Origin of the sequence: Paenibacillus tianmuensis (assembly GCF_900100345.1) — a bacterium.
Classification (GTDB): domain Bacteria; phylum Bacillota; class Bacilli; order Paenibacillales; family NBRC-103111; genus Paenibacillus_G; species Paenibacillus_G tianmuensis.
Genome location: NZ_FMTT01000043.1, coordinates 1 through 53,286 on the forward strand (window position 1 = coordinate 1; position 53,286 = coordinate 53,286).

The following is a 53,286-nucleotide window of genomic DNA, read 5'->3' on the forward strand; positions in this document are numbered from 1 at the left end:
CTCAGATGCCGAATCTTGCGCGGTTTGTTGCGGCCGTCACGCTTCACATCTTGTTCAGAATGGCAGATGGGGCAAGGTTGTTTGGTGGCTACAGGCAATGCCTCCAGATGAACTTCTTGGGCATCCATGGAGACGATTTTTTGAAGTTTTAGCTCTGGTAATCCGAGCAGTTCGTTGATATACTGGAGTGGCATCTGTCATATCCTTTTGTTGTTTTGGTAGGACTTACAACAATACAGGATTTGCAGATGTTTTTCCATTTTAATCCTCGTTCTACACTCATTTGAATTCGTCAACCGCTAATTTTGGTTTTGAGCCTAAATATTCTTCCTTTATTTAGCTTTTTCCTGCACATCGCCAATACGATTTAATGTTTGTTTCATGGGCATGTCCTGCGGGCCTACCTGCCTTGCGCCTTATCGCCCCTTAATGTCATACAAGTGCTTGAGGCATGAGCGATGAGTTTACCGTTCTCGTCTGTAATATTGCATTGGATGAACCCGATGGTCTGTCCTCGCTTGTACAGCGTAGCATGGGCCTTTATTTTGGCGTTCCATACAGGTCTAAAAAAGTTTACTTTCATCTCGATCGTGGTGAAGGTTTCGTCTTGTTGCAAGGTAGATCCGTAAGCAATGCCCATGGCCATGTCGGCAAGAATGCCGATGATACCGCCGTTGCATGTGCCTTGCGGATTCGCGTGTTGTTCCGAAGCCTGCATTTCATACGTGGCCTCGCCCTCTTCTACACTAATTAACTTCAGTCCCATAAGGCGTTCAACGGGGGACTGCTCCAATTCTCCGTTCAGCACTTTCCGATAATGTTCAAGAATGGTCATTTTGCATATTCACCTGCTTCTTTCCTCTGTCTCTGAATCAAATTATTCATCACCAGCGCGATGATCACGATGAGGATCCCTGCCAACTGCAACCTACCGACTTCAACGCCCTGGAAGGCACTGATCGTGACTGTCGTAACAGGGACGATGTTCATAAATAGCATGCCGTTCTCCGGCTTCAAAATTTTATTGCCGACGTTCCATGTGAATACGGCAAGTACGCCTGCGATCAGGATCATATACAGCAGTTCCGACCCTGTGCTTCCGATCCTCTCCGCGCTTGGCATCGTCAAGGCTCCGAAAACCGTTGCCGACAGCACGATTAAAATATTCATCAAGGACCCGAAGCATGTTGTCAAAGCGGTGTAGCGAAGCGGCGACCAGCCTGCAAATTGACTGCCACCCATCGTATAAATGACCCAGCATAGAGCACCGAGCATAATCAGCAGACTGGCGCCAATGTGCTCTTTGGTTTGAACGATTAGGGAGGGATCTCCATTCGTTATGACCAGCAGTGCGCCTGAAAGCGCAATGAAAATTGAAATAAAGGTAGACGGCTTGGGTTTTCTTTTATGCACAGCCCAATTTACACACGTCGTCATTAGTGGCATTAACGCCATGATAACGGAGGCAATGATTGCGCCTGACGGTCCGCTGAGCTGTTGTCCAACAAAGGTAAGAAAGCCGAATCCCGAAAACCCTACGGCGCCAAAAAATAATAACTTCCACGATTTCCCCTCCAATCGGAGGACGTTCTTCCCTTCGAAAACGATCAGCATTCCCAGAAGAATGAGACCAGCCCATATGTAGCGAATCGTTGTGAAATAGAACGGATCGAGAACCTTCAAGGCAACCTGCATGACGGGAAACATGCCTCCCCACGCCAGCGCAGGAATCAAACAATAAGTGATACCCGTTAATAAAGTGTTTCTGTTCATATCTAAAACCTTCTTTCATGAGCTATGCAGATTTTCCGGCGGACTTGATCAGAACCTCCTTTTTTCCCATCATAAACGAAGGCGAATAGAACAGATCGAATGGACCAGAACAGAAGGCGGGAGTTTCCTGTATAATAGAGATCACACGCGCAAGTGCGTATTTCGGGATAATGGGCCTGGGGGCAAAACATATGAAAAAAACAGTCCTTTCAAGCGGATATGCAGGCAAACTGTTTGAACAAATCTATGACTATCTTCTGGATCGGATCCGTCGCGGAGAATGGAAGCCGCATGAGAAGCTTCCCTCCATCCGCTCGCTGGCGATGGAATTCAATGTGAATCGACTGACGGTCTTTAAAGCCTATCAGCTACTGAAGGAAAATCGGATCGTTGAAGCGAAGGACAAATCCGGCTATTATGTGAGACCGGACGGCAGTCTTCCTGTGGATTCGCTGCATGATCCGATCATTTCCGCTTACGTACATGAAAGCCATCTTTCTGAAATCCATCAGGTGCAAGCCGAATATGTGTTGTCAAAATCGCTGCTCGACCCGAACCTGCTCCCTAATCTTTATTTTTCGGAATATGTGAAGCAAGTGTTCGATTTGTATCCCAAAATGCTAGGCACCTACTTTACCGCGCAAGGAGATCATGAGCTGCGGGATGCGTTGTGCCGCTACTTTACGGATTACCACCGGTTTCACTTAGCTGCAGACGAATTGTTGATCACTTGCGGATCGCAGGAGGCCATGGATTTGGTGGCCAGAGCGCTGGTTAAGCCGAGAGATGCCGTTATGTTGGAGCGTCCTACCTACAGCACGGCGATAGATATTTTCAGAAGACAAGGCGCAGCTATCGTTCCGGTCGAGATCCACCCGTACGGCTACGATCTGGAGCAGGTGGAGAAGCTGATGCAAGCCTACAAGCCGCGGCTGTTTTATTTAAATCCCACCTTTCAAAGCCCAACAGGCTATGTCGTACCCGCCGAACAAAGGAAAAGGCTCGTTGAGCTTGCCGAGCGGTATCAATGTCTGCTACTAGAGGACGATCCTTACCGCGACATTTATTTTGGCGAAGAGCCGCCACTGCCTCTTTTTGCTTACGATACGGCAGGCTGGGTCATTTATCTTCGCAGTTTCAGCAAATATATCGCTCCCGGCCTCGGCATCGCCATTGTTGCGTGCCGCCCTTCCATCATGAACTACCTGATAAAAGCCAAATTGTTGTCGGACAGCGGGACGCCTTTGGTGAATCAGAAAATTTTTCTGCATTATTTTTTCTCCGAGCGGCTGCAGCAGCATATGGAGAAACTTCGCATTGCGCTTGCGGTCCGCAAGGATATCGTAGAACAGGAATTGTCCGCTACCGACTGGCAGTGGAACTCCCCTGCAGGCGGATTCAACTTATGGGTGAAGCTGCCGGAAACGGTGGAGATTGAACGTTTACTCAGTACATGCATCAAGCAATCTATCACCTTTGTGCCCGGAGCGATTTGCGATCCGCTTAAGGAGTACAAATCATGGATACGCCTCAGCTATTCCTATCTGAATGAGCAGCTATTGAGAGAAGGCATCCTGAGGCTTGTCGAATTGGTAGACGGCGGCAGCGGTTCGTCTAAGAAACAATAGAGAAAGCCTTTCCACTCGACCGGGTTTATAGTATGCTAGCCGTATAAGGGAGGAGAGGGCATCTAATGGTGAAACAACTGATCGTCGGAGACGCCATGCATGAGCTGGCTACTACGCGCCGCATTCTGGAGCGCTTGCCCGAGGAGCATATGACGTGGAAGCCGCATGTGAAATCGATGACGTTGGGCGGGCTGGCCACGCACCTGATCAACCTGCTGAACTGGCAAGTCGCGATTTTTCTTTACCCGGAATTCGATCTTTCGACCGTGCCGCTTCGGCGGGAAGCTTTGGATAGACGCGAAGACGTGCTGGAGGAATTCGACGCGAACGTCGTCAAGCTTGAAAAGCTGTTAGCCGAATGCGACGAGAAAACGCTCGGGGAGGAATGGACCTTGCGAAACGGTGACCATATCATCCTGCGCCAACCGCGGGCGATCGCGCTTCGCACCTTCGGATTAAGCCACATGGTCCACCACCGGGCGCAGCTTGGGGTTTATTTGCGGCTTCTCGATATTCCGGTGCCGGGCCTCTACGGTCCTTCGGCCGACGAGGAAGGCAAATGATGTTCAAAGGAAATATAGTATTATGGTGGAAACATCAAATCGAAATTATTAAAAATGGTAGCATGAGGAAGGGATGTTGTTATGACGATTAATGCGAAAACCCCCATTACAACAAGTCATAATGACAATAAAGCTTCCTCGATCTCTTTCCACTCTTTGAACCGAATCGGAATTGTCTTCCGTTAGCATAGCCATTAGCATTCAAACGACGGGAATGTGAATTTGGAAAGTTGAGCATGAAATGTACCTTCCCATGACTCCCATTGTTGTAACGATACCTGTCCAACAATTTGTAACCCCGAGGGTTCAACTGAAGCATATAAGTAGTTTGATGACAACCCTTCCTCGCCAAACCACATAGGACAATGAGTCTCTTTAAGGAGATATTGTGGTAATACTGAATACACTTGCTGAAGTTGTTCCCATGTCCCATCACTAAACTCATGGAAATTCAAGCAATACACTCTATCTATAAAAACTATGCTTTGTTCGTTTGTTGCAAGCTCATTATTATCATAAAAACAAATATCCATTAGTCGCTCCTCCTTACTAAGACTGTCTTCTGAAGAATAATTTCAACACACTACTACGTTATCCTGCCCGTTAGCGTAACGATCGATCCTCAATTAATGCTTTTTTCCCAGATGCGCTGAACAGCCGCAGGGCATCGGCATGACCGCCGGTACTCTGCGACTGTTTTTTCGTCGGAGTCGATCCTCTTATTTCCGTTCCTATTAATATACTTCCCGCTAACTGTCCAAAGAAAATAAAGTTTTATGCTACTCGGCTGTACAAGTACCAGCTTGGAGAACAAATCAAAGTTGAGAGTTCGGTATTGGCAAAAAAAATCCCAGATAAAGGACTGAGAGCACCTGTGTCAGCGCTCTCAGCTTGACAAAAACTGACCATATGGTCTAATATATAACCTGGAGGTCTAATTTATTATGCAGAAGTCGTTTACGCGCACCCAAAGAGCCCGACGTGAAGACATAGTCAGTGCTGCGATCATCGTCATCAATCGCGAAGGCTGCGCTGCTGCATCAGTCGATAGAATCGCCAAGGAAGCAGAGACGAGTAAGAGCACCGTTCTGTATCATTTCAAGACGAAGGAAGCGATTTATGATGAGGTGGTCACCACGCTCTATCAGACAGGTGCTGCCTTCATGACCGAACGAATCATGGCTGTCGAGACTTGTCGCGACAAACTCTGCGCCTATTTGTCCTCTAACTTGCACTTCATCGCTGAACATGCCGCTCATGTCAACGCCGTTCACCGGATTATCGAGAATGGAGGACTCAAGAACGACGGTACCGATGCGATCACGCCGCTGGCAACACTGCTGTCATCTGGCCAGAAAGCTGGCGAGTTTGGTTCCTTCGATCCCGTGGTGATGGCGCTTGCCATCCGTTCCGTGGTCGATGGAGCATCCTTCTACTTCACAACGCATCCTGATTTGGACCTCGAACACTACATCAACGAGGCCATACAGCTTTTCGACAAAGCTACGGCGCTCTCATAGCGCGGAAAGGAATTATATGATGGACAAAAAGTTGACTGCCAACCATGCGAATCCGCAGAAAGTGTCATCGGCTTTCCATCTCGTTAGAAGGCTTATCGGCGCCTATCTCGTGATAAGCTGGCTTACCGTCGCGGTGATCATAATTTTATCGCTCGTCGCTCCAAACCAAGTAAACTCAGAGGCTTGGGTACGCGGCATCATTGTTGCGATTACATCCATCCTTACGTTCGTCTTCGCCAATCGGACAGCCGCGGGCAAACCGCGAGCTTTGCTACGATTGCGCATCGTCGTGATAGTCTTGCTCATCGCGTTCACCGCCGTGCTTTTCTTCCTGCCCTTGCCAGTCTGGATGAAAGTTGAACAGTACATTTGCACTGCATTACTCCTGATGACTGCCATTCTCATCTTTCGGCCCATTTTCATGAGGTACAAAGAAGAAGGACGATCTGAGTCCACATGAAAATGAGACAAATGTTAAGGGAGAGGCATGGAGAACAAACCTGCATTATCATTTTTGTGGATAAAAAGTAAGAACCCTCCAAATTTGGAGAGTTCTTTACGTTCACGTGAATGACTGAATTTAAACGAATACAGCCGGTGGCTTTTGGCTCGGAAACTACGCCAACACCTTTTCAAGCTCGCCACACCATTTACCCCAGCCATACCTTGCGCCTTCGACTCCTTGAGCATTTGAGAATCCGGTTTGTTCGAGATGAAGGTTAACCTTTCCGTCCCCTAAATCCTGCAGCGTCCAGGTGACCGTGTGCTTCTCCCCTCCGCTTGCCCAGGTATAGGACAACCGGTTTGGTTCGTCCACGATAAGCACTTCGCCGTCAATAATTCCATCCCACCATTCGGTCGGCTGAGCGCGAAACTGAAAACGATGTCCTACGACGGGCTTAAAATCATTTTCCATCGCCTGACCGCTGTGGATGTTGACCACCCACTTGGCAAGCTTACTTGAATCGGTTAAGGCGGACCAAAGCTTCTCGATCGATGTCGCGAACTGAAAATCCAAGGTTAATGATAAACTCATTCTTCTTCCTCCTCTAATAGTTGGTTCAAGCGCAACATATTCGCACTCCAGAATTTGCTGTAGAAAGCCGCCCAATCTTGAATTTCTCTGAGTGGAGAGGCGTTTAGCCTAAATCGCGTTTCTCTGCCGACTTTTCGGTCAAGCACCAGTCCGGCCTCTTTAAGGATTGTCAAATGCTTGGATACCGCTGTCCGGCCCATTGGAAACTGTGCCGTTAACTCATGAAGCGGTATCTCCTCTTTCTCTGCTAACAGACGAATCAGTCGGCGCCTGGTTGGATCTGCAATTGCGTCAAACACATCCCGCAACGGGTTGTTCTCGCTCACAACACTCTCTCCTAACTATTATTACCAAGAAACGGCCGTTAATTTCACCACCTTCTTAAAGTTTGCGGCTCTTCGGACGTAGTGCCCACGAGGCGATATTTAGTGCAGCATATAAAAGCAGAAGGATAATATGAAACCTGTAATCACCATGGTCGCCCTAATTGGACACCATTTAGTGTCGGTTTGATTATAAGACACCATTTGGTGTCTTGTCAACGGCGTTTTTAAACAAAATAAAAAACCGCACACTGCGCGGAACTTAATGACTGGATCTAATTTAATTATTTTGGTTTTTACTCCCCACTCACATAACTTTTCCAAAACGGGTAATAGGGTTTCCGCTTTATCTGTGAGACTGTACTCGACTTTAGGGGGAACTTGAGGATACTCTTTCCGTTTCACGAGACCGTCCGCTTCCAATTCTTTTAGTTGTGAACTCAACATTTTGAAAGTAATAGCTCCTATTTGTCTTTTCAGATCGTTAAAGCGAATCGGTTGGTTTTCTGCTAAAAGGTAAATAATAACCATTTTCCATTTACCGCCAATCACTGACATTGTATAACCAAAAGGGGTATCTTGAATATTTCTAACTTTACCTTTATATTCAGCCATACTCATATTTACACTATCCTTTCGGGTATTACCTATCAAAAAAGTGCGTACTACTTTTTTATTTGTGCTCAGTTTATACTAACCTTACTTTGAAGCTAAAGGAGAGAAAAAAATGACTAGTGCTAAAATCTACAATCACGGTGTTGCATGGGAAGAAGCTTTCGGCGTCACCCAAGGTTACAGCGTCAACGGTACCATCTACATTTCGGGACAATTTTCCCACGATATGCAGGGCGCGTTCGTTGGCGAGGGCGATATCGAGGCACAGACCCGGCAGTCGCTGGAGAACCTCGATCGCGTGCTGGCGGGATTTGGTGTCACGAGGTCGAACATCGCTGAGATGGAGGTCTTTCTGACAAACCCGCAAGAGCATTTCGAGCAGTTCATCGTTCTGTACAAGGAGTATGTGGGCGACCATCGGCCGGCCGTCACCCTCATCGGCGTGTCGGGTCTGGCGTTCCCTCATCAACTGATTGAAATTCGCGCCGTCGCACACACCGACTAACTCAGCCACCGAGGTCGGCGTAGCGCCGGGCGGTCGGGCTCGAAAAGACGCGACCGCTATTGGCGCAAAGCGGAATGTTCGTCGCCAAATAAGCGTAAAATAGTCCCCATCTGATCGCTAAAACAACTGCATATCACTTAAGACGAGGGATAACGGGTAGTTGTTACGTTAAGATACCCGTTCCGTCAAAACTTTTTCACTCCCATCTGAAGCCCCCCTCCCAACGACATAATTGTTACGATCAAATTTCAATCGGTACACATTCTTGGCCTCAAACGATATTACGCGGTGTTTAATCGGCTTATGTTTTTGTAGAGCATAAAGGCTGCCAGATCGATCTGTCGGCAGCCTTTGCTTGTCGTTTATTGAGCTATCGTACGCGTTAAGTTGAATCAATCGATTGCCTAACAAATTATGCTTTTCCACTTGAATTAACAGTTATAATCAAGATGGCATGTATCGTTTAATTTTGAAACATTTTTGCTCTCTGACCATTCAATAATGTTAAGTAAAGTTATGCTGCATGGAGCTATATCAAATGATACTTTTGAAATCAGTTCTTTATCAAACTCCAGCCACCAGTGTATTATTGAATTAATTGTATTTGAATGAGCCACAATCACAGTCGTTTCATGCACTTCGTTCTTAATTCGCTCCATGAATCGCACTACCCTATCATGCATCATTGTCCAGCTTTCTGCCTCTGGATAAGGTATCCAGTCAAGTATTGGATAGGTAATGGGTCGCTTTAATTCTTCTGCTTGTTCCTTGGTTTTGTTCGCCGCTAGTCCATTGCTTAATTCCCTGAGTTCTTTAACAACAATAGGGCTTTTTGAAATAATTTGGCCTATTATTTCAGCTGTATCGCTTGCCCTTGTAAGGTCGCTGGAATAAAAATTTATCGGTTTACCGCTCAATAACGAACACAATCTTTTTCCTGTTAATTTCGCTTGAACGCGTCCATTTTCGGTTAATGGGGTATCTGACCATCCGCCGACTACACCTTTCAATAAGTGTTCCGCTTCTCCATGTCTGATTAAGTACAATTCCTTTAACAATTTTAATCCCCTTTTTTCGCACGCCCTTGTTCAATTACTCGGCATCATTATCATTTGCCCGAAAAATTATTTACCGGCTCCACATGATCCAGCGGAACCCAGCCCCATTCTGCTTCTTCCCCTTCCCGCTGGCACCATACCCATTCGTTCAGCTCCCGGTGCACAATCACGATATCGCCGGGGTCCACATTCAATTCATTGGCGGAATACGATTCCCGAATGATGCCTTCCCGATCCCGATTCTCGATAATCTGCTCGGGCACCCAGCCCTCCTGCTTCCGATCGAGCGTATAACAGTAGCGCCAGTTAGGCCAGCCTTCCGGGCCATCATACAATTCTCGCAGAATCACACGCTCTCCGGCTGACAAACGGATCGGCTGGGGGTAATCGGAACGATGGGGCTTGATCACTTTGTATGTACGGCTCATCTTGCCCTCCTCCTTCTTCCTAGAACATATATTCCTATCATAACAGAAATCGTCTCCTATAAAAATTCCCAATGGCCCACGCAACCATCGGGAACAAAGCTTTATTTTCTTAGGGCTAAAAAGACGCACAACGACGCTTACGCGATCTGTATGATCAGGCTTCACCGATCATTTGCAGCTCAATTTGCTTCAGTTCATAAAAATATCCCTTTTGCTCCATCAGCTCTGAATACGTTCCCGCTTCAATGACTCTTCCTTGGTCCATCACCAAAATCCGGTCCATCTCTTCCAAGCCGGTCAGCCGATGGCTGATCAGAAGAAGCGTATCGTCCTCCGCCTGTGTCAACAGATTCTGGAAAACGCGTTGCTCCGTAACGTAATCCAGAGAAGACGTCGGTTCGTCCAGAAGCCATAGCCGTCCTTTCCTCAACATTGCCCGGGCCAAGGCTAGACGTTGCTTCTCCCCTTCCGACAGGTTCTCCCCTTTTTCATACACTGTATCGTCCAGCGATACATTCGGCAGCTGCGCTTTATCCAGCATAGCCAACAACTCTTCGTCGGAATGACACTCCTCATTCAGCAACAGGTTCTCCCGAATGGTACCCCGAAAAAAATGGCTGTGCTGCAGCACAACATTTGACGCTTGCCAAATGCTCGCTTCATCCAGTTCCTTAACGGAAGCGCCATTTAAAAGAATCTGGCCGTCTGTCGGTGTACGAAGCTTGAGCAGCAGTTCAATAATGGTTGTTTTTCCTGATCCGCTCGGTCCGACAATAGCGGTTTTAGAACCGGCTGGAATAGGAAGGGAAATGTCTCTCAGCGCCGGGCGCCCTTCATCTTTATATTGAAACGAAACGCCGCTTAGCTCAATCGAAATGCCCTGATTGACGAAAAGTACACCGCTTGGCTGAGGCGGCAGCAAATCGGCGGCATGAACCGTTTCCGCAAGCCGTTTGGCCGCATGTTCGCTATCCTGTTTATAGGCTGGCAGCGTAGCCATTGGTGCAGCTTCTTCAAACACCGTAAGCGAAGCCATAATCAACATGGCGAGATACACGCCGGCAAGCGAGCCGCCCATAATCAAATAGGCGCCAAGAACGAGCACACCCCAGGAAATGAGATGCGTTGCAAAAGCATGGAGCGATTGCCCTCGCAGCAAGTGCCTGGCTGCTGCCTGCTGTTCGTCCGCCAGTGCGGCGGAGGCATGGTGCAGCTTCTGCTCGCGCTTATTCAATTGTCCGTATACTTTTAGATCGCGGAAGCCATAAAGCAGCTCCGTCACTTCAGTAGACAGCACCGCCCGCTGCCGACGAACACGGCCATGAATCTTTCTCTGCCCAAGCAGAACAAGTCCCGGAACCACAAAAGCCGTTATCAGCATCCCGAGTACAAACAAACAGGCCATCCAGAATGAAAAGGCTGAAGTAAACAAAACCGTGGCCAAAAAAACCATAACGACAATGACAGGTGGATAAGCGACACGCAAAAAATAATGCTGCAAGCTTTCTACATCCCCAACGATACGTGCCAGCAGCTCGCCACTTCGTTTTTGGCCCAATATCCCCGGCGTCAAAGGTACTAGCTTGGCAAAAAATGAGGTGCGCAAATTGCTGAGCAGAGAGAACGTCGCCTGATGGGAATACAAGCGTTCAGCGTAGCGGCTTGCTGCCCGCAGCAGGCCAAGTATTTTGACCAGGGACGTCAGCACAATCAAGGTATAGAGTGGCGGAGCAAACACGGTCTGGGAGATCAGATACCCGCTTGTGGCAAAAAGGCATACACCGGCTATGCCGGCAATGAATCCGCCGATGATCGCGATGGCGATATCCTTCCGTTCCTGAATCATCGCCTTTGTTAAAATAGCCAGCTCGTTCATGCGAATCCTCCCTTCCGCCCGACATCTACCATCTCAGCATATTGAGGCAGACGCACTAGAAGCTCCTCATGGCTCCCGCAGTCCAGCAGTACTCCGTTGTCCATAAACAAGATGCGATCGGCATGTCGTATCGTGTACAAGCGGTGAGCCACGGTAATCATGGTCGCCTTGCTTGCAAGGTCCGCAATGGAACGCTGCAGGACGCGTTCGGTCTGCAAATCCAATCCTACCGTGGGCTCATCAAACAAAATGACGTTAGGCCGCTTCAAAAAAGCGCGTGCCAGCGCAAGCCTTTGCTTCTCGCCACCCGATAATCCCCTGCCGCCTTCACCGACGAAGGTATCATAGCCCTTGTCCAATTCGGCTGCAACGGCAGCCAGGCCAGCGGCCTCTGCAGCCTGTACGATATCAGCTCTGGAGACATCCCGGTCCGCGCCAATCACAATATTGTCGGCAAACGTGCCGGCAAAAATATACGGATGCTGGGTAATATAGCTAATGCGATCAAACCATGAAGCCTCATCGTATTGCGCAAGCGGACGTCCGTTCACCAGCACTTCTCCCGATAACGGCTTCAGCAACCCGGCAATGAGATGCAGCAAGGTGGTTTTGCCGGAGCCGCTTTTTCCGACAATGGCGATTTGCTCCCCCGGTCGAAACGACAGGGAACCGACTGCAAGCTCGAACGAATCCGGCGCATACCGAAACCGGATATTCCTCAGCTCGATGGATGGCGGCATCCGGAACAAGCCCGAATCGGCTGTCCCATGCTTGTCCGCCTTATCCATCCTATCACCCTCGTCTGTCACGTCCGTTTTCCCAGCCCCCTCCCGGCTATCCATGATCGCGCGCTCTTCCCTTGTTTCTGCAAGCATTTCTTCCACTTTACTTACAGCCCCCATACTGGTGCGACCGTTGTGAAAAGCAGTTCCCGTGTTTTTTAACAGACTGTAATACTCAGGCACCAGCAGCAGGATCAAAAAAGCCGTGTGGAAGGAAAGCGATTTGAAAACCAGCAGTTGAAGCGCCAGCTCAAGGGCAACCATGCCAATGCTCAACATCACGATGGATTCCAGCATGAAGGTGTTGGTAAACGCAATCCGCAAAATGCCCATCGTCGCATCCCGATAGCCAAGGCTGCTGCGTTCAATTTCCTGCTGCTGGCGATGAGCCCGGCCAAATAGCTTCAAGGAGACAAGCCCTTGTAGAGAGTCCAGAAACGTACCGGAAAATTCGGCAAGCTGCGCAAATTTCTCCTCTGACTTGTTCTTCGTTTTCAGCCCCACAAGCACCATAAAGATCGGGATAAAAGGGGCGGTAACAAGCATAATCCAGCCGGAATTCGTATGCTGGGTAAACACAACGGCTAAGATCAGGATCGGAATGATGGCAGCTTCCATCATACGCGGCATATATTGGCTGAAATAACTGTCCGCCTCATCCACGGCGTCCAGCGCCACACTCACCTTTCCGCCCGTTTGCCCAAGAAGCGCCGAAGGTACGGAAGCATTGGCCAGCTTTCGCAGCACCGCTGCCCGCATCTCTGTCTTGGCGCTGGCCGCCATCTGCAAACCGATTCGCCCGTTTCCGTACGACAGCAGCGTACGCGCAGCGATGACGGCCAGCAAAACGCCAAATATAACAACAACCGACGAAAAGGAAGCGCGCTGCACAAAAATCCTTTCGACGGCTTCTGCGAGCAGTGCCGCCTGGCCAGATATGGCTGCACCGAGCGCAAGCGACATCCCCCCCAAGAGAACAAGACGTTTCCGTTGTACGGACATTAGCTCAGACATAAGACCGGTTTTCCCCTTCACGCAGGCTCCCCTCCTTTATACAAGCGCCTGTAAAGTACTCCCGACATGCATTCATGCACACACCCGCTTATTTTTTGCCTTTTACATAATCCGCATCAAACAGGAATAGCCTGAAGACCAGAATAAGGGACGGAATCAGCAGGCACAGGCCGCCGATAAAGGCAACCACAAGTGCAAGGCCCATCGACTCATGCGTGGCGCCGCTTTGAATGGTAATGTACGGGTCCAAAATATAAGGATATTGCCCTATACCGTACGCAAAAAAGGCACAGAAAAATTGCAGCATCACACAAATAAAGGCCAGTCCGTAGCGGCGCCCGTTGTACAGCAGCCACATGGCGATCATGAAAAAACCAACGGAAAGCGCCAGCAGCCACCACAAATCCATCATGTTTTGAAAATGCCGCTCATTGTGTTGACTGAGATAAATAAATGCCGTAAGAGCGGCGATAATCGTTGGCGTACCCCAAAAAAGGGCATAGGTCCGCGTCAGCTTTAGCGCTGACTGATCGTCCGCCCGGGAAGCGTAGAAGGCCAGGAACGAACCGCTAATGAACAGCACCGATACGATGGCCAAGGCGACGATGCTCCATGACAACGGGCTTGTCATCAGCGCCCAATATTCCAGAGAAACCGCTCTGCCTTCCTCCACAATAAAACCGCCTTCGGAAAGCGTCAGTGCTACCGACAAAGAAGCCGGAATTAATAAACCCGTTGACCCATATAAGAACAGATACACGATGTTTTCTTTGGAGCCGTAATTTTCAAACGCGTAAAAGGAGCCGCGAATGGCCAGCAAAATAATGGCGATGCTTCCCGGTACAAGCAGCGCAGAGCCATAATAATAGGCCGTGTCAGGAAAAAAACCGACGATTCCGACGAAGAAAAAGACAAAAAACACATTGGTAATCTCCCAGACCGGCGATAAATAACGGGATATCAAACGATTGATAAGGTGATCCTGTTTCGTCAGACGGGCATAGAAGGCAATAAAACCGGCGCCGAAATCAATGGAGGCCACAATTAAATAGCCGTACAAAAACAGCCAAAGCACGGTGATGCCTATCAACTCGTAACTGATCATACCGGTTCACCCTTTTCCCTGGTTTGAACATGATTCTTTTTCGCAAACTGTTCCAGCTCGATTTCTGCCGGTTTATTACGGAACAAGCGCCTGAGTACAAAGACACACATGATCCCCAGTACAATATACAAAAGAAGGAAGAGGAAAAAGAGAATCCTCACATTCGGCGATGAAGTAGCTGCTTCCTCTACTCGCATATATCCGCGGATCATCCACGGCTGCCGCCCGACTTCCGCATAAAACCAGCCCAGTTCAACGCCCAAAAACGCCAGTGGCGTACTAAAAACAATCGCCCGAAGCAGCCACTTGTTGAGCTCATTGCGTTTCTTCCAGAACAAAAACAGGAAATACAGGAGCGCAACGGCCAAAATAACAAAGCCGGTCCCGGCCATCAAATCAAACAAATAGTGCACAAGGAGCGGCGGACGTTCATCGAGCGGAAACTCCTCCAGCCCCTTTACCTCGGCATCAAAGTCCCCAAAGGCCAGGAAGCTAAGAACCTTCGGAAGGTGAATAGCTCCCATTACTTTCTGCTCGGCGTTCAGCCACCCCAATAAAATCAAATCCGCTCCGCTTTCCGTTTTAAAATGCCATTCTGCGGCCGCCAGCTTCTCCGGTTGATGCTCCGCCAAAAACTTAGCCGACAAATCACCCGCTATGGTTGTCAGCAAGCTGAAGACGAGAACAACTCCCATCATGAGCTTCAACGCTTTCTTGTAATACGTCGATGCCCCTTTTCTTAAAATAACGTAGGCAGCGATTCCCGCCAGCAAGGCTGCCCCCGTCAAATAGGCCGAGGATAGTATATGGAATACTTTTGAGGGCGTCGCCGTATTAAACATCGCTTGCAACGGATTCACTGCCGTAAAGTGGCCATCTTCCATGACAAAGCCTCCGGGCTGATTCATAAATCCGTTCACCGTCGTAATAAAAAAAGCGGACATGCTTGCCCCGGCGACAATCGGTAACGTCAGCAGCCAATGGATATACGGATTGCGGAACCGGTCCCACGTGTACAAATAAATCCCCAGGAAGATGGCCTCAAAAAAGAACGCAAAAACCTCCATAAATAACGGGAGAGCGACCACATTTCCTGCCAATTGCATAAAGTTCGGCCAAACCAACGCTAGCTGCAAGGCAATCGCCGTTCCAGTCACCACGCCCACCGCCACGGAAATGACAAATCCTCGCGTCCATCTTTTGGCCATGAGAATGTAATGGGGGTCCTTCTTACGTATACCGACGAATTCGGCAATTGCAATCATTAACGGAACACCAACGCCAACCGTGGCAAAAATAACATGAAATGTCAATGTCAGCCCCGTTAACCATCTGCTCCACAACACCGTATCAAGATCCATGCCAGACTGTCTCCTTTCAAACCTGTTCATTCGTATCGGAGTTGACCCTGTCAAATACATGTCCGATATATAAAAGTTATTATAACGAAGCATTGTCTCAAATTTTCACGAAAGCTTCGCCTTTCAAAAAAAAATTAAAACTTTCCGAAAACTCGGTGAAAAACGCGAAAACCACTCCATCGGGTCATTGTTCCAGTAGCCGATGTGTGGTATGAGTGATCAACATCACAAGTTGTCGGAACGCAAATGGTAGAAAAAAGATCGCCTTTTCTGTAGAATCGTTTGTACCACCAAACCGATTCAAGAAAGAGACGATCTCATGAAAAATGGTATCCGTGAAAAATTGACGGTTAAGTGAACGCAGCATCACTCGTTATAGTAGCCTTTGCCTTCTCCGGCTGTGAATGTGGCGATGTACCAGTTGTTGCCGAACGGGTCTTCGACGCCCGCGCTCCGTTCTCTGTACGGCATATCTGCGGGCTCGTACAGCGAAGCCGCCCCGGCTTCGAGCGCGTGCCTGTAGCAGCCGTCCGTATCGGCGACGAACAGATGGACCGTGGACGGCCGGGCTGCAAAACGGTCGCTTGCATCCGTTACTTCCACGATCGTATCGCCGATCATGACCTCGGCATGCTGGACAGAGCCGTCGTCGCGATGCGAGCATACTGCATTCTACTTTCTGAAAACCCGCAAGCTGTATCAATGCACGCGCTGCAAGCATCAGGCGTCTGTTACTGCCGGGACGATTATGCATAAATCACACACTCCGCTGCTGACCTGGTTTTGGGCGATTTTCCTTGTGGCGCACGATAAACGCGGTGTTTCCGCTGTTTTCCTTTCACGTGAACTGGAAATCTCCTACCCCACTGCGTGGTTATTGCTTCACAAGATTCGCAAAGCCATGGGAGATCGCGACGCCCACGACCAACTGGCTGGTTTGGTCGAGTTGGATGACGCTTTCTTCGGAGCGCCAACAGGCAGTTTGAAGGGCAGATGTTTAATCGCCTGCTGGCTGCTTGTGTTTCCACCGATACCGTCACCTACGGCGATTTGACCGCGTAAGCCAAGCGGAGCTAACTTGATATTCAAAAAAGTTTATTGTGCCCCGGTAAGTCCGTACTTTTTGTACGGGCTTTGTTTGATTAAAGATTCACGAACGAATGAACTGTATCCAATTCAAGAATATTTCCTTCTCGCCATTTTGATACATAAAGCCAATACAACCAGTGTTAATGGCCGAATTGGCTTCATCTTTTAAACCATTTTTATCAACAGATTCATTTCGCTCACGATGACGATCCGATCGCGAATGTATTCAAATAATCGTTCAGATCGAAGTTCTTCATCGTTTTTGCACAGCAGAACTTATATTTCACTTCGCTGCCGCACGGACACGGATCATATATATTCGCGGGCGCAAACCGTTCTTTTAGTGCTTTCTTTAAATCGCTTAAATCCTCCGTAAACTCCATGCCCATGATGTAGTGCCAATTAAAATGATCGCATACCCGCGCGACCTGCGCCGCCCGCTCTTCCGTTCTCACTTTGACAATGATGGGTTGCCGCTCGGATCCCCAGCCTTTATCCGGATAACCGACTTTATCTTTACTCATGGCCTTCCTGCCGCCTCCTTCCAACTGTTGCATGGTTTCATGCTTTCGAAGCTTACGTTCATGTTCAGGAATGTTATCCGCCAATGTTCCCATGTACATCTCCGCCACCGGCAGGAATGACTCCCGATCCCCTGAGCGCAAATCAAATTCATACAAATGCAATTCCTGCGCTGCAGCTGCGGCAGTTTCATCTGCCTGTTTCATAGGTGCAAGCTCCTCCTCCATTGGCAGAAAAGGAATTTTGCTCTTCGTTTCACGATGAATATCCAGCAGCTTGCATAAGCTGTCCGCCAAAAAATCCCGCAGCTTCAAAGCATCTAGCCTCGTGTATGCACGAGCATATACCAAAGCCTGCCGGAAATGCCACGCTGCAAGCTCTAGTTCTCCAATCTGCAGCAGCAAATCGGCAAGCGAATAATGGGATTCCACATGTGAAGCATCGACTTCGACCGCATGTTCAAAAACAGCCGTTGCCAACTCCGGCCGACCACCCTTATAATATAAATTCCCCAGCTTGTTCCAAAGATGACTATCTGCTGGATCATTCCCGAGCCGTTCCAGAAACCGTTCTTCCCCCTCGCTTACCCATTGCGGAGTCGTGCCATCGTACAACTTCATAAGTCCAAGCATAAACCCGGCATCAGGCTCCGCCTTCGCCCTCATTACACGCCCCATCAAATCCAGCGTAAAGAGAGGCGAGGTAAACTCCCACTCCCCCGCTCCATTGCACTTTGTGCAACGGATATAACCGGTAAACTGCGCGTTATCAATCAACTTCCCCGGCAAATCGAAGTCTGTATCGGGATTAGTGGGGTAATCGCTGTTTTCAACCACTTTTAGCCAGCCGGCCCCGTTAAAAATAGTCATCCCAATATCGTATACCGAAGCGTGGCCACATTGCTTGCACCGCAGCCGCTGCTTATTCGGTTTATAAGCGGGTGCAACTTTTTTGATCCGCCTGGCAATCATGGCAGCAGCTCTTCCCGGCAGCATCGCTACAGTCGGCGTTTCATCTAGCAGCGGCTCCACTCCGGTCATCACGGCAATCAGCTTTGGATTGATTCCTTTTTCCTTTCGGCTCATACTCTCCCTCATCTCATTCAATTCATTACATTTAAGTATTCCTTCAACAATAACGATCTTATGGGTCTGCAGAAGGTATTCCTTTATCGACTTTTGCGTTTCATAATTATTTCTGCAAGGGATGCCAGTCATCATTTCCCCGATTTCGTGATATGTTGTTCCTACGGCCTGGATGACCTAAGGATTTCTCCCCTCCCGCTCCACCGCTGCGGTAACCGCCTCTGTTTGTCGGGACATCTGCACTTTTTGAAAACACACTACGAATCCGGCATTCGGATTTTTGTCCAACTGATGATTCTGATGAAGCAACGTGTGGACAAACAACTTATGTTTATTAAAGGTTTGGTGGAAACTTTACCACATTAACAAAGCGGCTTGTTCCCTCAGGTCTTGTTCGAACATTTCACTTAGCGCGTCTCGATGGTAGGCTTGTCCAAGCTTGTTTCTCCTATACTGCTCGAAAGACACGATATTGTTTGTTTCGTGTTCACTCATTCCCTCATCTTCTCAGCTTGATTTTCATTTCCAACACTTACCTTCAAATTAACGTCTATGGATTCTAACCAATCCATGACACGTTCTTTATTTCTGCTTTCCACAAATTGATAATAACGATCCAATTCACGTGCATCCGAGGATAATGTGTCCTTGAATCTACGGAATATTTTCTTTCCGCCGCTCAATACGTGAAACAGCTTGGTCTTTAACTTCTCGTTTGGTACTGTATCTGCAAAGTCCTCCATATCCATATATCCCTCATGAGATTCGCGACTGGGGATTCAAAAATAGACTTCATTATATCCTTCTTCGATAGTCTCACTTAACGCCTCATCTTCATCGTCCATGTCAAACGAGTTTATCCTAACAATTTCACCAGTATCGATATTCAAAAAATGCTCAATTCCATCCATAAACATATCATATGTCTCTATCAGATCCTGAAGCTGACGCTCTGAAAGGATTAACTCCTTCATTTGAGATTCTCCTTCGCTAATACTACAACCCTTAGCAAGGGCTGACTGAGCCTCATGCTCCTCCCAAGTCACCCCATAAGGAGCTCCACCTTCCGTATAGCCGGCGATAAAATAAAAATGGTCATCTTGTTGAATGGAAAAAGATTCTGGATTTGAAAGGAGCAACTTCTTACTCTTCTTTTTTATTTCTCAAATGCCCACACCCCAAAAAATCAAATGTAAATCTATAAGCTCATCCCATGGTACCCCATTGCTTTGTAACCCTTGACACGTTTCTTGTACATGGACATAATCATCGGCACCTGCAAGTCTACATAATCATAGATCTGCACATCTCGTTTATTTTGATGTGTTCGATGAAGACGTCTAGCGTATTGCTGAAGCGTCCCTTTTCAGGAGATCGGATGAACCAAGAATCGATCAATAGCTTATAGATCTCCTGAATGCCAGGTGAACTCAAGTCTGAAGGTATATGGAAATTGGTATAGCGAGGAATTACCTTATGTTCCAATCCTCGAGCATGGGCTTGCGACTTCGCGTCTATATTAATTCGAATCGGATCACATTGCATGAGTACAATCGGTTGATGTCCATCCTTTCGAAAAAAAACACCAAGCCGTTCTCTCCATTGGTCCATCAATTCTCTTCTGTGGACCAGTACCAAGGTGCAGGCCTGTTGATTATCCACTAAATGGTAGAAAAAAGATCGCCTTTTCTGTAGAATTGTTTGTACCACCAAACCGATTCAAGAAAGAGGCGATCTCATGAAAAATTGTATCACGATCCCATCCGTTCTTCAATCCATTCTGAGTGCAGAAGAAGTCAAATCAATTGTGCAAACGATAGGTTATGAAGACAAAGCCCGTTACAATATTGGTGCACGGCTGCTCATCTACAATGGGATGGTTACATTCCTACGGCTTAATTCAGGTTCACTATTCTAGCTTTTCGAGCAAAGCAGCAAAGGTACCTTTCGCTGTGTTCAAGGAGCTTTTTCATCTGCTTATCCAAAAATGTAGTCGTAAGATACGTCAGGCAGAAAATCTTCAGCCACTGAAGGCAATCGAGAGCATTTGCTCTAAGCATGACGGGCCATCCAATTCTCCCAGAATCACCCGCTCTCCGGCTGACAACCGGATCGGCTGAGGGTAATTGGAACGATGGGGCCTGATCACTTTGTATGTACGGCTCATCTTGCCCTCCTCCTTCTTACTAGAACAGAAGTGTTCGGCGATGTGAACTACCCGCCACCTACGCTTTGCTTAGAGGTAAGGTTGGTTGTAGTAAATATTTGCGTTGGAGAATCCTGCGGCGGCAGCCAAAAACAAGGTAAGACCACGGATGCTCCGCCCCTTGTCGCTCATGTTGCCTTCTCCTTTCTCTGCCGGGGCAGATTACCTTATCGTCGCGTGTTCCGGATACACCCGGTTCACTACATTGTAGTTCAGCCCGGTCCAATATTCGGATGCTTTCGGATCGGCGATCCGCCGCTCGTCTTTCTCGATTTCACTGTAATCTTCGGTCATCAGAAAGTCCTCTACATCGTTCATATCGGCAAACGCCATGATCGTAATTCCGTCAATCCTGCTTGAGACGGGATGCCAGAACGGCTCCCCCTCGGATACCGGACCCATATTATGAAGCTGAACGTAACGTTTGACGTATTTGTGCGCCGCAGGCTTCGCCATCACAAGGCTCGCATACTTACGGAGCCAGTGCTCCTGGAACTCCTCCCGGCTCATGCCCTCTTGTCTTCGGTGAATCTTGACGAGCAGGATCGGGTCGCGCTGTGTTGCGCTCGGCAATATAATGTGCTCTGTCGCAATAACAGGGGCCAACTCGCGGAAAATGGCCTGATCTTCAGGAACAATTTTCGTCCTGAGTTTCTCTTGGCTGAATACAGCCTTCAAATCGTCGGGGGTGTTAAAAGCAAGATAGGCCATGCCATCCCACTCCGGTCGTCTGTATTCCGGAATGTGACCGATGACCGTATCGTACAGTTCGCCGTTTGCGTCGGTCGGGGCTACGTAAGGCGGCGGGGTAAAATGGGTCGGACCCGTGGAAACGCGGTGCACCTGATCGTAACGGGCCAAGTGCCGGATTTTTCCCTCCTCTGTGTCCTGCGCATAAATAAAGCGGGGGCCGTGAACTTTTCGCCAATACTCCGCCCATTTTTCATAACTGGTATTCGGATCGCCCGCTAATGCAAGCTTCTGCGAGGTATCCGCAGGATCGGCAATCACCTTTCCTTCCTGATCAAGAAGCGTATTCGGATCTCGTCGGCGTTGATCCAGCGGCGTGTTGTCGGCGCGGGACAGCAAGGAGGCCAGAACGGTCATTGGCTCCCGAGAAGACCGGTAATTCTCAAGATAAGGTGAACGATGGGAAAACTCACCCTCGCGTGATGAATGCTGTTTCATGAACCTCACTCCTCCTGAATTTTCGTAGGCATGGACTCCATTTTGATATCAAAGCGGATCTAACGTTTTTTCTGAATTTCTTGATATGTATATATACAGAAATCTAGATATATAACTCCAAAAAATAAAAAGGCAGTGCCTGAGCGAACAGGCGTGCCTACAATTCATTCCGCATATATTCCGTAAATTCCCGCAGCAGTTGTTCATTTCTTCGGTAATAGGTCCACTGACCGTAACGTCTGGACTCCAATAGTCCGGCTTGTAGCATCATGGACAAATAGCTCGAAACAACAGATTGCGTTAACCCGGTTTTGGTTTGAATACTGCCTACACATATCCCCCCTTTGAAATCGGCATCTTTGGGCAAGTAGATTTGAGGGTCAAAATGTTGTTCCGGATGCTTTAGCCATTCCAAAATTTGACGACGGGATTCGTTAGACAACGCTTTAAATATCATCGTGGTATCCATAGCATTACTATATCTATTTTTTTAGATATGTCAATGTCTATATTTTCAATGCCAATGTCCTGCGGGCAGCCGCTGTTCATTATTCCGGTTGATTCGGCGGATTGGCCTGGATATAGGTAATAAACTCCCGGGCTGCATAAGAAAGGTATTTATCCCGGGGATAAATAAGCGCCAGCTCCCAAGCAATCTGCGGATGGGAAATCGAAACGGTATGAACGGCAAGATGATGCAAACGGCTCGCCATCGATCTGGGGATCAATGAAATTCCTAATTGAGACGCCACCATCTCGCAGCAGAAATCCCACAGAGAGGTCATATGAGCTACCTCGGGTTCGAACCCGGCCTGCAAGCAAGATTGTCTAACGACGTCATGAAGGGCGAATTCCTTCGCGAACAGAATGAACGGCTCATGCTTTAATTCGACTAAACTGACGGATGTTCTTCCGGCAAGCCAGTGCTGACTGCTTACAATGACAACCAGCTCTTCAGATAACAAGGAAACGGTTTCATACAGCCGCGTGTTCACCGGCAGCACCGTAACTCCAAAATCGATATTTCCTTGCTCCATCTGCGTCTCTACTTGTTTCGCGCTGTATTCTACCATTTGAATCTCAATCTTGGGATATCTCTTCTTGAATCCGGCAATGATTTTTGGGAAAAGCAATGCGCTGATGGTAGGCATGATTCCCATTTTCACGTTTCCTCTTTGTACTTGAACCAGCTCATTAACAGAAGACGATAACTCCTCCAGCAGTTGCAAAATTTGCAAAGCCTTCTCGTTAACCAGCTTTCCTGCATCCGTGAGCACAACCTCCCTCTCGGAACGGTCAAGCAACGTAACGCTCAATTCGTCTTCGAGGGTTTTGATCATCTTGCTGATCGATGGCTGAGATACAAACAGGACCTGCGAAGCTTTTGTAAAATTTTTATGCTTGGCGACCTCTGCAAAATATTGAAGCTGTCTAATATCCATCTGATCCGGATCTGCCTCCTTCTCCCCCTATAGGCAAAGCGGTATCCAAACCAATCCCTTTATCTCAAGATTATACTATCATATGCCTTCCGCGCAAAAAACAGCACCGACGCGCCGCTAAACGCTTGGTGCTGTTCGGGAATGCGAGCGAATTAAACCGGATATACCGGGTGCTTCCGTTCAGAGAAGACGACAACCTTGGACGAATAAGCCTCGAATCGATTCACTAACTCGTCACGTAACGAATCGGCCGGAATAATCCCGTCGATAATCATTTCGGACGCTAGCCGGTAAATATCGATATCCTGTTTATACTCCTCCCGCTTTTGTTCGATAAAAGAGGCTCGCTCGTTTTCGGGCAGCTGAGCAATTTTATTGGCATAAACGGCGTTGACCGCGGCTTCCGGTCCCATCACCGCAATTTGAGCCGTAGGCAACGCGAGACAGCAATCCGGTTCAAAGGCAGGACCAGCCATCGCATAAAGGCCTGCTCCGTAGGCTTTGCGGACGATCACCGAGATTTTAGGTACGCTCGCTTCGGACATGGCTGAAATCATTTTCGCGCCATGGCGGATAATGCCTGCACGCTCCACCTTGGTGCCGATCATAAAGCCGGGGACGTCGGCGAGAAACAGAAGCGGGATATGAAACGCGTCGCAAAGGGTAATAAATCTGGCTGCCTTATCCGCCGAATCGTGAAACAGCACGCCTCCCTTCACCCGCGGCTGATTGGCAATGATCCCGACCGGTTTTCCGTTCATTCGGGCCAATCCCGTTATCAGTTCGCCGGCAAACAGCTTCTTGATCTCGAAGAATGACCCCTCGTCAATAATCCGGTCAATCAAGTCATACATATTAAAAGGAGCATTCTGATTGGATGGGATGATCTCTTCTAACGATTTCTCAAAGGATTGCGGCGCCGCTGCTTCCATAACCGGCGGTTTTTCGGAAAAATTGGCGGGAAAATAAGAGAGATATCGTCGTGCCATCGAAATGGCCTCTTCTTCGTTTTGGGCCAGCACATCGCCGCAGCCGGATACGGAGCAATGCATGCGCGCGCCACCCATTTCCTCGAGCGTAACCTTTTCTCCGATAACCATCTCCGCCATCCGCGGGGAACCGAGATACATGGATGCATTTCCATCCACCATAATCACAATATCGCAAAAAGCCGGTATGTAGGCCCCGCCCGCAGCCGAAGGACCGAAGAGCAAGCAAATTTGAGGAATTTTACCCGACAATTTGACCTGATTGTAAAAAATACGGCCGGCCCCGCGCCGACCGGGGAACATCTCGACCTGATCCGTAATGCGGGCGCCTGCTGAATCGACGAGGTAAATCAACGGCACTCTCATTTTTTCGGCTGTCTCTTGGATTCGAATGATCTTCTCTACCGTACGCGATCCCCAAGAACCGGCTTTTACGGTGGAATCGTTGGCCATCACACAAACGGTTCTCCCGTTAATCTTTCCAATCGCCGTAACTACACCATCCGCCGGAAGGTCTTCTGCCGCGCAGTTGGCAAATAACGCATCCTCCAGCTCGAAGCCCGGATCAAACAATAGCTTCAAACGGTCGCGGACAAATCGTTTTCCTTGCTCCGCATTCTTTTGATGATAATTTTGCGCCCCCCCTTTGAGGACCCGTGAAATACACTCCTGCAGCTCTTCCGAATTCATCCCTATGGTCATCCCCTATTCCTCCCTTATTTCCAAAATGCTAGTTATTCGCCCTTAAATATAGGGGGACGCTTATCTTTGAACGCCTGCAGTCCTTCCAAGCGATCCTTTGTCGGAATCGTGACTTCATAGGCATTTTGCTCAATCGCAAGCCCAGTGCTCAGCTCCACATCAAATCCCTTATCGATGGCGAACTTGGCCTGCGCCACGGCGACAGGAGCATTTCGAACAATTTGGCCCGCGATTTCAAGTGCCTTATCGAGAAGGGACTCTGGCGGTATCACATACTCTACCAGCCCCATATCCCTTGCCTCTTGGGCATCGATTTTTCTTGCGGTGAAAATAAGCTCCTTGGCGCGCCCCTTCCCGATCAGCCTCGGCAGCCGCTGCGTTCCGCCTGCGCCGGGAATAATCCCAAGCGAAGTTTCCGTAAGGGCGAATGTTGCCGTTTCGGAGGCGATCCGAATGTCGCAGGCCAACGCCAATTCCGTTCCCCCGCCATAAGCGGCTCCGTTCACGGCGGCAATGACCGGCTGGGGCAAGGCTTCTAACTCATGGATGCACTCACGAATCAAAGAAACCGTCCTGCGCACCTGGCTCATGTCCATTCCTGCGCGTTCTTTTAAATCGGCGCCTGCGCAAAAGGCCTTCTCTCCGGCCCCGGTGACCACGATACAACGAACAGACCGGTCAAATTTACAGGCCGCAGCCGCAGCCTGCAATTGTTCCAGCATCTTGATCGATAGCGCATTGGCGACTTCCGGCCGGTTTAACGTCATAAGCACAATGCCATTTCCAACGTTGGTGACCCCTACAGCTTTTTCCATGCTCCCCCTCCTTCCCTGAACCGAATCATGAGCCTGTCTATCCGTTCGAGCTGCCGACCTGCAGATTACGGCTTGGCAAAGCTCTTCCGATCTTGTCCTGAATAAAACGGGCCGCGGAGAGCAGCTTTTCCGGATTTACCCCCGTTTGAATCCCCATCGCATCCAACATGTAGAGCAAATCGTCCGAAGCCACATTGCCTGAAGCCCCGGGCGCGTACGGGCATCCGCCTAAACCGCCGACGGAGGCATCAAACGTCGTGATCCCCATGTCCATAGACACCAGAATATTAGCCAGAGCCGTGCCGCGCGTATCGTGAAAGTGCAGGGCCAGCTTTTTGGCATCAAAACGCTTTAACAGAATATCCAATACGTCTTGCACCTGCTTCGGATTTGCAATGCCAATCGTATCCCCGAGCGATAACTCGCCAATCCCCATGTCGAACAAAGCTTCCGATACCCGGATCACCTCGTCGATGGAAACCGGACCTTCATAGGGACAACCGAAGACGGTTGATACATAACCGCGGACTGACTTTCCTGCCGAAAGAGCTTCTTGCGCCACTTCTCTTAAAATAGGAAAAGTAGCGCTAATCGACTTGTTGATGTTCCTTTGATTATGGGTTTCGCTGGCAGACATAAAGACAGCCGCTTCATCCACATCGACTTCCAACGCTCGCTCCAGACCTTGACGATTCGGAACGAGAGCCGAATAAACGATGCCGGGCATCCGTTCAATTCCTTTCGCAACTTCAGCGGCATCGGCCAGCGCCGGAATCCACTTTGGATTCACAAACGAAGTGATTTCAATGGACTTCATTCCGGTGCCGGACAATTGGTTGATCCAAGCTATTTTATCCTCTGTCGAAACAAAGACCTTCTCATTCTGTAACCCATCCCTCGGACCAACCTCTTTGAGCGTCACGCTCGCTGGCCAGTTCATCTCCCCCGACCTCCAGCATACGTTTTAATCCAGCTCGATCAATAAATCTCCTTCATCCACAAAGTCGCCTTCGCTCACGATGACTTCTTTTACCGTCCCGCCGGAACCGACCGTAACCGGGATCTCCATTTTCATCGATTCCAAAATGACCACATCTTGTCCTGCTTCGACATGATCCCCAGGCTTAACAAGAATTTTATACACATTCCCCGCCATAAACGCCACGATTTTACTCATCTGAATAACCTCCTGTTTTACGAACGTAAATACTTGGCAACGAAACCTGTTGTCGTATCGCCAGAACGGAACGCGGGATGCGCGATGACTTCTTGCAGCATCGGGATGTTTGATTTGATTCCCTGAACGTGATAATGGGCTAACGCCTCTTGAAGCCGGTCGATCGCCTCGCCGCGATCCTTCCCTTTGACCACGAGCTTGGCAATCATCGGATCATAGAAAGGAGTGACCACGGAGCCCTCCTGTACAGCGAGCTCATGGCGGATTCCCAGTCCTTCAGGTATCGCAAACGTCGTAATCGTTCCCGGAGATGGGAAGAACGTCTTCGGATCTTCCGCATAAATCCGCACTTCGATCGCATGACCGTCGCGTGTCACATCGGATTGACCGAAATTCAAGGAATGTCCTGCCGCAATTCGCAGCTGCTCTGCAACCAAGTCCAAGCCGGTAATCTCTTCTGTAATCGTATGCTCGACCTGTAGACGAGTATTCATTTCAAGGAAATAGAAATTTTTGTTCTCGTCAACTAAAAACTCGATGGTTCCCGCATTCCGGTATCCGATGGATTTAGCCGCCTTTACTGCCGCTTCTCCCATTTTGCCGCGTGTGAGTTCATCCAAATACGTAGAAGGAGCTTCCTCCACCACTTTTTGATGGCGGCGTTGAATGGAGCATTCCCGCTCCCCTAAGTAAACGGTATTCCCATAGGAATCGGCCAAAATCTGAATTTCGATGTGCCGGGGATTTTCCACAACCTTCTCGACATACATGGCCCCATCTCCGAAGAAATCGGAGGCGCGTTTCCGGTTCCCTTCAAATGCTTTGTGAAGCTCCGCTTCGCTGTGAACGATCTGCATGCCGATCCCGCCACCGCCGGCCGAAGCCTTGAGCATGACCGGATAGCCGATACGACTGGCTGCCTGCGCCGCTTCTTCCGCATCCGCTAACGGATAGGAAATGCCGGGGACGACAGGCACACCTGCCTTTTCCATCATATTCCGGGCTTCAATTTTACTACCCATGCGGGAGATGACATCCGCGGACGGACCGATGAATACGATACCGGCTTCCTCACAGCGGCGGGCAAATTCGGCATTTTCCGAGAGAAGGCCATATCCGGGGTGAATCGCGTCCGCTTTGGAAAGACGGGCGATTTCCAAAATCTTATCGATATTCAAGTAGCTCTCCGCTACTTTGGGACCTCCCACCCCGTAGGCCTCATCCGCCATCGCGACATGAGGGGCATTCTTATCTGCTTCCGAGTAAATACAGACGGTGGCAATGCCCAGCGATTGACAAGTGCGGATCACGCGGGCCGCAATTTCCCCCCGGTTAGCGACTAGAATCTTCTTGAACATAAAACCAATCCCCTTTAACAGCCGATCTGGCGTGCAATGACCATTCGTTGGATTTCCGAAGTTCCTTCCCCGATCTCCAGAAGCTTGACGTCCCGGAAAAACCGCTCCACCTGGTATTCCTTCATGTAACCATACCCGCCATGGATCTGAACGGCTTGATCGCAGACCTTCATCCCCATTTCCGAAGCAAATAATTTGGCCATCGCCGCTTCCTTCTTAAAGCCTTTTCCTTGATCCTTAAGCCAGGCCGCTTTATAAACCATGTTGCGCGCGACTTCAATATTCATGGCCATGTCGGCCAGTTTAAATTGGATGGCTTGAAAGGCAGATAAGCTTCGGCCAAATTGTTTTCTTTCTTTGGCGTACTGGAGTGATTTTTCGTAAGCCCCTTGGGCGATCCCGACCGCCATAGCCCCGATCCCGATTCTTCCTCCGTCAAGCGTAGCTAAAAATTGCTTGTACCCGTGTCCTTCTTTCCCCAGAAGATTTTCTCTGGGAACGGTTACATTTTCCAAAACCAACTCCGTTGTATTCGAAGCGTGAAGACCCATCTTTTCATAATTGCTAATGACCGTAAATCCCGGCGCATCGGTAGGTACGATAAACGCACTGATGCCATCCGTCCCTTTGGAGCGATCCGTTACGGCCGTGAGCGCCAGGTTTTTGGCATAGCTTGCATTGGTAATAAAGCATTTGGAACCGGAAATGATCCACTGATCGTCATGCTGCTGCGCTGTCGTTTGGGTTCCGCCTGCATCGGAGCCTGCATTCGGTTCCGTCAGCCCAAACGCGCCCAAGTATTCTCCTTGACAAAGCGGGGTTAAATATTTTTCCTTTTGCTCGTGCGTTCCGAATAAATGGATCGGCGCTCCGCCTAACGAAACATGGGCTGAATAGGTAATACCTGTGGATGCGCATACCCGGCTTAATTCTTCTACAGCGATCGCGAAGCTTATCGTATCGGCGCCCCCGCCGCCATATTGTTCGGGAAAAGGCAGACCCATGACTCCCAGCTTCGATAATTTATCGAAAACATCCTCCGGAAATTGCTTTGTGCGATCCCGTTCATCTGCGCCCGGAGCAACCTCGCCTTCCGCAAAATCACGCATCATCTTCTTGAGCAGCGTTTGTTCTTCAGTTAAATCAAAATGCATGATGTCATCGCCCCTAACTTAATCATTCTGAATCGTTAATAGAGTCCGGTGTCCGTGCCGTAATCTTCAATCTTTTGCTTGACGCTCTGCAAGAAGCGGCCGCACACAAGACCGTCCAAAACCCGGTGATCCAAGGAAAGACAGATGTTCATCCTATCGCGGACGGCTATCATGTTATCGATGACGACCGGACGTTTTACGATGGCTTCAACACTTAAAATGGCCACTTGCGGAGGATTGACGATTGGGGCTGAAAGAACAGAGCCGAAAGAACCCGTATTATTCACGGTAAACGTTCCGCCGGTGATATCCTCTATCCCTAATCTGCCCTCCCTCGTCTTCTTGACCAATTCATCTATGGCTTTGGCAAGACCGTAAATGCTTTTTTGGTCTGCATCCTTAATGACAGGAACGAACAACGATTGATCGGTAGCAACGGCAATCGAGAGATGAACCGCTTTGTTAACGATAATGTGATCATCTGCCCACTGCGAATTTAAGATGGGGAATTCCTTCAAAGCTTCGACAACCGACTTGATAAAGAATGGCAAATAAGTTAATTGGATGCCTTCTTTTTTCTTAAACTCCTCTTTGATCTGGCTTCGATGACGTACCAGATTGGTGACATCGCATTCAATCGTAAGCCAGGCGTGGGGAATCTCCTGCTTGCTTTTTACCATTCGTGCGGCAATCGTTCTGCGGATGGCGGTAACCGGGATCGTCTCGTCGGCTTGAGTTAACGGAGAATGGACGGCAGGCAGGTCATCGACCGAAACGGATGGCTTCGGAATTTCGCGGGCCGGTTCTACTATCGGTTGGGACGGCTTCGACGGAGGTTCTGCGATTGGAGCGGAGGCGGCTGCGGCTGCGGCCTGCCTCTTTCCTTGCAAAATCTCCAAAATGTCTTTTCTGGTGATGCGTCCGGCAACGCCCGATCCTTCCATACGGGAAAGATCCAGATTGTTTTCTTGCGCCAGTTTGAGCACGGCCGGCGAATAGCGTGGGTTCATGGCTGCTTGCGTTGTCACATTATCGGCTTGCTGATCTTGAGCAGCGGCCGACGTCCGAGATTCAACCTGAGCGATCGCTTGATCTTCCACCGCAATACGGCAAATCAAAGTTCCTACCGCTACCGTCTCGCCTTCTTGAACGATAATTTCGGATACCGTACCGCTAAACGTAGAAGGAACCTCCGCATTCACTTTATCTGTAATCACTTCGCATACGGGGTCGTATTTTTTAATTTTATCTCCGATGTTGACGAGCCACTTGGAAATCGTTCCTTCCGTTACACTTTCCCCTAACTGGGGCATAACGATTTTCTCAGCCATACTCTCCTCCCAGTCGGATCAAAATTGGGCCAATTCTTTCATGGCCTGGTATACTTTATCCGGATTGAGCATGAAGAATTTCTCCATTGGATTACTATACGGCATGGCGGGGACGTCCGGACCGCAAAGGCGCCCAATCGGGGCATCCAATTCAAAAAGGCATTCCTCTGCGAGCACCGCTGCGACTTCCGCCCCCACGCCTCCCTCTTTGTTGTCTTCATGAATAATTAGCACTTTACCGGTTTTACGGGCAGCCTCTACAATCGATTCCTTATCCAGAGGATAGAGGGTACGCAAATCGAGAACGTGAGCGCTGTAGCCTTCTCGGTCAAGCCTTTCTGCCGCCTCCAACGCAAAATGCAAGGTAAGTCCGTAAGAAATAACCGTGAAGTCTTCGCCTTGCCGCTTAATATCCGCCTTCCCGATGGGAACGATGTACTCCGAGTCCGGCACTTCTCCTTTGATCGAGCGGTAACATCGCTTATGTTCAAAGAAAAGCACAGGATCTTCATCGCGGATGGCTGCTATGAGCAGTCCTTTGGCATCATACGGCGTGGAAGGCGTGACCACTTTTAAACCGGGAATGTTGCAGAACATAGCTTCGACGCTTTGCGAATGATAGAGGGCGCCGTGAACTCCTCCTCCATAAGGAGCACGAATGACCACGGGACAGGTCCAATCTCCGTTCGAGCGGTATCTCATTTTGGCGGCTTCATTCACAATTTGGTTGACGGCAGGCATGATATACTCGGCAAACTGAATTTCGGCTACAGGCCTCAACCCATAAGCGGCTGCCCCAACCGATACACCTGCAATGGCCGCTTCCGATAGCGGCGTATCGATAACCCGCTGTTCGCCAAATTCCTCGTGGAAACCCTGTGTAACCCGAAACACACCCCCGCGTACCCCAACGTCTTCCCCTAATACAAATACCCTTTCATCTCGCTGCATTTCCTCTCGAAGCGCTTGGGACACGGCATCGAGATACGAAATCACGGCCATTTCTCATTCCCCCTATTCTGCATAAACGTGCTTCAGGGCATCTTCCGGAGCCGAATCCGGGGCATTCTCCGCATATTCCGTGGCCTCATCGACTTCCATAAGCATCCGGTCATGAATTTCCTTCTCTTTGGCTTCATCCAATATCCCCAAATCTTTGAGATAATGACTGAAGGATAAGAGCGGGTCCTTCTTCCGGGCTTCTTCCACTTCTTCGCGGGAACGGTAGGTACGATCATCGTCGTCGCTTGAATGAGGAACTAAACGATAGACGACCGCCTCGATAAGCGTCGGTCCTTCCCCTCTTTTGGCCCGATCGACCGCCTCTTTCGTGACCTTATACACTTCCAAGGGATCATTGCCATCCACACTGATGCCGGAAAACCCATAACCGATTGCCCGATCCGCGATACTTTCACAAGCCACCTGCTTGGAAAGAGGGACAGAGATGGCATACTTGTTATTCTCGCAGAAGAAAATGACGGGAAGCTTGTGCACTCCCGCAAAGTTCGCCGCTTCGTGAAACTCCCCTTGATTGCTGGACCCTTCCCCAAAAGCCGTTAATACGATAAGGTTTTTCCTCTCAATTTTACCAGATAAAGCGATTCCAACAGCATGCGGCACTTGACTCGTTACGACGCTGGACCCCGAAAGAATGTTCAGTCTTTTGCTCCCGAAATGCCCCGGCATTTGGCGTCCGCCGCTGTTCGGATCTCCCGCCTTGGCAAAAGCGGAAAGCATCAATTCCTTTGCCGTCATTCCGAAAACAATGACCATTCCCATGTCCCGATAATACGGACAAAGAAAATCTTTCGTCGGTTCCAACGCATAAGCCGCTCCTACCTGTGCTGCTTCATGACCTTGGCAAGAAACGAGGAAAGGGATCTTTCCCGCACGATTTAGAAGCCACATCCGTTCATCTACTTTTCGCGCCAAAACCATATTCTGATACATTTCAAGAACCTGTTGATCCGACAAACCTAGGGCTTGGTGCCGGTCCTTGACTTGACCATTTCCGGTTTTATTCATAATCGTATCCCTCCGACAATTGTGCCGCTTCAGACTGCGGTTTCCTTAATTTTACATCCCATCCCTCCCATCGTGAAATATATATTGTGCATAGAAACTATGCAAAAAAAATATAGCGGGAGGCCTGCACGCTTGTGCATAGGCCTCCCCGATTTGTTCCATTGCTCTCTGTGCCTATATTCCAAAACTTTCTGGCGGATGCTTAATCACTCGTAAATTTGGCCAAAAGAACGTCATAATTGCCGTTGGCGCTGTCCTTTTGGAACGAACCCGTAACGATATATCCTCCGTCATTGGTCGTTGCCACGCGCTTGCCTATCTCGCCTGTGTTGCCAAAATCATACATATTCGACCACATTGCATTTCCCGCGTTGTTGATTTTCATCAGCACCAAATCTTCTTTACCCACTTGCGGACTCGTCAGCCCGGTCACGATATAATTGCCGTCCTTGGCCGCTTTGACATCATTGGCAAAATCGCCATTCGTTGAATGAAACTGGTTCGTCCACAGCTTGGCCCCCGAAGTGCTGACCTTGGTTACAAAGATGTTATACCCCTGAGAACTGTTCGGTTGATCGAAGTTGTTGATGGCCCCTGCGGCCACATAGCCGCTGCTCGTTGCGGCAACACCTTGCAGCATGGCATATCTGTCCAGAGTAGAATCGAATTCCGTCCCTCCGGAGCCGGATACTTTTACCATCAGCCCGTACATCACTTGCTCCGTCCCTCCTGGAATGGTTCGCTTGATGGTTTTATATCCGACGGCCACATAGCCGCCGTCCGGCGTGACGCTTACGCCGTAAAAGCGGTCTTCCAGATTCTCTTGACCGTATGTCCGGCTCCATTGAACATTACCGCTGGCATCCACCTTCAGCATGAAAGCATCCGTCGTATGCTGGCTGTCTCCCTTGGCGCCGACAATGATGTAACCGCCGTCATGCCCGATTTCCATCGCTTTAGCCTCTTCTTGGCCTGGCCCGCCATATGTTTTTGCCCATTGGATCGCTCCGTTGGCATCGGTCTTCGCCAAGTAGATATCTTTAGAACCGCTCGCATTGCTCGTCCCGGCGATGATATACCCGCCGTCGCTCGTTTGCCGAACCTCGACACCCTTTTCTTCTGCGGCCCCGCCCAGCGTATATGCCCATTGAAGCGTCAGGGATGCGTCCGTCTTGGCAAACAGGATATCCTCGTTTCCTTTAGCCATGGTAGAGCCTGTGAACACATAGCCGCCGTCGCTTGTCTGCACGACGGATTCGCCGAAATCGCGCTGCGAGAAGTTGAACGTAGTGCCCTTCTGGAGCGCTGGAGGAATAAGGCCTGCTAATGGCTGAAGTGTAGAAAGCGAATTTTTCCCATCTGTGTTTTCGTTTTCGCTGAGTAAATTCGTGACCTTGACCTCTTCGTTTTTGACAGGCACCTGACTTGAGGCTTGAAGAATATCCGTTGTCGTAAGGCTGGGTTCTTGGGCAACAGCAACTTGAGCGGAAAGCAGCAGCGCAGCAGCCAAAGAAGAAAGTAAAGGAATCGATTTTTTCATAAGTGCCTCCTTTTTTCTTGTAAATATTATATTTGAGTATATTTAACATATTATCATATTTTTTGATATTGATATAGCGAATATATTACAATAAAGTTAACTTTTTTTCCCTCTTTTCTTAACGGCTGTTCCTTGGTAATAATATTTAGGAGAGCAATCCATAAGAAATCGGATAAGGATCAAAAATACGAGTAGAGGAAGGTATTATGACCCAAGAATATATAGAAATCCGCGGCGCCCGGGAAAATAACCTTAAAGATGTAGCTTTGCGCATTCCCAAGCGCAAAATCACCATTTTTACCGGCGTATCCGGTTCCGGCAAATCGTCGATCGTTTTCGATACCATCGCCGCCGAATCCCAGCGTCTGCTGAACGAAAACTTCAGTACGTTCGTCCGCAACTTTCTGCCGCGTCTTCCACAGCCGGATGCAGACGCGATCGAAAATCTTAGCATGGCGGTTATCGTCGACCAGAAACGCTTGGGTGGCGGCGCTCATTCGACCGTAGGCACGATTACCGATATTGCGCCTATACTGCGGCTGTTGTACTCACGTGTAGGTCAGCCTTATGCCGGTAAAGCCAATGCCTTTTCTTTCAACGACCAGCAAGGCATGTGCCCGGAATGCAACGGCGTGGGCCGCAAGCTTGGAGTTGACTTAGCGAGAGCATTGGATAGATCCAAATCGCTTAAAGAAGGCGCTATCTTACTTCCGGATTATGGCGTGGACAGTTGGGATTGGAACCTTATTACCCAGTCAGGTTTGTTTGATATCGACAAAAAGCTTGCCGATTATACCGAGGCAGAAATGGCACAGCTTCTGTACGGCAAACCGCATAAGGTTGAAATGCAAGTTGGAGGGAAATCTGTAAATTTTACTTTAGAGGGAATCATTGAGAAGTTCAGCGGCAAGTATATCAAGCGAGATATCAAAACGAGGCCAGAGCGCACTCAGAAAATGGTGGAGCCGTTCATAACCAATGGCTCCTGCCACCTTTGCCGCGGCGCTCGTCTCAGCCAAGCGGCTCTCAACTGTAAAATCAACGGCAACCATATTGCCGAACTGTCTTCCATGGAGGTAGGTCGGCTGATTGAGGTTATCAAGGAAATAAAAGATCCGATAGCGGCGCCTATGGTGAAAGCATTAACGGAAAGACTGCAGCACCTGGTTAATATTGGACTGGAATATCTCAGCCTCGACCGCGAAACCGACACGTTATCCGGCGGAGAATCACAGCGCGTCAAAATGGTCAAACACCTGAGCGGCAGTCTCGTGGATGTGGTATACATTTTTGACGAGCCGAGCGTTGGTTTGCATCCCCGCGATGTACACCGGCTCAATGAATTGCTGCAAAAACTGCGCGATAAAGGCAATACGGTCCTTGTCGTCGAACACGACCCCGATGTGATTCAAGTAGCCGATCATATCGTCGATGTCGGTCCTTTGGCCGGCAGCCGCGGCGGCACCATTGTTTACGAAGGCAGCTTTTCCGGCCTGCTGCTGGCCGATACGCTGACGGGCAATCATATGAAACAGGCGATGCCGCTGAAGGATCATTTTCGTCCGGCCACGGGCAAACTATCCGTCGTGGACGCCAGCCTGCACAACTTGAACCATGTTAGCGTCGATATTCCAACGGGTGTATTAACCGTCGTGACAGGCGTAGCCGGTTCCGGCAAAAGCACCTTGATCCACGAGGTGTTTTTGCAGCAGCATCCCGATGCGATCGTGATCGACCAGTCGGCTGTCGGTGTCTCTACCCGTTCGAATCCGGCCACTTACACGGGCATCATGGACGATGTGCGCAAGGCCTTTGCCTCAGCCAACAAGGTGAATGCCGGTTTGTTCAGCTTTAATTCCAAGGGCGCCTGTGAAAACTGCCAAGGCCTTGGTGTTGTTTATACCGACGTGGCATTTTTGGACAGCGTTAAAACAACCTGCGAAATATGCGGCGGCAAACGTTTCAAAGAGGAGGTACTGGCCTACAAGCTGGGCGATAAATCAATCGCCGATGTGCTGGAGATGACCGTTGAACAAGCTCTCGCTTTCTTTGATATCAAAGAAGTTGTGCGCAGGCTGCAAGCCATGAGTGACGTGGGACTGGATTATCTGACACTCGGCCAGCCGCTCAGCACCCTATCGGGCGGTGAGCTCCAACGCATCAAGCTGGCCAGCGAGCTGCATAAAAAGGGAAGTATTTACGTCATGGACGAGCCGACGACCGGACTGCACATGTCGGATATCGCCCATCTGCTGGCTATCATGAATCGTCTTGTAGATGCGGGAAATTCGGTCATTGTGATCGAACATAACCTCGATGTCATCAGAAACGCCGATTGGATCATAGATATGGGTCCCGAAGGCGGCAGCAATGGCGGTAAAGTCATCTTCGAAGGCACTCCAAAACAGCTTTTAAGCGCAAAGCATTCCCTTACAAGCAAGTATTTGAGCAGGTGATGGTTCACACAAAAACAGATCACTCATGGCATCTATTGCCCATCAAGTGATCTGTTTTTACATATATCGTCATGCTCTACAATCATGCATTAAAGTCGGTTATGGCAGGAATATTTATTTCCTTTACACATGAAACAGGCGATAAATGAATAACGCATTGGACAATGGCTACAATGTCTTGTACAGGAATACGTGTACCTTGATACAACGCAATTGCCTTTTCTGCACCTTCTTCATAAGGTACTTCTGCCGCAAGCTCTCCCGGATTAATGCACGTTACAGAAATCTTATCTTGTCTCAGATGCTCGCGCAAAGCATTTGTAATCCCGCGTATGCCAAATTTAGATGTGACAAACGAAACTTGCGCATTACCCGTATGATCCAAGCCTGCTGTTGAACCAATTAAAATGATTTTTCCGTGTTTCGCCTGTCTTAAATTAGGCAAAAGCGCCTGAATATATGTAATCGTGGAAGTTAAATTAATATTAATTAAGTTCGAAATATCTCCAACTTCATCCTGATCAAACGTATAGTCATCTTCAAAACCACGCTTTTCCCATACTCCGACATTATAAATGAATACATCGATAGCAACGTCTTTTAAAGTTTCTTTTAAAGAAGGAATTTGCTGTTGACTGGATAAATCAATTTGGAGCCAATTGCGATTTACGCCATCATGGATATCTAAACTGCTTGGTCGTGTGCGCGACACCACCCATACGGTATCTCCCTTGGCGGGTAAGCCTTTTACAAATGCATCGCCTAGCCCCTGGCTTGCTCCAAAAATAATAAAGTTCTTACTCATCCTATCACCCTTTCTATAATAACTATACTTTTTAAGTATAATTGTTTCAAAAGTGAGCGTCAAACAGGCCCATGCGAAGTGGCATGGGCCTCTCATAGTCGGCAATGATTCACCGGCTTCCTTTGATGTAAGGATTTCCTACCGCTTTTGGACCTTCGGCGCGACCGACAAATCCAGCCAGCACTATCAAAGTGAGAACGTAAGGAAGCATCTGGATAAACGCGGTTGGAACATAATTGGAATAGCCAAGCACCTGCGCGGAACTGTTGATGGCTTGCGCCAAGCCGAAGAACAGAGCGGCCAGCATAGCTCCGACCGGGTGCCACTTGCCAAAAATAACGGCGGCCAGCGCGATAAAGCCTTGACCTGAAATCGTACTGTAAGAAAAATTGCTCGTTGTCGTCAAGCTGATGACGGCTCCGCCCAAACCGGCCAGGCCGCCGCTGATCATAACCCCGAGGTAACGCATAACGGAAACGCGAATGCCAAGCGTATCCGCTGCGGCAGGATGTTCCCCGACTGCCCGCAGCCTTAAGCCGAACGGCGTTTTGTACATAACGTACCAAGAGAGAAGCACAATCCCGATCGCCAAATAAGAAGTCGGATACGCGATAAAGAACATTTTGCCGAGATACGGAATTTGACTTAATCCCGGTACTTCCCATTTCTGAATCAAGTTTTTGATCGTAGACGTTTGGGCGGCTCCATCGAACATTTGCTTCGTCAGAAAGATCGATAAACCGATCGCCAAAAAATTAATCGCTACGCCGCTAACGACCTGATTGGCATGATACGTCACGGATGCGACCGCATGCAGCAGCGAGAATAAGGTGCCCGCTAAGACGGCGGCAACGATTCCCAATAAAGGCGAGCCTGTCAGCAATGTGGTGACGGTACCCGAGAAAGCGCCGATAACCATCAAGCCTTCCAATCCGATATTCACGACGCCCGAGCGTTCGGAATAGACGCCTCCCAAAGCGGTCAAAATCAGAGGGGTCGAATAGACGACGGCGTTGTGGATAATAATTGAGGCATTATTCATCAGGTCCATTACCGTTTTCCCCCTTTCCGTATCGTCAACCACTTCTTGCATCGGCTTACGAAACTCGATACAAGCAAGCTTGACGCAATAAAGAAAATAATGAGCGCAATAATAATTCGGATCACTTCGTAAGGGACATCGGCGGCCATTTGCATATTTTGCGCTCCGAACGTCAATCCGCCAAATAGAATCGCTCCCAAAATCACACCGATGGACGTGTTGGCGCCGATTAAGGCGACAGCGATGCCGTCATACCCGAATCCCGGAAAACTGCTCGAAAGGGTCATGTAACCGTATACCCCCAAGCCTTCCGACGCTCCGCCAATGCCTGCCAGCGCTCCGCTGATCATCATCGACATCATGACGTTCTTGTTCACGTTCATGCCTGCATACTCCGCGCCGGAACGATTCAAGCCGACGGTGCGAAGCTCGAACCCTTTTTTCGTTTTCCACAGCAGCACATAAATGACGATCGCGGCCAAGAGCGCCACGACAATGCCAAGATGAATGCGAGACCCGCCGAATAACTCGCTTAACCAAGCGGAGGAAAGTGAAGCCGTATCGCGAATCGTTTCCGACCGTTCGGCCTGCGCCTTAAAGTAAGTCCGAATCAAATGATTGACGAGGATGAGACCGATCCAATTCATCATAATCGTCGTGACGACTTCGTGAACGCCGCGCCGTGCTTTCAAGTAACCCGGCACCAACCCCCACAATCCCCCGGCGACAGCCGCAGCCAGGATGGCGAGGGGCATGTGCAAATACCACGGCAATGGGAATAGTATCCCTACCGAAACCGCGGCCAACTGACCAACCATAAACTGCCCTTCCGCCCCGATATTGAACAATCCCGTCCGAAACGCAAAAGCGACTGCCAATCCGGTGAAAATAAGCGGCGTGATTTGCCGCACGGTTTCCCCAAATAAATAAGGGGTACCGAAAATGCCTTCGAAAAACGCGGCGTAGGCGCTTATCGGATTGTATCCGCCGAGAAGCATAATGACAGCGCCGCAAAGCAAAGCGAGCAATACCGATAGGAGCGATATGCCGATAGTTCCTCTGTTCACCCGATCGAACCACTTCATTCCCGTTCACCGCGCTTCCCTCTTTGGCCGGACATAAGCAGGCCTAATTCCTGTTCGGTCGTATTTTTCGGATCCACGATTCCTACTATCTCTCCTTCGAACAACACGGCAATCCGGTCGGACAAATTCATAATTTCATCCAGCTCAAAGGAAACGAGCAGCACGGCTTTCCCCATGTCCCGCTGCTCCACAAGCTGGCGATGGATGAACTCGATCGCGCCGACATCCACCCCGCGGGTAGGTTGCGCTGCAATCAATAGCTTCGGATCGCTGACGATCTCCCGGGCGATGATCGCCTTCTGTTGATTTCCACCGGAAAGAGCGCGGGTTGTCGTTTGTACACTTGGCGTGCGGATATCGTATTTATCAACTAAACGCTCAGCATGAGCATAAATTTCATCGTAATCGAGAAAACCGCGCTTATTGTACGGCGCTTTGTAATAGCTGTTCAGAACGATATTTTCCGCGACGGTAAAATCAAGGACAAGCCCTCTATGCTGACGATCTTCGGGGATATGCGCCACCCCTTTCCCGGCCACTTCGCGAGTGCGCATATTCGCTATGCTCTGTCCATGCAATACAATTTCCCCCGACAACGTTCGGCGCAATCCTGTAATCACTTCGATCAACTCCGATTGCCCGTTGCCGTCCACCCCGGCTATACCGACAATTTCGCCGCCATATACGTCTAACGTCAATTTATTCAAGGCGCGAAGGCCTCGATTGTCGTTCGCTTCCACATTTTTCAGTTGCAACACAAGCTCTTTGGTTTGCTGCTCGCTTTTGGCTATCGATAACGATACTTCCCGTCCGACCATTTTGGCCGCCAGTTCGTGCTCTGTCGTTTGTTTCACCTCTACCGAATCGATCACTTTCCCGCGACGAATAATGGTTACGGTATCGGCAATGGACATAATCTCTTTCAATTTGTGCGTGATCAGGACGATGGATTTGCCTTCCTTGACGAGATTGCGCATGATATTCAACAATTCATGAATTTCTTGAGGGGTTAGAACGGCGGTCGGCTCGTCGAAAATAATGATTTCCGCGCCTCTATAAAGCGTTTTCAAAATCTCGACGCGCTGCTGCATGCCAACGGATATATCCCGTATTCGTCTGTCCAGCTGTACTTTAAGGCCATACTTGGCGGAAAGCTGCTCCAGCTCTTTTTTCGCTTTCGAATAATCGACATTTATGCCTTTGCGCGGCTCCGAGCCGAGAATAATATTTTCAAGCACCGAAAATTTCTCGACCAGCATAAAATGCTGATGAACCATGCCAATGCCAAGCTCGTTCGCCACCGTGGGATTTGTAATGTTGACCCGGTTTTCGTTAATTAAAATTTCGCCTTCATCGGCTTCGTAGAGCCCGAACAAAATGTTCATCAGGGTCGATTTCCCCGCGCCGTTTTCTCCCAACAAGGCATGGATTTCGCCTTTTTGCACTTTGAACGAGATGTTATCGTTGGCAATAGTGCCGGGAAAACGTTTCGTAATATTTCTCATTTCTACGGCAATGGCCATCCGTATCACTCCCGAGTTTGCATCTGCGTTGTTAACTGATATGGAGGGGGCAGCGGCTGATCGACCAACCTAACGCCCCCTCGGCGACATCGCCTACGCAAATGAATAGTTAAGGCTTAAACTTCTCGAACTCTTCCTTTGTCCGCGGTACGGTTATTTTGCCGTCAATAATTTGCTGCCGGTATTCCATGGCCTTATTTAATATATCTTTGGGAACATTGACATCGGATGTCGAGGCAATTCCCACGCCGTCATCCTTTAAGCCGAATTCGACTTCCTTGCCGCCGTTAAATTGACCTTTGATGAATTGTTCGCAAACTTGAAAAATAGCGTTGTCCACCCGTTTGGTCATCGACGTTAATACGGCTTTCGTGCCGAACGTTTGGGACTGGTCTTTATCCACACCGATCGCCCATACGTTCTGGCCGTTGTTTTTGCGCTCGTTCGCCTCGTTGAACAGCCCGTCTCCGGTGCCGCCGGATGCGTGGAAAATAATATCCGCGCCTTTGTCATACATGGTAGCGGCCGTTTGTTTGCCTAAATCCGGCGCCGAGAAGGAGTTCGTATAGACGCTGGTGATTTCCGCTTTGGGATTGACTGACTTCACTCCCGCCTTAAAACCGTTTTCAAAACGGTTGATGACAGCGAAATCGACCCCTCCGATAAAGCCGACCTTGTTGGTTTTGGTCATTAATCCGGCAATGACGCCGACGAGGAAGCTGCCTTGCTCCTCGCGGAACGTTATGGCCGTAACGTTGTCGGGAATTTTACCGCCGAGGTTGGAATCGATAATCGCAAAAAGCGATTTCGGATTCGCCTGCGCCACCTTCTTCACTGTATCCTCCAGCGGAAAGCCGATGCCGAATTTTAAATCCCAGCCTTGCTGAACGAATTGGTTCATGTTCGTTTCATAATCGGCGTTCGACTTGCTTTCCAAATATTTGACCTTGACTTTGTCTTCATTTTTCGTTTGCAAACGCTGCAGCCCGTTCCAGGCGCCTTCATTAAAGGAGTTGTCGTTGACTCCGCTAACGTCGGTAACCATGCCGATTCGCTTGGTCGATTGTTCCGTTTTCTGGGAGGATGATCCGGAAGCAGATGGAGAAGGATTCCCTTTCGCGCCGCAACCGGAAAGTATAACGCTTCCAAAAACCATTACCGCCAGTAATCCAGCCATTTTTTTCATAAAAACACTTCCTTTGTGTAGTAAAGTTAGCGTCTGCAAAACAGCGTCATCATCATTCGTTTCGTTGCGTCTAGTCGTCAGAAAGGGCGTGCGCCGATTCTCGTGACGACTTGGGAAGATATCTCGATTGCTCTTTCCACCGATTTCCTCATGTCCTTCGTTGTCGCATACGTTGCCAGGAAGCTCCCGATAAATGAATCTCCGGCTCCTGTCACATCTACCGCCGTTACCTTCGGTGCAGGCAGCTTCACACATACGTCATTCTCATAAAATATACAACCGTCCGCCCCCAGCTTGAGAACCGGACACGGCACAAGCTCTTGAAGAGCCGCCAAAATACGATACGGATCTGTTTCTCCTGTCAGCAGCACGCCCTCTTCGTAATTGGGAATGAGAAACGTAACGCCATCCAGAAACCGCAGGAAATCGTCTTTGCAAACCCGTAAAAAATGGGTTGAGCTTGGGTCGAGCGCTACCGGAATCCCCTTGGAAATCGCCGTTTTCTTGGCCGCGACGATAGCCTTGCGGGTCATTTCTTCAAAGAAGCTGTATCCGGATAAATATAAAATGTCGCTTTCTTCCACGCCGTGAATGTCGCTCTCGCATAAATTCAGGTTTGCGCCCCGGTCGGGGATCATCGAACGCTCTCCGGTCTCCTGATCGACCAAAATGACGATTTTGCCAGTTTGGGCACTCGGGTCCACCGAAACCGCGCAAGAGATTCCTTGCTTCTTCGCTTGATCGAGGAGATAGATCCCGAAGGGATCATCTCCTACCTTTCCGATCAGTCGGCTTGCAACGCCTTCATGCGCAATCCATGCAGCTACGTTATTGGCTTGTCCGCCAGGGCAAATGTTGATGGAACCGTCCGTGTCCGTAGCAAAGTTCGTTGCGCCTTTGCTCACGATAATATCTGCTAGCAAATCTCCAATGACGGTAATCATAGGCTAAAATAGGCGGATGCAATCTTAGCTGCTGTTTTGGCATTATTTTTCATGAGGGCAATATTGGAAGACAAGCTCTTGCCGCCTGACGATTCTTTAATTTTGGAAAGCAGGAACGGTGTTACCTCTTTGCCGTTAATGCCTGAGCGTCCCGCTTCTTCAAGCGCGGCGGCAATCGTATTCTCGACTAATGCCGGGTCCAGCTCCGCTTCTACAGGAATCGGCACGCATACGGAAACCGATCCTTTCACGTTCAATTGCTCCTTCACTTTCAGCAGATCAATCAGCTGCTGCATCTCGATTTTTTCGACCGAATACCCGGAATCACGCACATAGAACCCAGGATAGCGGTCTGTTTCGAAACCGTAAACGGCAACGCCAATCGTTTCCAAATACTCAATCGTTTTCTGAATATCGAGAATGGATTTGACCCCTGCGCTAACGATGCAAGTATTCAAGTTTGCCATCGTTGTCAAATCGGCGGATATATCGAATGTTTCATTAACTCCGCGATGAACTCCGCCCAAACCGCCAGTAGCAAAAAATTTAATGCCGGCCAACTCTGCCGCATAGGCCGTTGTCGCTACCGTTGTGGCGCCGACAAGATTGCCGGAAATCACTTTAGGCAAATCGCGGAAACTGGCTTTAAAAACATTTTTGTCCGTTCCCAAGCGCTCGATCTCTTCTTTGGACAGCCCGACGCAAATTTTTCCGTCCAGAATGGCAATCGTAGCCGGAACAGCTCCGTTCTCACGGATCAGCTGTTCAACCTCAAGCGCCATGTTCACGTTGGACGGGTAAGGCATGCCATGAGAAATAATTGTCGATTCGAGAGCCACAATCGGTTTATTTTCCGCCAAAGCTGTTCTAACCTCTTCGTTAATTTTCAAAAAACTCATGTCAATTCCTCCTAAAGTGTGTTTTTTATAGATAAGCACTATAAATGAGTTCATTTATAATGCTTATTTAGCTTTGTCATCCAAACAATTGCCATCGTTGGCAAAAAAGTAGGAGAAGAGGCAAGACTTCAACCTCAACTCTTCATTGACTCCCTCTCTACGATGGAAGGGCTAATCAGCATCCGTTTGGCTAAGGTCTTGCTGCTATGAATCTGGTCTACCAGTATATCGAGCGCCAGTTCCGAAATCTCTTGCTTGGGCTGCCCAATCGTAGTCAAAGCGGGAAACAGAAATTCTCCCATCCTGAGGTTATCGATTCCGATCACACCGATATCCTTCCCTACCTTCAACCCCTGCTCCACAATCGCCCGATACACGCCTAACGCGCGTTCGTCTCCGGAGATGAAAATCGCTTTTCTTTTCCGGTCGGCCAGCAGCTTTGCAGTTTCGCGATATGCTGATTCCAAATCGGTAAGCCCGAAAATGATCGGGTGCTGGAGATGGTGCTCCTCGCAAAACTGCTGAAATCCTTTGGCCCTCTCCTGATTCGTGACGGATTTTTCGCTGCCCAGCAGGAACGCAAAGTTCTTCCAGCCTTGATCATAGATGTACTTTGCGCCTAAGTAGCCGGCATACTTGTTATCCAGATCAACATAAGAAGTCTCGAAGTTGCTTTTATCTTTGCCGATAATGACAAATGGAATCGCTTTCTCTTTTAAGTAAGTGATCCGTTTATCGCCAATGTTCGGATCGAAAATAACGGCGCCATCGCACAATCCGTGCTTCACAAGGTAAAAGCCGTCGTTTTCATCCTCTTCGAAACTGTCGGGCGAGGAGGCGGAGATCACCATCCGGTACCCTCTTGATTTCATCGAACGATGCAATTCATGAAGAATTTCATTGTGGAAGGCTCCCCAATACATGCCTTGCCGGCGATCGATGAAAATGACGATTTGATTCGTCTTCATCTCCTTCAAGCTTCTTGCAACCATGTTCACTTTGAACCCGAGTTCGTCAATAATGGCTTGAACTTTGGCGCGAGTCTCCTTCTTTACGTTCGGGTCATCATTAATGACACGCGATACGGTGCGGATTGAAATACCGCTTCTTTCGGCAACGTCTTTGATCGTAACTCTGTTCATCTCTCTCTACTCCACCCCGAATTGCCATCGTTGGCAAATCTTTAATCTGATGATAACGCTTTTATGGCGAGCCGTCAATACCATCCTGAATTATTTTTTTTTGCCTTCTTAAAAGAAAGAGCCGACAACTGTGATTTCACTCACGGTTATCGGCTCTGCGTTCTATCTTCATGGGTTTGTGCCATTCTACAAGGTGTTTAAGTAATGCAACAAATCCGATTTTGTCAAAGGATCTGTATGGCCTAAAATGCAGTATTGACAATCGATACTTTCAATTACATTTATCAATGCTTTTAGTTTGTTTTTATCCATATATCCATCATTAAAGAAATCCTCGCTTGTAGAATCTCCCAAAAACAAGATTTTTTCTTCAGGAATATGGATATGCACGGTGTCTTCCGAGTGGGGAGATTCTACATGAAAAACCCTTGCCGTCATTCCACCGAGATTAAGAGTAAGTTCTTCTTCAAAATTGAATATCCGATAGAACGACAATCATGCTTTTATTATCTACATATTCTTTGGCGAGGCGTTCATCGTCTCTTTTCAGAAATTGTATGTATTCACGGTCTAACAGTTTTGCTCTTTCGTTATTCAAAAACTCGTTCGTTTTATGGTGAGCAATGGACAATCCGTGAATATGGTGCATTCCAAACGTATGATCCCAATGCCAATGAGTGATGACTGTAAAATCTGGCTTTTTTAGTCCCTCAACTTCTAAGGATTTGTAAAATTCATCAACATGGTCTGCTGAATTTCCTGCGTCAACGGCAAGTATAATTTTTTCGCCTTTTAGGTAGGCTAGCAGAGGACGGTCTGTTTCAGGCTGATGTGGATAATAAAATACCCTATCGCTTATTTTTTTCAGTTCCATTGGTTGTCCCACCTTTCCGGTAATAAATCTTGAAGCAACACTTCTTTCATTTCAGGCAATACAATTTGAGTTTGTATATTTCGGTCATCAATCTGTGCAATAAATTCTCTGCACTTTCCACATGGTGGGAATATACTCCCATCTTCAAACACAGCGATGATCCTCTTAATTGCAGTTTCATTGTTCTTTACCATTTCAGCAATAGCTGACTGTTCGGCGCATAAACCAATAGAGCAAGGCAAGTCAATACATATCCCCGAAAAAATGTTACCGTTATGGGTTTCCAATGCGCACGCAACATGGCCTGCGGTTCCAAAACGTCTTAATTTTTTGTGGTGAATCATGCTGCAAGCAATTTGATATAGTTCTTGTTTATCCATCTTCTTATCCTTTCTTGATACCATATAATAAAAGTTCGGTAGTCTGTTTCACAAATTCTTTATGCGTCATTTTTGCAGAGTCATTAACAAGAAGGCTGTGCAGTAGAGGGTTTAAGGCAGAAAGAATTTGGTGACTTAAAAAGTCTGCCGAGAAGTTTTGTTTTATAATTCCCTCATTTATTCCTAAGATTAGAACATTGTTAAATTCTTGTATGACTTCATTTTGAATTAGCTCCATGTCTTTTTGATTCTTTTCTTGAAAGAGAACAGCCATATCGGAAAAGCTCAACAGTAAAAATTGATGATAGTCACTTTCTAATGCTTCCTGAATAACTTTTCGGAATTTTTCATCAAATGAGGTATCCTCCTTAGCTATTCCTCTTAGGCTATCTCGCAGCTTTTGAAACTTCGGGTATATAAGTGCAAAAAGCAAATCTTCTTTTGACGGATAATGATTATAAATTGTGCCTTTGGCAATCTCTAACTCATCAGATATATCACTCATTTTGAAATGATGATAACCCTTTTGTTTAATAAGTTTTTCGGCTGTTTCAATGATAGTTCGGTTTCTAATCTGATATTTTTTTCTTTAGACATATTTTCAACCTCATAAATGACTTATTAGTCAAAAATGACTTTGAGGTCATTACATCGAAATCTTATTTTGGAGTCAATGGGAGCCCATCAGTATTTCGCAGCTTTCCAGAAAGAACAATAAGCTATTCTGGACAGCCCTGTTTCATAGCTCGCCTTAGTCCCATGTCTGATCCAACTTATCCGAATAAAATAATATTGCCTTCTTATAGGTTTGAATGCCCTTATCATTACTTGTTTCTGCTATTTGCTTTAACAAGATTTCCATGGATTCACTGTACGCCTTCTGATTGAATCGAACCATGGCATAAAAAACTTGAAATTCTCTTCGGTTTGGGAATTCTTCGATTGCTTCTTCAAGAATTAATTTGGCATCATCATACATGCCTAAAGTTCGATAAGTACTTCCTAATCCTAAGTATGCGCCTTGTCTTTCCTCATCTGATAATCCTAGTTCTAACGATTTCTTATAATAAGGTAGTGCTTCCCTTTCTAATTCCATAACGTCATGAATCCATGCGCATTGATACCAAACGGATGGATTCATTGGTTCTTTATTTAGTAATTCAAGTAATAAACATCTAGCCTCTTCTAATTGGCCTGATTCTCTTAATTGAATCGCTTTTTCTAGTTCTTTCATGTTATCATTCCTTTTTTTGCGAACTTCACAACATTTATCAAAGCTGGGAGGTGAAGAAATGCACTACCCCCACAAAATAAGTACGAATACTGCTATCAACAAAATTTTCGCCATTAGTTTCATTGGAACAGTTCCTTCGGGTGTATTCATTTATATATTATACCAAATTAAGGTGTATAAGATTACAGTGAGTTTTGTATAAGTAAGTTGATCTTCATATTCAAATTCAAAAAAGAGCCATTCCTGTAATGAAGTAAATTGAGCTTTGAACAAAAAAAGCGCCTCTTGTATACTGGAGAACGTTCCAACCAAAGAACAAATCCCATATATGAAAGAGGCACTCAACATGAAGTATAAGCTTAAACAGAAGTAGAATCAACGAATTACACGAATTACCGAAACGACGTTGGTCGTGGGTGCAGACATCGCAAAGAAGATCCACATAGCTCGTGCGGTAGATTTTCGCGGTATCGAGCTTGGGAAGGAATGTACGTTCCACAATGATGCAGAAGGGCCGACGAAACTAGCAGCGTGGATGAAGGATCTTGGGCAACGACATGCGAAAACGGAAATCATCTTCGGCATCGAGCCCACTGGACACTACTGGTTCCCGTTAGCGGCGTTTCTGAAGGAGCAAGGCATCAAAATTGTCGTCGTAAACCCGCACCACGTCAGCAAAAGCAAAGAGCTTGAGGACATGTGATCGCGACCGCAAACCGAATCGAATTACGCTTTTCTTCCGGATTCGTCACGCCGGTCGAGCAACACGCGCCTGCCTCAAAGATTTCAATTTTTTTCATCGCTGTATCTCCCTCGATTCATAGATATTTGGTAAATTACAAGTATAAACGAAGAACTGTTCAACCTTCGTATGTTACACAGAGCGAAGATGGCGTAATACTTGTTTGACAATAAACTTCGCGTCCGGCCCCCCCCTTAATGTCGTAGAAGCAAAGGAACTTTGCCCCTCCAGCCCCACATAATATAGCCCTGGAACGTGGCTGACGCCCGCTCGATGCCTGGGCCTTCACCTACTTTTTGTTTCACGAAGCAAGACCTGCCTGTCCCCCTCCAATGACAATCGTATCAAGTACCTCGTCCATACCAACATCCTCCGAATTATTTGCAATTTACAAGTATATGAGAAAAGAAATCACCCGATTGGGGTGGAACAGCATAGGCTGGATTTCGACATCGCTTCATTCAAGAGCTTAATGGAGCGAATGACCGTTTCTTTTTCAAAATCGTTCATATGAGAGAAAACTTCATCTAAATAAGCGTTCATTTGCTGGTCAATCATCGTGGCCACGTACTTACCTTCTGTCGTGAGCGAAAGCACATACACCCTGCGGTCGTCCGGATCGGGCGATTTTTGGACCAAATTGATTTTAATTAACGATTGGATTTGTCGACTAAAGGTCGTAATATCGGTCCCTAACGCCTCGGCTACCTTCTGAATGGACGGTTGATGCTGACGATCGATCTCGTAAAGAATGTGGCTTTGTACTAAAGATATATCGCAGCCACCGGCGGAGCAGCAATTTTTATTGAGAAATCCAAAACGGCGTGTCATGATTTGAAATAGTTCGCGAACATTTTCCACAGTGTTTCACCTCATAAACCAGTTATACAACAAATATTTGCAATATGCAAGTATTAAATTGCCTATGTTGCAAAAAGACTGGGCATGAAAATTTCCGTATTGACTTTTTATCGTATGTAAATAACAATATAGTTATATGGTTTTTAACGTGGGGTGATAATAATGACAATGGAATTTGAAAAGTTAGCGGATATTCTGAAAGCTCTTGCCGATCCGACAAGGCTGAAAATCCTTTCTTTGCTCCGTACTCGCGATTGCTGCGTGTGCGAACTGGTTCCCATTTTTAACATTTCCCAACCAGCCATTTCTAAACATGTAAGCCGTCTGAAAACGGCTGAACTGGTTCGGGAAACGCGAAAGGGACAATGGGTGTTCTATTCAATCAACGAGAAACGATTAGACGAAATTGGGTATGCCTTGTCCAATCTGCCTGATCTATCCGAGGAGCTGCGGAAATTAGAGCAACAAGGACTGACGGTTAGATGCGAGTAAAGGGGGTTACAGCAGGTGAGCAAGCAAGAGAGAAAACGGCTTTCTTTTCTGGACCGCTATTTGACGTTATGGATTTTTGTTGCGATGGCGTTAGGGATTGGCCTCGGTTACGTATTTCCTAACTTTGTCGCCGGTTTGAATGAATTTCAAGTCGGAACCACATCGATACCGATTGCGGTTGGCCTCATTTTAATGATGTATCCGCCGCTGGCGAAGGTACGATACGAAGAAATCGGCCGCGTCTTCCGAAATAGCAAGGTGTTAACCATTTCATTAATTCAAAATTGGCTCATTGGCCCGATCTTAATGTTTTTCTTGGCCATTATTTTTCTCCAAGGCTATCCTGAATACATGGTCGGCCTTATTATGATCGGTTTAGCCCGTTGTATTGCCATGGTTATCGTTTGGAACGATTTGTGCAGAGGGGATGCCGAGTACGCGGCGGGACTCGTTGCTTTTAACTCGATCTTCCAAGTTTTGTTTTACTCCGTCTACACCTATGTCTTTGTTACGATTTTGCCGGGATGGTTTGGTTTGGAAGGCGTCGTTGTTGATATTACGATGGCCGAAGTCGCCAAGAGCGTGTTTATTTATTTAGGGATACCGTTTCTGGCCGGGTTCATTACGCGTTATTCGCTTGTAAAGGCAAAAGGGCGGTCTTGGTACGAAACGGTCTTTATTCCGAAAATCAGTCCCATTACACTGATCGCATTACTGTTTACGATCATCGTCATGTTCTCGCTTAAAGGTGAAACGATTATCCAATTGCCTTTAGATGTCGTGAGGATCGCGATTCCGCTTTTGATTTACTTTGTCGTCATGTTCCTGATTTCGTTTTTCATGGGCAAAAAAGCCGGGGCTGGTTATCCAGTCGCTTCTACACTGGCATTTACCGCCTCGGGGAATAACTTCGAGCTGGCAATCGCCGTTGCCGTTGGGGTGTTTGGCATTCATTCCGGCGCAGCATTTGCGGCTGTCATCGGTCCTCTTGTGGAAGTCCCCGTGATGATTGCCTTAGTCAACGTCGCTCTCCGATTTCAGCGGAAGTATTTTTCAAAGCAATCAGCTTAACATAAACAGGAGGACTCACCATGTCAGATAACAAAAAACTCGTTTATTTCCTTTGTACGGGAAACTCTTGCCGCAGCCAAATGGCGGATGGATGGTTGAAGGCGCTCGGTCGTGATCGCTACGAAGTAAAAAGCGCCGGGTTGGAGGCACATGGGCTGAATCCCCGTGCCGTCCAGGTGATGAAGGAAGCCGATGTGGATATTAGCGGCCATACATCGGATGTCATCGATCCGGTGATTTTGAATCGGGCTGACTATGTGATTACGCTATGTGGCCATGCAGATGAACATTGTCCGGTGATTTCGAATAAAAACGTCGTGAAATGGCATTGGGGCTTCGATGATCCAGCCAAGGCCACCGGCACCGAGGAAGAAATCATGGGCCAATTTCGAGCGGTTCGGGATGCGATTAAGTCGCGTATCGAAAAGTTTCTTGCCAAAGGTCGCTAAAATTGCAGGAAAAGGCGTGCAGCGTTATGGCACGCTTTTTTTGTTTGGCCATCATCAGCTCTGTGAACGATGAACCCAAGTCTAAGGTAACCGGCTAAGAAGAATCGTCAATTGATTTATATTATCTTAATGGTCCATTTAATCGTATAAATTCGTCGTATAAAGCATCTATCTTAACAATAACTTCAAACGGAATACCTTCATCATAATCCTCTGGATATAAATCAATGACCTTCGTTCCAACTGATTTCAACATCAATTCTGGAATAGGACTTTTCACAGGGATTTTCGGATAATCATTTGCGCGTCCTACTTCTGGATGCATTGGATCATACCAAATATCATAGTCTGCATAAAATCCATCTGTATAGCGTTGTTCCAATAATCTCAACATTTTATATGTTTCCTTGTCATATGAAACGATAGCTTCAGCTTCCGAGGCGAATTGGACATACCATGCAGCTCCCATGTACCAGTAAATGGACAAGGCAGTTGCTTTATCTATTTTGGGATTGTTAATTAACCATTCGATCCCTTGACTATTACCATCATAATTTGAAGCTGCTGCATATATATGCCATTCTTCAGGTGTTGCTGTTTCTAAAAATTCTTGAAGTATTTCCCATTCTTTTTGCTCTAATTCTTCATTTGTCATCCTGAATTCCTCCATTTTTCTCGAAGCCAATTGGCTTGGTTTACTTTACAGTATATAAATAATCCTTGCATCATTATACCAATATATTGAATCTTTACAAACTATTCAGCAGGCAGCAGTGTTAGTTTGTATCTTTTAAGTTCCCTATAATCCAGCTAATTATTATTTCTTTTACCTTTTCCAAGTTATGATTATTTAATGTACAAACTATTACCAACTCATTCTGTTTGTGATTGTTGTCCATAGAACTATTATTCCAATAAGAAAATACATTCTCATTCATAGGGTTTTCTTGAATAATCCTTATGACTTTGTCATTCTTTTTAGATTTTGCCGAAAATATAGGATTTCCATCCATCATTTTTTTTCCATTACCGAAGGTAGTTTTATAATAAGGGCTTATCCAATCACGACCATCAATATTCTCTTTGTCTAACAACATAAAAAACATGTCAATCCAATATTTTTCTAAAGCAACATACACCTCTTCATCATCCAAGAAATTATCAAAACAATGAAGACTATTACTACTTTCCATGACAGCCACCTCCAACATCATCGATTATATCAGGTACAAACGATTCTACAGAAAAGGATATTATACCATTTAATGGTAAAAAACATGAACGAGTTTTTTAGTATCATTTTTTTTGTGATAAGTCAACGCCATTTGAATACACAGTGTTAATTCTTCAATTGGTAACTCGCTGTTAACTGAAATTAAGATTGCTCTGTTTTTAGAAAAGTCTAAAGAGTTACCAAATAGTTCTCTCCATTCTTCAACTAAAGTTGTTTGACAATGTACGAAAAGACCTATTTGTGAATCTGAAAAACGATCGATTCGAATAGGTGTACCGTTTTTGGATGAAAAAGTTAATTGTCCCCATTTTAAACTCTCTTGAATAGTTTTATCTCAGGCCTGTTGATTAACCACTAAATGGTAGAAAAAAGATCGCCTTTGCTGTAGAATCGTTTGTACCACCAAGCGATTCGAGAAAGAGGCGATCTCATGAAAAATTGTATCACGATTCCATCCGTTCTTCAATCCATTCTGAGTCTTGAAGAAGTCAAATCAATTGTGCAAATGATAGGTTATGAAGACAAAGCCCGTAAGTTTACGGTATATGACTTGTTGCAATATTGGTGCACGGCTGCCCATCAACAATGGGAGGGTTACCGGGCAGGGGTTGACTGCGCTCATTCCTGCGGCTTAATTCAGGTTCACTATTCTAG

55 protein-coding genes and 5 pseudogenes are annotated in these 53,286 nt (G+C 47.7%); 12 read left to right on the forward strand and 48 right to left on the reverse strand.

All coding sequences use genetic code 11. The features are described from left to right. The 3 genes and pseudogenes from BLO51_RS22175 to BLO51_RS22185 all read right to left on the reverse strand — a co-directional run. Positions 1-194 (reverse strand): annotated as a pseudogene (locus tag BLO51_RS22175) (ISL3 family transposase); the annotation flags it as partial. Positions 195-400: 206 nt separating this feature from the next. Beyond that, a complete protein-coding gene (locus BLO51_RS22180; protein ID WP_090675308.1) occupies positions 401-835 on the reverse strand; it encodes a PaaI family thioesterase in 435 nt (144 codons plus the stop codon). Beyond that, positions 832-1,773: a DMT family transporter gene (locus BLO51_RS22185; RefSeq protein ID WP_090675310.1), complete on the reverse strand. Its 942-nt coding sequence runs from the start codon at positions 1,771-1,773 to the stop codon at positions 832-834. Before BLO51_RS22185 ends, BLO51_RS22180 begins: the two co-directional genes overlap by 4 nt. Before the next feature lie 191 nt (positions 1,774-1,964). Here BLO51_RS22185 and BLO51_RS22190 point away from each other — a divergent pair, with 191 nt between their 5' ends. Together BLO51_RS22190 and BLO51_RS22195 are read left to right on the forward strand one after the other, a co-directional pair. Next, on the forward strand, positions 1,965-3,401 hold the full coding sequence (locus BLO51_RS22190) for an aminotransferase-like domain-containing protein (RefSeq protein ID WP_090675311.1): 1,437 nt from the start codon (positions 1,965-1,967) through the stop codon (positions 3,399-3,401). A 65-nt stretch (positions 3,402-3,466) separates the two neighbouring features. After that, positions 3,467-3,964, forward strand: a complete 498-nt coding sequence (locus BLO51_RS22195) for a DinB family protein (RefSeq protein ID WP_090675313.1) — start codon at positions 3,467-3,469, stop codon at positions 3,962-3,964. A gap of 194 nt (positions 3,965-4,158) precedes the next feature. Here BLO51_RS22195 and BLO51_RS22200 read toward each other — a convergent pair whose 3' ends face one another. Continuing rightward, positions 4,159-4,497, reverse strand: coding sequence for a hypothetical protein (locus BLO51_RS22200; protein ID WP_090675315.1), 339 nt, complete (start codon positions 4,495-4,497; stop codon positions 4,159-4,161). 411 nt (positions 4,498-4,908) lie between these two features. Between BLO51_RS22200 and BLO51_RS22205 the strand changes: the two genes are divergently transcribed. Together BLO51_RS22205 and BLO51_RS22210 are read left to right on the forward strand one after the other, a co-directional pair. Then, positions 4,909-5,484 (forward strand): TetR/AcrR family transcriptional regulator, encoded by a 576-nt coding sequence (locus BLO51_RS22205; RefSeq protein ID WP_090675316.1) that lies wholly within the window; start codon positions 4,909-4,911, stop codon positions 5,482-5,484. 19 nt (positions 5,485-5,503) lie between these two features. After that, complete coding sequence (locus BLO51_RS22210) at positions 5,504-5,944, forward strand: hypothetical protein (protein ID WP_090675387.1); 441 nt, start codon at positions 5,504-5,506, stop codon at positions 5,942-5,944. Between the two features lie 156 nt (positions 5,945-6,100). Here the strand turns inward: BLO51_RS22210 and BLO51_RS22215 are convergent, their stop codons facing one another. The 3 genes and pseudogenes from BLO51_RS22215 to BLO51_RS22225 all read right to left on the reverse strand — a co-directional run. Then, positions 6,101-6,520 (reverse strand): SRPBCC family protein, encoded by a 420-nt coding sequence (locus tag BLO51_RS22215; protein ID WP_090675318.1) that lies wholly within the window; start codon positions 6,518-6,520, stop codon positions 6,101-6,103. Further along, the gene (locus BLO51_RS22220; RefSeq protein ID WP_090675319.1) at positions 6,517-6,846 is read right to left on the reverse strand and encodes an ArsR/SmtB family transcription factor; all 330 of its coding nucleotides are present in this window, start codon (positions 6,844-6,846) and stop codon (positions 6,517-6,519) included. The genes BLO51_RS22215 and BLO51_RS22220 overlap by 4 nt, the downstream gene beginning before the upstream one ends. Positions 6,847-7,131: 285 nt before the next feature. Next, positions 7,132-7,464, reverse strand: a pseudogene (locus BLO51_RS22225) (winged helix-turn-helix transcriptional regulator); the annotation flags it as partial. 106 nt (positions 7,465-7,570) lie between these two features. Here BLO51_RS22225 and BLO51_RS22230 point away from each other — a divergent pair. After that, the gene (locus BLO51_RS22230) at positions 7,571-7,963 is read left to right on the forward strand and encodes a RidA family protein (RefSeq protein ID WP_090675321.1); all 393 of its coding nucleotides are present in this window, start codon (positions 7,571-7,573) and stop codon (positions 7,961-7,963) included. A gap of 431 nt (positions 7,964-8,394) precedes the next feature. Here BLO51_RS22230 and BLO51_RS22235 read toward each other — a convergent pair whose 3' ends face one another. The 7 genes from BLO51_RS22235 to BLO51_RS22265 all read right to left on the reverse strand — a co-directional run bounded on the left by BLO51_RS22235 (position 8,395) and on the right by BLO51_RS22265 (position 16,208). Next, a complete protein-coding gene (locus BLO51_RS22235; RefSeq protein ID WP_090675322.1) occupies positions 8,395-9,021 on the reverse strand; it encodes a histidine phosphatase family protein in 627 nt (208 codons plus the stop codon). A 50-nt stretch (positions 9,022-9,071) separates the two neighbouring features. After that, positions 9,072-9,449, reverse strand: a complete 378-nt coding sequence (locus tag BLO51_RS22240) for an SH3 domain-containing protein (RefSeq protein WP_090675323.1) — start codon at positions 9,447-9,449, stop codon at positions 9,072-9,074. A 154-nt stretch (positions 9,450-9,603) separates the two neighbouring features. Beyond that, positions 9,604-11,325, reverse strand: coding sequence for a thiol reductant ABC exporter subunit CydC (gene cydC, locus BLO51_RS22245; protein WP_090675325.1), 1,722 nt, complete (start codon positions 11,323-11,325; stop codon positions 9,604-9,606). Continuing rightward, complete coding sequence (cydD, locus tag BLO51_RS22250; protein WP_425415827.1) at positions 11,322-13,109, reverse strand: thiol reductant ABC exporter subunit CydD; 1,788 nt, start codon at positions 13,107-13,109, stop codon at positions 11,322-11,324. Before cydD ends, cydC begins: the two co-directional genes overlap by 4 nt. Before the next feature lie 100 nt (positions 13,110-13,209). After that, on the reverse strand, positions 13,210-14,226 hold the full coding sequence (locus BLO51_RS22255; protein WP_090675329.1) for a cytochrome d ubiquinol oxidase subunit II: 1,017 nt from the start codon (positions 14,224-14,226) through the stop codon (positions 13,210-13,212). Further along, on the reverse strand, positions 14,223-15,587 hold the full coding sequence (locus tag BLO51_RS22260; protein ID WP_090675331.1) for a cytochrome ubiquinol oxidase subunit I: 1,365 nt from the start codon (positions 15,585-15,587) through the stop codon (positions 14,223-14,225). The genes BLO51_RS22255 and BLO51_RS22260 overlap by 4 nt, the downstream gene beginning before the upstream one ends. Before the next feature lie 366 nt (positions 15,588-15,953). Then, positions 15,954-16,208: a VOC family protein gene (locus tag BLO51_RS22265; protein ID WP_090675332.1), complete on the reverse strand. Its 255-nt coding sequence runs from the start codon at positions 16,206-16,208 to the stop codon at positions 15,954-15,956. Between BLO51_RS22265 and BLO51_RS22270 the strand changes: the two are divergent. Next, positions 16,207-16,554 (forward strand): annotated as a pseudogene (locus tag BLO51_RS22270) (IS1595 family transposase); the annotation flags it as partial. The gene BLO51_RS22265 and the pseudogene BLO51_RS22270 overlap by 2 nt on opposite strands. Positions 16,555-16,873: 319 nt before the next feature. On the opposite strand, the gene BLO51_RS22275 reads toward BLO51_RS22270, so the two are convergent. The 18 genes from BLO51_RS22275 to BLO51_RS30490 all read right to left on the reverse strand — a co-directional run bounded on the left by BLO51_RS22275 (position 16,874) and on the right by BLO51_RS30490 (position 34,710). Next, positions 16,874-18,283 carry an SEC-C metal-binding domain-containing protein gene (locus BLO51_RS22275; RefSeq protein WP_167670283.1) on the reverse strand — a complete coding sequence of 470 codons (1,410 nt, stop codon included), beginning with the start codon at positions 18,281-18,283 and terminating at the stop codon, positions 16,874-16,876. Between the two features lie 491 nt (positions 18,284-18,774). Further along, entirely contained in the window at positions 18,775-19,032 is a 258-nt protein-coding gene (locus tag BLO51_RS30480; RefSeq protein WP_245719771.1) for a UPF0158 family protein, read from the reverse strand. A gap of 30 nt (positions 19,033-19,062) precedes the next feature. Next, positions 19,063-19,422 (reverse strand): hypothetical protein, encoded by a 360-nt coding sequence (locus tag BLO51_RS30485; protein WP_245719772.1) that lies wholly within the window; start codon positions 19,420-19,422, stop codon positions 19,063-19,065. An 881-nt stretch (positions 19,423-20,303) separates the two neighbouring features. Beyond that, on the reverse strand, positions 20,304-20,450 hold the full coding sequence (locus tag BLO51_RS22295; RefSeq protein ID WP_174551298.1) for a hypothetical protein: 147 nt from the start codon (positions 20,448-20,450) through the stop codon (positions 20,304-20,306). A gap of 201 nt (positions 20,451-20,651) precedes the next feature. Then, the gene (locus tag BLO51_RS22300; protein ID WP_245719773.1) at positions 20,652-21,677 is read right to left on the reverse strand and encodes an EthD domain-containing protein; all 1,026 of its coding nucleotides are present in this window, start codon (positions 21,675-21,677) and stop codon (positions 20,652-20,654) included. Between the two features lie 157 nt (positions 21,678-21,834). Beyond that, positions 21,835-22,146 (reverse strand): ArsR/SmtB family transcription factor, encoded by a 312-nt coding sequence (locus BLO51_RS22305; protein WP_090675339.1) that lies wholly within the window; start codon positions 22,144-22,146, stop codon positions 21,835-21,837. 79 nt (positions 22,147-22,225) lie between these two features. Beyond that, on the reverse strand, positions 22,226-23,119 hold the full coding sequence (locus BLO51_RS22310) for a LysR family transcriptional regulator (RefSeq protein ID WP_090675341.1): 894 nt from the start codon (positions 23,117-23,119) through the stop codon (positions 22,226-22,228). A gap of 152 nt (positions 23,120-23,271) precedes the next feature. Beyond that, on the reverse strand, positions 23,272-24,810 hold the full coding sequence (locus BLO51_RS22315; RefSeq protein WP_090675342.1) for an acyl-CoA carboxylase subunit beta: 1,539 nt from the start codon (positions 24,808-24,810) through the stop codon (positions 23,272-23,274). 32 nt (positions 24,811-24,842) lie between these two features. Next, a complete protein-coding gene (locus tag BLO51_RS22320; protein WP_090675344.1) occupies positions 24,843-25,625 on the reverse strand; it encodes an enoyl-CoA hydratase in 783 nt (260 codons plus the stop codon). Between the two features lie 37 nt (positions 25,626-25,662). Next, positions 25,663-26,565, reverse strand: a complete 903-nt coding sequence (locus BLO51_RS22325; protein WP_090675346.1) for a hydroxymethylglutaryl-CoA lyase — start codon at positions 26,563-26,565, stop codon at positions 25,663-25,665. Positions 26,566-26,589: 24 nt separating this feature from the next. Beyond that, positions 26,590-26,802, reverse strand: coding sequence for an acetyl-CoA carboxylase biotin carboxyl carrier protein subunit (locus tag BLO51_RS22330; RefSeq protein WP_090675348.1), 213 nt, complete (start codon positions 26,800-26,802; stop codon positions 26,590-26,592). 17 nt (positions 26,803-26,819) lie between these two features. Beyond that, complete coding sequence (locus BLO51_RS22335; protein ID WP_090675349.1) at positions 26,820-28,160, reverse strand: acetyl-CoA carboxylase biotin carboxylase subunit; 1,341 nt, start codon at positions 28,158-28,160, stop codon at positions 26,820-26,822. A 14-nt stretch (positions 28,161-28,174) separates the two neighbouring features. Further along, complete coding sequence (locus BLO51_RS22340) at positions 28,175-29,314, reverse strand: acyl-CoA dehydrogenase (protein WP_090675351.1); 1,140 nt, start codon at positions 29,312-29,314, stop codon at positions 28,175-28,177. Positions 29,315-29,349: 35 nt separating this feature from the next. Beyond that, positions 29,350-30,645, reverse strand: coding sequence for a dihydrolipoamide acetyltransferase family protein (locus tag BLO51_RS22345; protein WP_090675353.1), 1,296 nt, complete (start codon positions 30,643-30,645; stop codon positions 29,350-29,352). Positions 30,646-30,663: 18 nt separating this feature from the next. Continuing rightward, positions 30,664-31,647 carry an alpha-ketoacid dehydrogenase subunit beta gene (locus BLO51_RS22350; protein WP_090675354.1) on the reverse strand — a complete coding sequence of 328 codons (984 nt, stop codon included), beginning with the start codon at positions 31,645-31,647 and terminating at the stop codon, positions 30,664-30,666. A gap of 12 nt (positions 31,648-31,659) precedes the next feature. Beyond that, positions 31,660-32,673, reverse strand: a complete 1,014-nt coding sequence (locus tag BLO51_RS22355) for a thiamine pyrophosphate-dependent dehydrogenase E1 component subunit alpha (protein WP_090675356.1) — start codon at positions 32,671-32,673, stop codon at positions 31,660-31,662. 202 nt (positions 32,674-32,875) lie between these two features. After that, positions 32,876-34,213, reverse strand: coding sequence for a hypothetical protein (locus BLO51_RS22360; RefSeq protein WP_090675357.1), 1,338 nt, complete (start codon positions 34,211-34,213; stop codon positions 32,876-32,878). A gap of 179 nt (positions 34,214-34,392) precedes the next feature. Continuing rightward, positions 34,393-34,710, reverse strand: a complete 318-nt coding sequence (locus BLO51_RS30490; protein ID WP_245719774.1) for a hypothetical protein — start codon at positions 34,708-34,710, stop codon at positions 34,393-34,395. On the opposite strand from BLO51_RS30490, the gene BLO51_RS22365 reads away from it, so the two are divergent. Further along, positions 34,666-36,669, forward strand: a complete 2,004-nt coding sequence (locus BLO51_RS22365) for an ATP-binding cassette domain-containing protein (protein WP_245719775.1) — start codon at positions 34,666-34,668, stop codon at positions 36,667-36,669. The genes BLO51_RS30490 and BLO51_RS22365 overlap by 45 nt on opposite strands. Positions 36,670-36,751: 82 nt before the next feature. On the opposite strand, the gene BLO51_RS22370 is transcribed toward BLO51_RS22365, so the two are convergent. From BLO51_RS22370 to BLO51_RS22425, 13 genes are all read right to left on the reverse strand, one after another. Further along, complete coding sequence (locus BLO51_RS22370; RefSeq protein WP_090675388.1) at positions 36,752-37,474, reverse strand: SDR family NAD(P)-dependent oxidoreductase; 723 nt, start codon at positions 37,472-37,474, stop codon at positions 36,752-36,754. A gap of 109 nt (positions 37,475-37,583) precedes the next feature. Next, positions 37,584-38,525 carry an ABC transporter permease gene (locus BLO51_RS22375; protein ID WP_090675361.1) on the reverse strand — a complete coding sequence of 314 codons (942 nt, stop codon included), beginning with the start codon at positions 38,523-38,525 and terminating at the stop codon, positions 37,584-37,586. Beyond that, complete coding sequence (locus BLO51_RS22380; RefSeq protein ID WP_090675363.1) at positions 38,525-39,601, reverse strand: ABC transporter permease; 1,077 nt, start codon at positions 39,599-39,601, stop codon at positions 38,525-38,527. The genes BLO51_RS22375 and BLO51_RS22380 overlap by 1 nt, the downstream gene beginning before the upstream one ends. Further along, complete coding sequence (locus BLO51_RS22385) at positions 39,598-41,124, reverse strand: ABC transporter ATP-binding protein (protein WP_090675364.1); 1,527 nt, start codon at positions 41,122-41,124, stop codon at positions 39,598-39,600. The genes BLO51_RS22380 and BLO51_RS22385 overlap by 4 nt, the downstream gene beginning before the upstream one ends. Positions 41,125-41,233: 109 nt before the next feature. Then, positions 41,234-42,310, reverse strand: coding sequence for a BMP family lipoprotein (locus BLO51_RS22390; protein ID WP_090675366.1), 1,077 nt, complete (start codon positions 42,308-42,310; stop codon positions 41,234-41,236). 77 nt (positions 42,311-42,387) lie between these two features. Further along, on the reverse strand, positions 42,388-43,254 hold the full coding sequence (locus BLO51_RS22395) for a carbohydrate kinase family protein (protein ID WP_090675368.1): 867 nt from the start codon (positions 43,252-43,254) through the stop codon (positions 42,388-42,390). After that, a complete protein-coding gene (locus BLO51_RS22400) occupies positions 43,251-44,153 on the reverse strand; it encodes a pseudouridine-5'-phosphate glycosidase (protein WP_090675369.1) in 903 nt (300 codons plus the stop codon). The genes BLO51_RS22395 and BLO51_RS22400 overlap by 4 nt, the downstream gene beginning before the upstream one ends. Positions 44,154-44,287: 134 nt before the next feature. Beyond that, positions 44,288-45,295, reverse strand: a complete 1,008-nt coding sequence (locus BLO51_RS22405) for a LacI family DNA-binding transcriptional regulator (protein WP_090675371.1) — start codon at positions 45,293-45,295, stop codon at positions 44,288-44,290. A 186-nt stretch (positions 45,296-45,481) separates the two neighbouring features. Next, positions 45,482-45,733: an MBL fold metallo-hydrolase gene (locus BLO51_RS30495; RefSeq protein WP_245719776.1), complete on the reverse strand. Its 252-nt coding sequence runs from the start codon at positions 45,731-45,733 to the stop codon at positions 45,482-45,484. 28 nt (positions 45,734-45,761) lie between these two features. Beyond that, positions 45,762-46,169: an MBL fold metallo-hydrolase gene (locus BLO51_RS30500; RefSeq protein WP_245719777.1), complete on the reverse strand. Its 408-nt coding sequence runs from the start codon at positions 46,167-46,169 to the stop codon at positions 45,762-45,764. Then, positions 46,160-46,549 carry a cytidine deaminase family protein gene (locus tag BLO51_RS22415; RefSeq protein WP_090675373.1) on the reverse strand — a complete coding sequence of 130 codons (390 nt, stop codon included), beginning with the start codon at positions 46,547-46,549 and terminating at the stop codon, positions 46,160-46,162. The genes BLO51_RS30500 and BLO51_RS22415 overlap by 10 nt, the downstream gene beginning before the upstream one ends. A 4-nt stretch (positions 46,550-46,553) precedes the next feature. Continuing rightward, a complete protein-coding gene (locus BLO51_RS22420; protein WP_090675374.1) occupies positions 46,554-47,123 on the reverse strand; it encodes a TetR family transcriptional regulator in 570 nt (189 codons plus the stop codon). A gap of 177 nt (positions 47,124-47,300) precedes the next feature. Then, complete coding sequence (locus tag BLO51_RS22425) at positions 47,301-47,783, reverse strand: tetratricopeptide repeat protein (RefSeq protein WP_090675376.1); 483 nt, start codon at positions 47,781-47,783, stop codon at positions 47,301-47,303. A 382-nt stretch (positions 47,784-48,165) separates the two neighbouring features. On the opposite strand from BLO51_RS22425, the pseudogene BLO51_RS22430 reads away from it, so the two are divergent. Next, positions 48,166-48,480: pseudogene (locus BLO51_RS22430) on the forward strand (IS110 family transposase); the annotation flags it as partial. Between the two features lie 456 nt (positions 48,481-48,936). On the opposite strand, the gene BLO51_RS22440 reads toward BLO51_RS22430, so the two are convergent. Continuing rightward, a complete protein-coding gene (locus tag BLO51_RS22440; protein WP_090675379.1) occupies positions 48,937-49,386 on the reverse strand; it encodes a MarR family winged helix-turn-helix transcriptional regulator in 450 nt (149 codons plus the stop codon). Between the two features lie 168 nt (positions 49,387-49,554). Here BLO51_RS22440 and BLO51_RS22445 point away from each other — a divergent pair, with 168 nt between their 5' ends. From BLO51_RS22445 to arsC, 3 genes are read left to right on the forward strand one after another with little or no spacing between them, the layout of a single operon-like run. Then, positions 49,555-49,878 carry an ArsR/SmtB family transcription factor gene (locus BLO51_RS22445; RefSeq protein WP_090675390.1) on the forward strand — a complete coding sequence of 108 codons (324 nt, stop codon included), beginning with the start codon at positions 49,555-49,557 and terminating at the stop codon, positions 49,876-49,878. Positions 49,879-49,893: 15 nt separating this feature from the next. Then, the gene (gene arsB / locus BLO51_RS22450) at positions 49,894-50,949 is read left to right on the forward strand and encodes an ACR3 family arsenite efflux transporter (RefSeq protein WP_090675381.1); all 1,056 of its coding nucleotides are present in this window, start codon (positions 49,894-49,896) and stop codon (positions 50,947-50,949) included. A gap of 20 nt (positions 50,950-50,969) precedes the next feature. Then, positions 50,970-51,398 (forward strand): arsenate reductase (thioredoxin), encoded by a 429-nt coding sequence (arsC, locus tag BLO51_RS22455; protein WP_090675382.1) that lies wholly within the window; start codon positions 50,970-50,972, stop codon positions 51,396-51,398. Positions 51,399-51,519: 121 nt separating this feature from the next. On the opposite strand, the gene BLO51_RS22460 is transcribed toward arsC, so the two are convergent. Both BLO51_RS22460 and BLO51_RS22465 read right to left on the reverse strand, forming a co-directional pair. Continuing rightward, positions 51,520-52,053, reverse strand: a complete 534-nt coding sequence (locus BLO51_RS22460) for a DUF4274 domain-containing protein (RefSeq protein ID WP_090675384.1) — start codon at positions 52,051-52,053, stop codon at positions 51,520-51,522. A 121-nt stretch (positions 52,054-52,174) separates the two neighbouring features. Then, positions 52,175-52,591: a hypothetical protein gene (locus tag BLO51_RS22465; RefSeq protein ID WP_090675385.1), complete on the reverse strand. Its 417-nt coding sequence runs from the start codon at positions 52,589-52,591 to the stop codon at positions 52,175-52,177. A 471-nt stretch (positions 52,592-53,062) separates the two neighbouring features. On the opposite strand from BLO51_RS22465, the pseudogene BLO51_RS29880 reads away from it, so the two are divergent. Next, positions 53,063-53,286 (forward strand): annotated as a pseudogene (locus BLO51_RS29880) (IS4 family transposase); the annotation flags it as partial.

Coding starts and splice junctions, on each gene's coding strand:
- BLO51_RS22360 (WP_090675357.1), bottom strand. CDS start 34,213: ATGAAAAAATCGATTCCTTTACTTTCTTCTTTGGCTGCTGCGCTGCTG.
- BLO51_RS22260 (WP_090675331.1), bottom strand. CDS start 15,587: ATGGATCTTGATACGGTGTTGTGGAGCAGATGGTTAACGGGGCTGACA.
- BLO51_RS22370 (WP_090675388.1), bottom strand. CDS start 37,474: ATGAGTAAGAACTTTATTATTTTTGGAGCAAGCCAGGGGCTAGGCGAT.
- BLO51_RS22405 (WP_090675371.1), bottom strand. CDS start 45,295: ATGAACAGAGTTACGATCAAAGACGTTGCCGAAAGAAGCGGTATTTCA.
- BLO51_RS22305 (WP_090675339.1), bottom strand. CDS start 22,146: ATGGATACCACGATGATATTTAAAGCGTTGTCTAACGAATCCCGTCGT.
- BLO51_RS22335 (WP_090675349.1), bottom strand. CDS start 28,160: ATGTTCAAGAAGATTCTAGTCGCTAACCGGGGGGAAATTGCGGCCCGC.
- BLO51_RS22275 (WP_167670283.1), bottom strand. CDS start 18,283: ATGAGCCGAAAGGAAAAAGGAATCAATCCAAAGCTGATTGCCGTGATG.
- BLO51_RS22445 (WP_090675390.1), top strand. CDS start 49,555: ATGGAATTTGAAAAGTTAGCGGATATTCTGAAAGCTCTTGCCGATCCG.
- BLO51_RS22200 (WP_090675315.1), bottom strand. CDS start 4,497: ATGGATATTTGTTTTTATGATAATAATGAGCTTGCAACAAACGAACAA.
- BLO51_RS30490 (WP_245719774.1), bottom strand. CDS start 34,710: ATGAGCGCCGCCACCCAAGCGTTTCTGGTCGACGATAACCGCCATGCT.
- BLO51_RS22415 (WP_090675373.1), bottom strand. CDS start 46,549: ATGGATAAACAAGAACTATATCAAATTGCTTGCAGCATGATTCACCAC.
- BLO51_RS22320 (WP_090675344.1), bottom strand. CDS start 25,625: ATGGAAAAAGCTGTAGGGGTCACCAACGTTGGAAATGGCATTGTGCTT.
- BLO51_RS22385 (WP_090675364.1), bottom strand. CDS start 41,124: ATGGCCATTGCCGTAGAAATGAGAAATATTACGAAACGTTTTCCCGGC.
- BLO51_RS22380 (WP_090675363.1), bottom strand. CDS start 39,601: ATGAAGTGGTTCGATCGGGTGAACAGAGGAACTATCGGCATATCGCTC.
- BLO51_RS22375 (WP_090675361.1), bottom strand. CDS start 38,525: ATGGACCTGATGAATAATGCCTCAATTATTATCCACAACGCCGTCGTC.
- BLO51_RS22300 (WP_245719773.1), bottom strand. CDS start 21,677: ATGAAACAGCATTCATCACGCGAGGGTGAGTTTTCCCATCGTTCACCT.
- BLO51_RS22210 (WP_090675387.1), top strand. CDS start 5,504: ATGGACAAAAAGTTGACTGCCAACCATGCGAATCCGCAGAAAGTGTCA.
- BLO51_RS22185 (WP_090675310.1), bottom strand. CDS start 1,773: ATGAACAGAAACACTTTATTAACGGGTATCACTTATTGTTTGATTCCT.
- BLO51_RS22230 (WP_090675321.1), top strand. CDS start 7,571: ATGACTAGTGCTAAAATCTACAATCACGGTGTTGCATGGGAAGAAGCT.
- BLO51_RS22400 (WP_090675369.1), bottom strand. CDS start 44,153: ATGAGTTTTTTGAAAATTAACGAAGAGGTTAGAACAGCTTTGGCGGAA.
- BLO51_RS22330 (WP_090675348.1), bottom strand. CDS start 26,802: ATGAGTAAAATCGTGGCGTTTATGGCGGGGAATGTGTATAAAATTCTT.
- BLO51_RS22180 (WP_090675308.1), bottom strand. CDS start 835: ATGACCATTCTTGAACATTATCGGAAAGTGCTGAACGGAGAATTGGAG.
- BLO51_RS22215 (WP_090675318.1), bottom strand. CDS start 6,520: ATGAGTTTATCATTAACCTTGGATTTTCAGTTCGCGACATCGATCGAG.
- BLO51_RS22315 (WP_090675342.1), bottom strand. CDS start 24,810: ATGACCATAGGGATGAATTCGGAAGAGCTGCAGGAGTGTATTTCACGG.
- cydD (WP_425415827.1), bottom strand. CDS start 13,109: ATGTCCGTACAACGGAAACGTCTTGTTCTCTTGGGGGGGATGTCGCTT.
- BLO51_RS22310 (WP_090675341.1), bottom strand. CDS start 23,119: ATGGATATTAGACAGCTTCAATATTTTGCAGAGGTCGCCAAGCATAAA.
- BLO51_RS22325 (WP_090675346.1), bottom strand. CDS start 26,565: ATGAACTGGCCAGCGAGCGTGACGCTCAAAGAGGTTGGTCCGAGGGAT.
- BLO51_RS22205 (WP_090675316.1), top strand. CDS start 4,909: ATGCAGAAGTCGTTTACGCGCACCCAAAGAGCCCGACGTGAAGACATA.
- BLO51_RS22465 (WP_090675385.1), bottom strand. CDS start 52,591: ATGGAAAGTAGTAATAGTCTTCATTGTTTTGATAATTTCTTGGATGAT.
- BLO51_RS30500 (WP_245719777.1), bottom strand. CDS start 46,169: ATGGAACTGAAAAAAATAAGCGATAGGGTATTTTATTATCCACATCAG.
- BLO51_RS30480 (WP_245719771.1), bottom strand. CDS start 19,032: ATGGATATGGAGGACTTTGCAGATACAGTACCAAACGAGAAGTTAAAG.
- BLO51_RS22390 (WP_090675366.1), bottom strand. CDS start 42,310: ATGAAAAAAATGGCTGGATTACTGGCGGTAATGGTTTTTGGAAGCGTT.
- BLO51_RS22265 (WP_090675332.1), bottom strand. CDS start 16,208: ATGATCGGCGATACGATCGTGGAAGTAACGGATGCAAGCGACCGTTTT.
- BLO51_RS22295 (WP_174551298.1), bottom strand. CDS start 20,450: ATGAGCCGTACATACAAAGTGATCAGGCCCCATCGTTCCAATTACCCT.
- BLO51_RS30495 (WP_245719776.1), bottom strand. CDS start 45,733: ATGACGGCAAGGGTTTTTCATGTAGAATCTCCCCACTCGGAAGACACC.
- BLO51_RS22395 (WP_090675368.1), bottom strand. CDS start 43,254: ATGATTACCGTCATTGGAGATTTGCTAGCAGATATTATCGTGAGCAAA.
- arsC (WP_090675382.1), top strand. CDS start 50,970: ATGTCAGATAACAAAAAACTCGTTTATTTCCTTTGTACGGGAAACTCT.
- BLO51_RS22195 (WP_090675313.1), top strand. CDS start 3,467: ATGGTGAAACAACTGATCGTCGGAGACGCCATGCATGAGCTGGCTACT.
- BLO51_RS22190 (WP_090675311.1), top strand. CDS start 1,965: ATGAAAAAAACAGTCCTTTCAAGCGGATATGCAGGCAAACTGTTTGAA.
- BLO51_RS22365 (WP_245719775.1), top strand. CDS start 34,666: ATGGCGGTTATCGTCGACCAGAAACGCTTGGGTGGCGGCGCTCATTCG.
- BLO51_RS22355 (WP_090675356.1), bottom strand. CDS start 32,673: ATGAATAAAACCGGAAATGGTCAAGTCAAGGACCGGCACCAAGCCCTA.
- BLO51_RS22350 (WP_090675354.1), bottom strand. CDS start 31,647: ATGGCCGTGATTTCGTATCTCGATGCCGTGTCCCAAGCGCTTCGAGAG.
- cydC (WP_090675325.1), bottom strand. CDS start 11,325: ATGAACGAGCTGGCTATTTTAACAAAGGCGATGATTCAGGAACGGAAG.
- BLO51_RS22255 (WP_090675329.1), bottom strand. CDS start 14,226: ATGATCAGTTACGAGTTGATAGGCATCACCGTGCTTTGGCTGTTTTTG.
- BLO51_RS22460 (WP_090675384.1), bottom strand. CDS start 52,053: ATGACAAATGAAGAATTAGAGCAAAAAGAATGGGAAATACTTCAAGAA.
- BLO51_RS22425 (WP_090675376.1), bottom strand. CDS start 47,783: ATGAAAGAACTAGAAAAAGCGATTCAATTAAGAGAATCAGGCCAATTA.
- BLO51_RS22340 (WP_090675351.1), bottom strand. CDS start 29,314: ATGCATTTTGATTTAACTGAAGAACAAACGCTGCTCAAGAAGATGATG.
- BLO51_RS22240 (WP_090675323.1), bottom strand. CDS start 9,449: ATGAGCCGTACATACAAAGTGATCAAGCCCCATCGTTCCGATTACCCC.
- BLO51_RS22345 (WP_090675353.1), bottom strand. CDS start 30,645: ATGGCTGAGAAAATCGTTATGCCCCAGTTAGGGGAAAGTGTAACGGAA.